Origin of the sequence: Limosilactobacillus kribbianus (assembly GCF_026413145.1) — a bacterium.
In the GTDB taxonomy this organism is placed as follows: domain Bacteria; phylum Bacillota; class Bacilli; order Lactobacillales; family Lactobacillaceae; genus Limosilactobacillus; species Limosilactobacillus kribbianus.
In genome coordinates this window covers 1-57,671 of record NZ_JAOVYZ010000005.1, presented here as the reverse complement: position 1 = coordinate 57,671, position 57,671 = coordinate 1, and the positions used below count along the sequence as shown (strand labels likewise).

Below are 57,671 nucleotides of genomic sequence, written 5' to 3'. Positions count from 1 at the left end.
GGGCGATTAGGGCGCCACAGAGGCCGACCATTCCGTTGGAGACCATCAGGCCGACGATCACCATCTTGTCGGTGTGGATCCCGAAGGCCTTGGCCATTGTCGGGTTATCCCCGGTGGCGATGAAGGCCTGGCCGTAGTCGGTTGCGAGGAAGGCCACCATCAGGATGGTGACGATGGCGATCACGATTAACCCCAGCGTGACGCTATCGAAGTACTGGGGCAGATTTTTGAGGGCCCCGTTAAACAGGGTTGGCTTGCCCAGCAGGGAGATGTTGGACTTGCCCATGATCCGCAGGTTGACCGAGTAGATGGCGGTCATTGTCAGAATCCCGGCGAGCAGGCTGGGGATCTTCCCCTTGGTATAGAGCAGGCCGGTGACCAGGCCGGCGATCATCCCGGTCCCGACTGCTAGCAAAGTGGCCAGTAGTGGGCTAACACCGTGGGTGATGGCGGTGACCGCGGTGGCCGCACCCAGCGGGAAGGTCCCTTCAACGGTCATGTCACAGAAGTCGAGGATTCTAAAAGTCAGGTAAAGGCCAAGCCCGAGGAGTGCCCAGAGAAGCCCTTGCCCGATTGAGGAAACGATAAGATTCATTTGTAGATCACTCCTTCTTGCTGTGCTTCTTTTTGGAAATGCTTTGGAACGGTCAGGCCGAGCTTGCGGGCCTGCTTGAGGTTCAAGACCGGTTCACCGTGGCGGACGTACTGGATCGGCGTGTCTGCTGGCTTCTTGCCCTTGAGGACTTGGACGGTCATCTTGGCGCCCCGGACACCGAGGTCGTACTGGTTGACGCTGTAGGTGGCAACCCCACCCTGCTTAACCATCGTTCCGGCAGCCGGGAAGACCGGCTTCTTCGCCGCGTTGGCGTTCTTGACCAGGGTCTGCATAGCCCCGGCGATGGTGTTATCGGTCGGGACGATCACGGCGTCAACCTGGCTGAGCATTTGCTCGGAAACCTGGTTGAGGTCGTTGCTGTTAGCAATTGAGTAGGCCTTCAGCGTGATCCCTTGTTTCTTACATTCACGGACGATCTGATGGTAGCCGGCGACGGCTGAGGAATCACTGGAGGTGTAGATGACCCCGAGTGTCTTCATGTTGGGCATGAACTCCTTGATCAGGTTAATCTGCTCCTTGATTGGGGCCTGATCGGAGACCCCAGTGATGTTGCCGCCGGGATGCTTGTTGTCCTTAACCAGGCCGGCGCCCTTTGGATCGGTGACTGCCCCGAGGATGATTGGCGTCTTGGTGGTAGAGTTGGCAACCGCCTGGGCCGCTGGGGTGGTGATGCTGTAGATGACGGTACAGTTGTCGTTGACCAGCTTGGAGGCCATCGTCTTCAGGTTGCTCTGGTCCCCGTTGGCGTTTTGGTACTCGATCTTGATGTTCTTGCCGTTGTGGTAGCCTTCCTTGGCTAACTCATCGACAAAGCCCTTGTAGATCTGGTCGAGGGCCGGGTGGTGCATCAGGGTCAAAACACCGATCCGGGGTGTTCGCTGTTTGACTAAGCCACCATTTTCCTTAAAGAAGGCGAAGCCCAGGAAAACAAGAATAATTGCAATGAGGCTATACATGCGTTTCATGTGATGATTCACACCTTTCTAAAATAAAAAAGCGAGCGTCCGCATGCGGGACCCTCGCTGATGAAGCAAAATAAAAAGCCCGCATGTGGATCCATGCGGACTGAATGAAATAACAATCTCAGCCGGCACAGATGCAATCTGTTGTCAGGTTGCATCGATACCGAAACAACCCGTCTACCGGCTTTGCCAACAAATATTCACGTTGTGAGATTGAAACTTCTTCATTGTTGCTTGCTCCTTGGTTATTAATTGCTCTTAGTATACCCAAGGTCTGGCAAGCTGTCAATTCTTTTTATTAGAAAAATTTAATCTTTACTGGTTCATACTAATGTAGTAGTTCGGCCGGTAGTATTGAATATTACCTTCCTGAACGTTTTGACCAGGGGTTGGGGCCTGGATGTAGTTCCCGTTCCCCTCCGCAATGGCAACGTGGTACGGTGCGCTTTCGGTCCCCCAGAAGTAGAGGTCACCGCTCTGGGCGTTTTCCACGTCGTACTTGTGCTGACCAAGGGTGGCCTGTTGATAGGTCGTCCGGTAGTTAGAGCCCAGGTTGTAGGAGTATTGAACCAAACCGGAGCAGTCAAAACCGCTTGGCGTGTTCCCACCCCAGACGTACGGAACACCGATCATGGATTTCGCAGTTGCCACGGCACTGGAAGTGGTAGTGCTGGTAGTACTTTGTGCGGCATTGCTGGTGCTTTGGCTTGCGTAGCTCGTGGTGCTCTGAGCAGCTGAGCTGGCGGCCTGGGCAGTCTGGCTGGTTGCCTGTGAGTTGTAGGCCGCGGCGGTCCGCTCGACGGTGCCGTAGCTAATTGCGTAGCTGCTCATTGCTTGGTGCGCGGCGGCAGAGTTAGCGGCGTAGGTCGTTGGGGTACCGCTTGCCGGGGTGTAATTGTTCGTTGCCGCTGAGGAACCGGTTTGCGCCTGGCTGCCTTCGCTTTGCTGATCAGCTGTTTCAGCGATGGCGCTTTGGCTGGCAGAATTCAGATCAGCTGCCGTGCTTGTCAGGCTGACTGCCGTGCTCTGGCTGGTAGCTGCACTATTTGAGCTGACGACCCCGGTAGCGAGCTGGGCACTGGCAGTACTGTTTGCCGAAGCGGCCGTGCTGGTGCTCAGCGGGTTGACAATGGTTGCAACTGCCGTACTGGTCGTATCGGCCTGGCTAGTGGCACTCGTTGCAGAGTCAGGAATGATCAGCGTTTGTCCAATTTGGAGGACATCTGGATTCGCCAGCTGATTGCGCTGGACGATTGCGTTGACCGTGGTCTTGTATTCCTGGGCATAGTTCCAAACGGTGTCACCCGCTTTGACCTGCACCTGAGTGTCGGCGTTAGCTGTAGTTGCAACGGCCAGTGCACTCGCTGCCCCCAAAGCGGCCATCAGTGTCTTGGAAACAATTTTCTTCTTAATGATAAGAATCACTCCATCTGTTAAATTTTGCTTAAGACTACGCTTTCTACCTTAAGGGGACGATATGAATAAATTGTGAAGGCTTTCCAAAAGAAAAATGACCAAAAATGTTAGTTGATTGTAACAAAGGCAAGCAATTGCTGGAGCAGCGCGGATTGTGATACCATGGAAAGCAATTATATTGATGCATAATGGGGTGAAAATAAATGGCAGTGTTAGATGTTGAAGGCCTGACGATGTCCTATGCCGACAAAAAACTGTACGAGGACGCCAGCTTTCAATTAGAAAAACACGAACACATGGGGATCGTCGGCCAAAACGGGGCCGGCAAGAGTACGCTGATTAAGATCCTGATCGGCAAGGTCCTGCCCGTTGATGGCAGCGTGAAGTGGCAGAAGGGAGTCAAAATCGGCTACCTCGACCAGTACGTGGACATTCCTCAGGGGATGACCCTGATTGAATTTTTGCACACCGCCTTTGCGGATCTGTATAAGCTCAACGACCAGATGAACGCCTACTACACGGAATACGCGACGAAGATGGATGACGAGCTGCTGACCAAGGCCGGCCGAATTCAAGAAAAGCTGGATGCCAACAACTTTTACGACATTGAAACCCAGGTCGAACGGGTCATGAACGGGCTCGGACTGACCGACATCGGCAAGGACCACGTCGTCTCGGAGATGAGTGGTGGCCAGCGTTCGAAGATCATCCTAGCCAAGATGCTGCTGGAGAATCCAGACGTGATCCTGCTGGACGAACCGACCAACTACCTGGATACGGCCCACATCGAATGGCTGATCGACTACCTCAACGATTTCGACGGGGCAGCGATGATCATTTCCCACGATTACGACTTCCTCGAAAAGGTCACCAACACGATCTGTGACGTCTCCTTTGGCAAGATTACCAAGTACCGGGGCAGCTTCCAGCAGGCGATGCGCCAAAAGGAAGAACGCAAGGAGTTTCAGGAGCGCGAATACGAGAAGCAGCAGGTTGTGATCGAAAAGGCCGAGCGCTTCATCCGCAAAAATAAGGCCGGGTCCAAGTCGACGATGGCCAAGTCCCGGGAGAAGATGCTGGCCCGGATGAAGCGGATTGATCCGCCGGAGGACAACCTCAAGGCGACCTTCCACTTCCCATACGAAAACACCGGCTCGGCCAACGCACTGCGGGTCGAAAAGCTGTCGGTGGGTTACGGCCGGCCGCTGCTGGCGCCGGTGACCTTCTCGATGACGATGGGGGAGAAACTGCTCTTTACCGGTTTCAACGGGGTCGGCAAGTCGACTTTGATCAAGTCGATCTTAAAAAAGATTCCGGCGCTGGGCGGGACGGCGACCTTTTCCCCGTCGGCCAAGATCAATTACTTTGACCAGGACCTGGTCTGGGATGACCCGTCACTGACACCACTGCAGACGATCCAGAATCTTTTTCCGACCATGCAGCCGCGGACCATTCGGACCAAGCTGGCCCGGGCCGGGATCAACGCCGCCAACACCCAAAAGCCGCTCCAGCTCCTGTCCGGTGGTGAGCAGACCAAGGTCAAGCTGGCTATCCTGGAACTGACACCGTGCAACTTCCTGATCATGGACGAACCGACCAACCACCTGGATGACGAGACCAAGGAGGGGTTAAAGACCGCCCTGCAAGAGTTCCCGGGCAACCTGATCCTGGTCAGCCACGAGGAAAGCTTCTACACCGGTTGGCTTGATAAAATCCTCAACGTCGAAAAGCTCAGTCTGAAATAAGGGAGGAAATCATGCCCTACAGCCTATCCGAGATCATCGTTCTCTTCTTCACCTACGCCGTCATCGGCTGGGTATGGGAGACAATCTACTGTTCCATCAAGGATCACCATTTTGCCTACCGGGGCTTTCTTTTCGGCCCCTACTGTCCAGTCTACGGCTTTGCGGTGACCACGATTTTGATCACGACCTTTCGCGTCTCCGACAACTTGATCCTGCTTTTCTTGGTGGGCTTCGTTGTCGCCAGCATTTTTGAGTACGTCGCCAGTCTTTTCTTGGAAAAGGCCTTCCACATGAAGCTCTGGGACTACTCACACCTCTGGGGGAACCTCCAGGGGCGGGTGGCACCACAGATTTCCCTCTTCTGGGCAATCGGCGTGGTGGTGCTAGTCCGCTTCATCCAGCCCGCCGTCCAACGGGTGATCAACTGGGAAGAGGCCCACACCCACGGAATGCTAGCCCTCATGGTGGTGCTCGTGATGGGCACCGACACGATCCTGACGATTATCAGCGTGCAACATTTCCACACCACAACCAAGATGTGGAACGAACGGGCCGAGGCCTACCGCGAACGCCTGCGCAAACGGCTGGAATCCGCCCTGCCAGAGGAGAAGCCCGCATTGGCCAAGCGGCTGGACAACTGGCGTGCTGAGATGCTAGACCGGCGTGCCGAGCTGGATTTGCGCCTACTGAACTGGAATGAGCGGCGCCTGGTCAAGAGCTTCCCGCGGTTGAAGGTTCTGGATGCCAAGCGGTTTAACGAAATGAAACAAGATTTGCTGAAGCACAGCAAGTAAATAAAAACGAAGATTTCCTGAAGATTGAGCGAAACCTTCGCTTTTTTATTTGTCCACCCCCTATAATGGTGGACAACCACCAAGATGAGGGGGAAGTGAGAATATGAAGAAAAAATGGCAGATCATTATCGGGAGCCTGCTCGTCGTGGTGCTAATTGCGGCGGCGGTCTTTGGCATCGTCTCGTCGCAGCACAAGACGACCAAGCCCCAGCGGCAGACCCATCCCAAGGACATCACGGTCAGCAAATTCATCAAGCAGATTGCCCCGGCGGCCCAGCGGGAACAAAAGAAGTACCACATCCCGGCCAGCATCACGATTGCCCAGGCCGGCATCGAATCCAACTGGGGCCGCAGTAAGCTTGCCTACAAGTACAACAACCTCTTCGGCATCAAGGCCAATAGCAAGCACAACCGGGTGCGGATGTACACGACCGAAAACATCAACGGAAAGAACAAGCAGGTCAAGCAGTACTTCCAGGTTTACAACAGCTGGGCGGCCTCGATTAAGGCCCACACCCTGCTGATCGTCAACGGGACGGCGGACAACCACAAGCGTTTCCGTAGCGTCCAGAAGGCCAAAAACTACCGCGAGGCGGCCTACGCACTGCAGAAGAACGGCTACGCGACCGATCCGGACTACGCCAGCAAGCTGATTTACGCGATTCAGAAGTTTAATTTGGATAAGTATGACTGAAAATGAGTGGGAAACAACCATCAGAGTGGGGCGTATGGCTAACCTAGGGCGGGAGTCGGCGCTGAAGGCGTCGGCTTTCGTCCGTAGTTAGACACTAGCCCCACGGTTGTTTTCCACGTTATCTAATTAATCAAAAAACGGGACCGCCTCGGTTGAGACGATCCCGTTTTTTAATGGCTGAAAAAGTTAAGTGTTAGTTGAGCTCTGTCTTGGTGGAAACGGCGCCGGCTGGCTTGAACCAGTGGTAGAGTAAGCCGACCGCCAGACCAACGAGGGCCGGGACCAGCCAGGACAACCCCATGCTGGCCAGTGGCAGGTGGCTCCGCCAAGCGGCCACCATCAGGCCAAAGTGGCTTTGGCTGACGACGGCGGGGAAGGCAACCACCATGTCACCCAGGGCCGGCACAACGGTGAAGAGGACGACGAAGAAGTAGACGGCCCCGTCGCGCTGGAAGAGCGGTGAGGTGACGGACAAGAGGATCAGAACCATTGCCAGTGGGTAGAGGAACATCAGCATTGGCGTGGACCAGGAGATGATCGTGTCGAGCCCGAAGTTGGCGGTTAAGAACGAGGCCAGGCAGGAGAGGGCCAGCCAGGTGTGGTAAGAAACCTTCGGGAAGTGCTTGTGGAAGTCCTGGGCAAAGGCGGCGACCAGACCAACGGCGGTCGTCAGGCAGGTGACGGTGAGCAGGAAGGCGAGGACGATCTGACCAAAGGCCCCGGCGTAGGCGTTAACCAGCTGGTTGAAAGCCACCCCACCGTCAGCGGAAACCTTGAAGCGACCGAGTGACATGGCACCGAGAACGATCAGCAGCAGGTAGATAACGGCAATGGCGGAAACGGCCAGGACCCCGGACTTAGCAACGACCTTGGAAACGTCACTCGCCCGGCGCTGCCCCATGGAGCGGACGGCAGTGACGACGGTCACCCCAAAGGCCAGGCCAGCCAGGGCGTCCATCGTGTTGTAGCCTTCCAGGAAGCCGTTGGAAAGGGCACTGTGGGTGTAAGCGCTGGTAACGGGTGCGGTGGCCGGATTACCCAGCGGGTTGGCAAAGGCAACGACAAAGACCAGGAACAAGAGCGCCAGGAAAACGGGATTCAGGACCTTGCCGACATTGGCCAGGATGCTGTTTTCACGGTAGGAAAAGGCGAAGGCCGCCAGGAAAAAGAGGGCCGAGAAGACGAAGAGGACAACGGATTCGTACCGCTTAGGCAGGAATGGTGCCACCCCGACCGTAAAGGAAACGGTCGCGGTCCGCGGCGTCCCGAAGAGGGGACCGATGGTGGCGTGGATTAAGACCATGAAGACCAGGGCGAAGACGGCGCCGAGCGGTCGCCCAATGTCGTAGACCCCCTCAGCCCGGGTGACGGCTACGGCGAGTACCGACAGCAGCGGCAGCAGCACCCCGGTCAGCAGGAAGCCGACCGCCGCGGTGCCCCAGTGCGCCCCGGCGAGCTGACCCAGGTGCAGGGGGAAAATCAGGTTTCCGGCACCGAAGAACAGGCCAAATAGCAACGAGGCGACGACCAAATATTGTTTCCACGTTAATTTGCGTGATGTGAGATCTTGCATGAAAATACTCCTCCTCAGGATAAAATTAAAAATAATTGCGCCGATCCCAACAAAAAAGTCCCTTAACCAAAATTAATTGGTTAAGGGACGCCTGAGCGTGGTACCACCCTATCTTCGTCTCGTCACGGTGGACAAGACCTTCACGTACGGCCCGCAGGCGATACGCTGGCACGATAATGGGTGCTCCCACCGGAACTTACTGGACTTAAGCTCCGGACTCGAAAGTGATTTTCAATTGGTCGAACTCACCGTCCCCTCACACCAAACGGGATTCGCTGTCGTGGTCGATTCAACCTACTCTTCTTTCTCATTGCGATCGAATAATTAAATTGTTGATTCATATTCTAAGCTTTTTTTAATAAAAGTCAAGAAATATCTTAATTTTATTTAAGCTAATCAATCTTTTCACTGGAAACCGCGTATGCCGGATCGCCGTTCAAAGCCCGGCCGACTGCTCGCTCGACGGCCGTGTTGGAGGTCACATTGGCAATTGCTAGCGGCTTCTCGTAGCGCTTGGCATGGTGGTTGGCCAGCTGGCTGATCCGGTGGTGGATGGCGTCGATGCAGACGATTACGAAGTCGGCGTCACGGATCTCCCGCTTGAGCTTGCTGGAAGAGACGTTCTCCTCTGCCGAGGCATCGAGGCCGTGGAAGACCCCGTGGTGCTTGGCAATCACCGGCTTGAGACCCTGGACCTTGTCACGGACGCCGGTGATGACCAGGACGGTCCGCTGCTTGAGGTCGTAGTCGAGCTTCTTTTCGTAGTCGTGCCGGGTGTTGGTGACCTTCTTGACCTGCTTTGGCTTGGCTGGCTGTTTGGTGGTGTCGTAGTCCTGCTTCTCGTGGATCCAGCGAATGCTGCCTTCGCTGGCGTCCTTGAGCCCGTTGCCGCGGTCGTAGTAGGCAAAGTCAATCACCATCCCCGGCTTCAGGTCGCGGCCCGGGTACTTGAACGGGTCGATCACGACGGTGTTGGCCGGTGCCTGGTCGAGGAGCGAATCGCCCTTCATCGTGCTGGCGATCTGAAGGACGTCGGAGCCAGGAACGCTCTTCAATTCGGCGTACTCGATCACGCTGATCTTGGTCGGCTCGTAATCGTCGATCCGGTCGCTGGTGACCCGGCGAATTGCCGGCAGGCCGCGGACCTGTTGCTGTGTGTCCAGCTCAACCACGTCACCGTCCTCAATCGGGAAGTGGAGGTGGTGCAGGATGGCCTCGGAATAGTAACGGTGGTTGATCTCGGCCCCGCTGAGCTTCCGGTGAACCAGGTAGAGGTTATCGGCGGCCAGCCGTTCCTCCTGGCTGCTTTCCTTGGGTGCTTCGGGTTCAACCGGTGTTGGTCGGCTGATCACGTTACTCTGGGCCGGCCGGTTGGCTGCCGGCCTGGCTTCAGCACTGGACGGGCCGGTCAAAAGGGAGCGCAGGGTGTGGCGGGCCGCCGGGGACATCGGCTGCTCGTGCCGGGTGTGGGTCTGGTAATGGTGCCGCTTGACTGGTGCGCTGTCTTTTTCGGGCGCCCCGTCGTCGTAGTGGTTGAGAATATTGATGATCGTGGTGAGGCTGCGCAGGGTCTGCTGGAGGCTGCGCGGGTCGTCACCGGTATTTTGAAGCAAGTCGATCAAATCTTGCCGGTAATCATAGATTCGCATAGTATTCGTTCCTTTCCTAATGTCACTACTTCCATGATAACAACAACCCGGTTCGCTGTCAGTTGGAAAGGTCACCGATTGGGGAGAAAAATCTAGTATAATGGTCGGTAGTAACGATTAATCAAGACGAGGCGAGTACAAGATGGCAAAACGAACGATTAAACTATTTTCCCACAATGACCTGGACGGCTTCGGGGCCCCGCTGCTCCTCAAGGCAGTTCAGCCGACGATGTTTGACGATACCGACTTCGACATGACCAACTGCGGGGCCGGCCGGATTGATGACGAATTTGCCCGCTGGATGCGCACTCCCGAAGCCAGTCGCTTCACCGATGTCTACATCATGGACATGACTCCGGACAGCGACTACACCTTCCAGCAGCTCAACGACAATTTTGCCAACCACTGGCTGGTGTTTGACCACCACGAGAGCGAGGAGGCCCAGCGGAACAAGTACGCAGCCAACAGCATTACCCCGGCCAATCCGGACGTCAACCCGAGCGCGGCCAGCCTGGTTTGGGACTGGCTGCAGACCCAGCCGCACTTTACCGACCTGAGCGAGCAGCGGCGGCGGGACTTGGCCTACCTAGTCGAGTTGATCCGAGCGTACGACACCTGGGACTGGCAAAATGATCCCGACATGGCCGAAACGGAGCGCCGGGCGGCTGATGACCTCGATCAGCTCTTCTGGTTCTACCCGCTCCAGGACTCGGCCTCCTTCGTTGAGGGCGTGCTGGCGGCCGGCTGGGACCAGTACCGGCAGGATAATCAGCTGCTGATCCACACCCTCAACGAGCGGCGGGCCAAGTACCTCAAGAGCCACCTCAAGGACATGCTCAAGACGAAGATTGCCGGCCACCAGTTCGGGGTGGTCTACGCCGACGATTACAAGTCCGAGATTGCCCACGAATTACTGGAACAAAACCCGGACATCGACGCCGCGCTGGTGGTCAGCCCGGTCAGCGTTTCCCTGCGCAGCAACGGCAAGCTGGACGTGGCCAAGTTTGCCGAGCAGTATTTTAACGGTGGCGGCCATGCCGATGCGGCGGGCGGCCGGCTGACGGTCAACCCGGTCAAGGTCGGTGAGCAGGCCGTGATTGACGATCTGACCCAGACGGTGAAGAACCGTCAGGAGGAGGATCACCAGGAAGAAAGCACCCTGGCGGACAACCTTGATCCGGAAGTGGCAGCCAAGATGGCAGCACTATTTGGGAAAAACAAGTAGCCAATCAAAAAAACGTCTCGCTGGCAACTCGAGCTTGCTTACGAGGCGTTTTTCAATTCACTAAATTTTCAATAGGTCGGCCGGCTCGTGCAGCAGGAAGTCGGCACCCATGATGGAAGCCGGGTTGGCCGAGCCGTAGAGGGCCGCGGCGGACTTGACCCCGGCTGCCTTGGCGGCCTTGAGGTCATTGATCGTGTCGCCCACGTAAACGGTCCGCGCCGGGTCGGTGATCCCCATTTCCTCCATCGCCGCCAGGATGGGATCTGGGTCGGGCTTGTGCTTGACAGTGTCTTTCTCGGTGATTGCCACGTCGAAGAGCTTGGCGAAGGAAAATTTATGCCGGAAGTGCTCGTATTCGTCCTGGACCTTGGAGGTGGCCACGGCCAGGTTGCGCCCTTCAGCGTTGAGCCCCTGTAGTGCCGCCGGGATGCCGGCGAGCACCGTCACCCGGTCCTCACGCTGGTAGGAGAGCTGAAACCATTCTTTGACCATCGGGGCGACGTCCTCCTCCTTGACCCCGTAGATCCGCAGGGCGTCGGCGCCGGTGATACCGAAAAGCTTGCGCATGACCGCCTGTTCGTCTTCGGGGGCAACCGGGTAGCCGTGTTCGCGCAGCAGCTTGATCATCGGTGGCATGTACATGTCGAAGGTGTCGATCAGGGTGCCATCGATGTCGAAAATAAAGTTTTCTATCTGTTCTGTCATGGTAATAGGATCCTTTCATCCAACTTATACCGACAATTTTAGCAAAAAAGCGTGGCGACTCAAGTCCTCAAGGTCCTGAGTCGCCACGTTGTGTTTATTAATTTTTAACGACGGCCATCCGCTGGCGGCGGTTGTGAATGCCCTTGTCAAACTCCGTGCAGAGCATGATCAGAGCGGAAATACCGATGACCGCCAGCCATTCCAGCGGGCTGATTGCCGTTACGTGGAAGGTCTCCTGCATGAACGGCAGGTAGGTCAGGGCCAACTGGAAGAAGATCATCAGAGCGATCACGCCCCAGGCCTTCGTGCTGATCGTCCTCAGCTGACCGAGCCCCGGTTGGTCGGTCCGGATGCTGAAGAAGTAGAAGACCTTGGAGATGACGATTGTGTTGATCATCATTGTCGTGGCGTTGAGCGGACTGGCGCCGGCGCCCACGAACCAGTGGTAGCCGACGAGCGAGAAGACGGCGATCAGTGCCGAAACGTAGCCCATCTGCACCAGGTCGTGGCGGTCCATCAGGCGCTGGTTGACGGGGCGTGGTGCCCGGCTCATGATCCCGTCCGCCGCCCGTTCGAAGACGAAGGCGAACTGGATGGTAATTGCCGCGATCAGGTTGATCCACAGCAGCTGGACCGGCAGTAGTGGCACCTCCTGGCCGGTCAGGATGGAGAAGGCGACGACCAGCCCTTCGGAGAACGAGGTCGGCAGAAGGAAGAGGATGCTCTTTTTAATGTTGTCGTAGATGCGCCGCCCCTCCTTGATCACGGCGGCCATCGTCGCAAAGTTATCGTCGCCTAAGACCATATCCGCCGCGTCCTTGGCAACGTCGCTCCCTTTGATCCCCATCGCGATCCCGATGTCGGCGCGTTTTAGGGCGGGGGCATCGTTCACCCCGTCACCGACCATCGCCGTGATCTGCTGACCTTCCTGCAGGGCTTCGATGATCTCGAGCTTGTTCTGCGGGGTTGTCCGGGCAAAAACCTGGGTGTTCATGGCCACGGTGCCCCGTTCTGCTGGCGCCAATTGGTCCCACTGTTCACCAGTGATGGCGTGGATCGGGCCATTGGTGAGGCCGAGCTGCTGCCCAATGGCCCGGGCGGTCTGCGGGTCGTCCCCAGTGATCATCTTGACGGCCACCCCGGCCCGGTTCATCTTCTCCAGGGCAGCGATTACCTCTTCGCGCGGGGCATCCTGGAGGGCGGCGAGGCCCAGCAGGTGAATGCCCTGGTAGAGGTCCGCGTGGTCAACCGTCTTCAGGGGAGTACCAGTCACCGGCCGGTAGCCGACGGCGATGACCCGTTTCCCCTGCTTGGACCAAGCGTTGACCCGCTTTTCCCACTTGACAAGGTCAAAGGTCGCATCCATTTTGGCAGCCATCTCAAAGAGCTTGTCCGGCGAGCCCTTGACGAAAATCATCTGCTGGCCGCTCTGGCTGTCGTGGACGAGCTCAGCGATGTAGCGGTAGTCGGAGTCGAAGGGCAGCAGGTCCAGTTTTTGGTATGGCGACTGGAAAGCGGCGCCGTGGGCCTTGTGGTAGAGGGTTAGGAAGGCACCGTCCGTCGGCTCCCCGTTGATGTGCCAGCGGCCGTCCTCTTCGGTAAGAATGGTGTCGTTGGCCTGGTAGCCGGCCTCGACGAAGAGCTGTAATTCAGGAGTCAGTTCCGCGGGCTGGCCGTTGTCGAGCAATTGGCCCGCGGGTGCGTAGCCGGTTCCGGTAACGTCAATTCGCCGGTCACCGACCCAGAGCTCCCTGGCGGCCATCTCGTTTTTAGTCAGCGTCCCGGTCTTGTCGGTGGCGATCACGTCAACTGAGCCGAGGGTTTCGACGGCCGGCATCGACTTGATGATCGTCTTGTACTTTTTGGCCATCTTGCTGACCCCGAAGGCGAGGATCACCGAGGTCGTGGCTGGTAGCCCTTCCGGAATGGAACCCACCAGCATTGCGACCACCGCCAGGGCGAGGGCCGGCAGGGAGTAGATCTGGAGGGCAAAGCCGACGATGAAGACGATGACCGAAGCGCTGATCGTGATGTAGGAGACGATCTTGCCGACCCGGTCGATTTCCCGGGTCAGCGGCGTCTTTTGCGGCTTGATGTGGGCAACCTCCTGGGAGATCTTGCCGATTTCGGTCGCCCCGGCCGTGGCCACGACGATCCCGGTTCCACTCCCGCTAGTCACCAGGGTGGACGCGTAGACCACGTTGGTCCGTTCCGCCAGCGGGACCTGAGCCGCTTCTAGGACGGCGGAACTTTTGGCAACGGAATTGGTCTCACCGGTCAGGGCCGACTCCTCCACGCGGAGGTTGTCGGCGGAAATGATCCGCAGGTCGGCAGGAACGTTGTCGCCCGCCTCGAGGAAGACCACGTCGCCGGCTACCAGTTGGCTAGCGTCGATGTCCTGGCGAACACCGTCACGGTAGACAGTTGCCCGTGGCGCCATCAGCTCCTTGATCTTGGCCAGGGCGTTGGCGGCACTGGTCTCCTGGAAGTAGCCGATCAGTGAGTTGAGCAGCACCACGGCGAGGATGACGATGGCGTCGGTGTAGTGGCCGATTAGGATCGTCAGTGCGGCAGCGGCTAGCAGGATGTAGATCACGATGTTATTGAATTGGCGCAGAAAGATCTTCCACTTGGGGGTCGTCTTGACCTCCAGCACGTTGGGACCGTCCTGGGCCAGCCGTGCTTGTGCCTGGGCACTGGTCAGCCCGGCTGTCAGGTCTGCCAGCTGGTACTTGTTCTTTAATTCGTCCGTACTGAGTTGGTAGAGTTGTTTGTTCATGATTCACCTTGTTTCTGGTTGAGATTGTGTGCCTGCAGCAGGGCCGGGGATCCTTTTCCACTTCCCGGCCGGGTCAATGAAGCCAATTAATTTACTGCTTTTCAAATCCTCCTTGTTTTTGGTAAGAACAGAATATCATAGGCGGGCGGCAAAAGGGCGGTTGTTAAGCAATCCTTAACCGCCTTAAGGAAAAATTCGGAAATAGAAAAAGCCGCCAACCAAAACGCCCGTGTGGCGCCGGTTGGCGGCTATAATCTTACTTGTTAAATGTGCCTGCTTCGACGGAACGAATGAAGTCGGCGAGGTGCTTGTAGTAAACGTCCGGGTTGTCGACCATGTGGTGGTGGCCACCGCCAGGGGTCGTGACGAACTTGGCGTTTGGAATCAGCTCGGCCATCTTCTTCCCGGTTGGCACCGGCATCGATTCGTGGTCCCCATAGGTAATCAGGGTTGGTACCTTGATGTTCTTCAGCTGATCGCGGAAGTGCCAGTCCTTGAGCTTCCCGGTGATGACGAACTCGTTGTCACCCTGGAAGACGTGGTAGATCGCGTCCCCACCGAGGTCCTTTAAGTGGTAGAGACGGGATGGCTGGCGCCGGTCGATGTAGTTTTCGTTCATCACCTGAACGTACTGCTGGTACTTCGGGTTGCTGTAGTCGTTTGCAGCCTCGCACTTCTTCATGAAGGCGACCGCTTCCGGCGACAGGGTCTTTTCCCGCAGCTCGTTGATGTGCTTAACGTAGTCGTCGATCTCGTCGACCATCGAGGAGATGATGGCGCCCTTGAGGTGCTGGCCGTACTTAACGGCGTATTCCTGGACGAGCAGGCCGCCCCAGCTCTGGCCGATCAGGTAGATGTTGTCGAGACCGAGCTTTTGGCGAACTTCATCAACCTCGTCCAAGAAGTAGTCATAGGTCAGATACTTCTTGGCGATTTCCGGATCGCTGTAGTCAGGCTGGTCGGAATAGAGGGAACCCAGCTGGTCGTACATGGTGACCTGGACGTTCAGGCCCTGCTTAGCCAGCTGTTCGGCGGCGTCTTCCCAGTATTCGTGGTTGCCACCAGGGCCGCCGTGAAGTGCGAGCAGGTGGATGTCACCCTCGCCCTGGGTGTTGGTCCAGAGGTGGTAGCCGTTATCTAATGTAATAATCTTTGTTCCTTGCTTCAATCTCATAATCCCCTTAATATTTATTAACCAAATATTAAGAATAATTCTAGCGCAAAGCACGGCCCGAATTCAAGTAACTGACCCCGGGAATCGTTAAAAGAGCGTTTTCAAGGCTGATTCGGTAATCGACGTTTTCGTTGCCGCGGAGGGTAAAGGCGTAGTCGCTTGCATAAATAATCAGACCCAGCTGGTGGCCAGCTGCGAGGTGGTGGAAGAGTGGCTGAAGGTCGAAGGTGACGTCAACCAGCTGCCCCGGGGCGAGCTCGTCGACGGTGGCGGAGTCGCGGCGGTTCTGAAGGTTGCGGTGGCCGCTGGCAATCACCTTGTAGGGGCTGGCCTGCTTTTGTAGCTTGAACTCCCGCAGGTCATCGGCCTTCCAGTGGTAGCCCAGCGGCAGGCCGCCGCGGTTGATGATGACCGGGGAAGTCGTCAGGCGCTTGTCATCCCCGAAGTCGACCAGTTCGGCGCTGACTAATCCGTGGTCGACGGATGCGGCCACCGTCAGTTGAAGACGTGGTGTCCCCCGTAGCAGGAGATCCTGCTGGGCTGGGGCCATCTTGAACTGACAGCTGAATTGTCCCCGATCGGCGATTAGGGCCGCCTGCCACTTGGCGGGGTGCTGGCACCAATCTTGGTAAATATCTTTTTCCTGGTGATCGTTGAAGGTCAGCTGCTCGGCCACGTGGACGTTCTCCGCCGTCAGGTCGCCGTCGGTCAGGTGGAGTTCTAAACGTTCGCCGGCCGTCCAGTGGTCGTAGGCGTTCCAGGCCTCCGGCAGGCAATTATCCTGGACCAGGACGTGCGGCAGGACGCTGTCGGCCTGGTTGTCAAGATCCCAGAGCTTGTTGGTGAGCCAGAGGTTGACCATTTCGGAGAAGTCCAATGACTTAAAGGCGTTGATGTAGATGTGCTGCCCCTGGTGGAGGATCAGCTTGCTTTCGACGGGCAGGTCCTGCAGGGTGTCGTAAAGTGCCTTGACGTTGCTTGGCTTGACGTTGGTATCGTTGAGACCGTGGACCATCATGACCGCCGCCTTGATCCCGGCAAAGTTCTTCCGGTAGTTGCGCCGGTCCCAGAAGGCGTTGTAGTTGCCGGTCGTCCGGTCCATCGCCTGGGCCAGGCGGTCGATGTATTTGTCATAGGTGGGCTTGATCCGGCGGAAGTCAGCGGGGCGCTTGGTGCGGCTGAAGGTCTCGTCAGCCAGAGTGTCGGCGTCCTCACCCTGGAAGCCCCCGGCCGCCCGGACCAGGCCGCCCTCCCGGTAGTAATCGTACCAGCTGGAGATGGCGGCTTCGCTGATGATTGCCTTGAGCCCGGCCACACCCGTTGTGGCGACCGCCGTTGAGAGGGTACCAAGGTAGGAACGACCGGTCATGGCGACGTTGCCGTTGCACCACCAGGCCGCAATCGTGATCCCGTGGGTCCGGTCGGTGAAGGCCCGCCGATCACCATGGAGCCATTCCACGACGGCCTTCATCGAATCAGTTTGTTCGGGGGAGCCACAGGTCTGCAGGCCGTCCGAGTCCTTGGTGCCGATGCCGGCCGCGTAGACGATTGCGTAGCCCCGGGTTGCCAGGTAGTTGTTGAGGGTGTAGCCTGGCGTCTCGCTGAAGGTCTGGGTGGCCTTTTTGGTAGAACCATTGACGGCCTGGCGCTTGAACTCGGTCGGGAAGGCCATTTCATGGGGTGCCTCCTGGCCGGCTTCCTTGTGGGTGAGGGGATGGTTGACGTTGTGGGTGGCCTTGTCGCCCCACTCATCATTGGTTCCCTGGTTGTACGGGCTGGCGGTGAAGACGGCCGGGACCCGCAGCCCGTCCTCGGTATCCTGTGGCCGGATGATCTCGGCCTTGACCAGGTCGGCCTGGCCGTCGAAGTCGGTATCCATGTCGGTCTCAACGTAGACGACCTCGCGGATGAACTTTGCCGGATCAAAGGAGGCCAGGGGCTTGCCGTTGAAGAAAAGCGGCTTCTGCTTGGCCGGCAGCTGGTAGGTCCAGGCCAAAAAGCCCTGGGCGGTCAGCTGGTCGAGCAGGATTTGGCCGCCCTTGCCCCGGGTGTTTAAGAGCAGGTAGTAGGCATTGGCCACGTCGGTGCTCGTCCACGCTTCGTGATCCTCCATCGGCAGGGTCAGCTTACGCCAGGTCGCCAGTGGGTCCTCGAGGTTAAAGTCGACGTCCGGTTCGAACTCCAGCAGCTGGAGGGCCAGCCGGTAGAAGATCGTCGTGGTCAGGGCCTGGTCGCTTGCCAGCCATTCGTCGACGGCCAGGTCCGGGGTGGCCAGCAGGTCGTGGAGCCATTCCGCCCCGGTCAGCGGGGAGGCACAGTGGGCCTGGGTACGAGTCAGCAGCGTTTTTAACAGCTCCTTGGCAGACATTCGGTCAACGTCGCCGCTCTGCAGCAGCTGGATGCGCTGCAGCTCTTGTTGGCGCTGGGGCGTACTGGTTGGGCGGATACTGAATTGATTGATTTTCATAAAAAACACCTCGCAATTCTTTCTTACCCTCATTATCCCACTTCTTGCCCGCGTTGCCGACATTTTAAGGGCGACGGCGGGGCGCATTGAGGGTATAATTGAAGTGTTTGTATATTTTAAAGTGAAAAGATGGTGAGATAGTTGGCACAAAACATCATGGAGTTCCACCACGTCGAGCGGCGGTTCGGCGACAACGTGGTGCTCAAGGACATCGACTTCGCAATTGAGGCGGGGAAGTTCTATACCCTGCTGGGTCCCTCAGGTTCGGGGAAAACGACCATCCTGCGCCTGATTGCGGGCTTCAATTCGCCGACGAGCGGTGAAATTGACTTTGACGGAAAGAGAATCAACGACGTTCCGGCTAATCGGCGGCAGGTCAACACGGTCTTCCAGGACTACGCGCTCTTCCCGCACATGAACGTGGCCGAAAACGTTGCCTTTGGTCTCCAGATCAAGGGCGTCGGCAAGCAGGAGACGGCCAAGCGGGTAAAAGAGGCCCTGCACCTGGTCCAGCTCGACGGCTACGGCGAACGGGAGATCACGGAGATGTCCGGTGGGCAGCGGCAGCGGGTCGCCATTGCCCGGGCGCTCGTTAACCGGCCCAAATTGCTCCTGCTCGACGAGGCCCTGTCAGCTTTGGACCACAAACTGCGGGTCGAGATGCAGACCGAACTGCGCCAATTGCAGCGCCAACTGGGAATCACCTTCATCTTCGTCACCCACGACCAGGAGGAGGCCCTGGCGATGAGCGACCAGATTATGATCATCAACGACGGGACGATCCAGCAGAGCGGGACGCCGGTGGATATCTACGACGAGCCGCTCAACCACTTCGTCGCCGACTTCATCGGTGAGAGCAACATCGTGCCCGGAATCATGAAGGCCGACTACCTGGTCACGATTGACGGCCAGGACTTCGAATGTGTCGATGCCGGAATGCGGCCCAACGAACGGGTCGAGGTCGTGATCCGGCCCGAGGACCTTGACATCACGACCGTCGAGAAGGGGCAGTTGGCGGTGACCGTCGACACCCAACTCTTCCGTGGGGTCGACTATCAGATCACGGCTCATGACCAACGCAACCACGAGTGGAAGATCAATTCGATCCACAAGACGACGGTTGGGGCAACGGTCGGCCTGGCCTTTGATCCCGAGGACATCCACGTAATGCGCTACAACGAAAGCGAGGAGGACTTCGACGCCCGCCTGGACAGCTACGAGGAGGATGAATAATGCGTCAAAAAGCCTTTTTCGCCGTTCCCTATGCCCTGTGGATCATCCTCTTCGTCGTGGCGCCCCTGGTGCTGATCTTCTACCAGTCCTTCTTCAACATTGACGGCCAGTTCACCCTGGGCAACTACGCGAACTACCTGACCTCGAGCGTCTATCTGAAGATGACTGTCGATTCAGTCTGGTACGCCTTTTTGATCACCCTGGTCACCCTGGTGATCTCCTACCCGACGGCCTACGTCTTAAACCGCCTGCCCAACAAGCAGTTCTGGCTTCTGCTGGTGATCCTGCCGACCTGGATCAACTTGCTGCTGAAGACCTACGCCTTCATTGGCCTTTTCAGTCAGGCGGGGACGATCAACCAGTTCCTGCGCTTCGTTGGCTTGGGTAGCCACCAGCTGCTCTTCACCGACGCCAGCTTCATGTTCGTGGCCGCCTATATTGAAATCCCCTTCATGGTCCTGCCGATCTTCAATTCGCTGGCCGAGATCAACCCGTCGCTGATCAACGCCAGCAAAGACCTGGGGGCCAACGACTGGCAGACCTTCACCAAGGTCATCTGGCCGCTGTCCCTGCCGGGGGTCAAGGCTGGCATCCAGGCGGTCTTTATCCCTTCGCTCTCTCTCTTTATGATTACCCGCCTGATCGGGGGCAACCGGGTGATTACCCTGGGGACGGCGATCGAGGAGCACTTCCTGACCACCCAGAACTGGGGGATGGGTTCAACCATCGGGGTCATCCTGATTTTGGCGATGTTTATCGTCATGGCCGTTACCGGTGATCGTCGGAAGAAGAAGGGGGGCGTCCGCCGATGAGCAAGAAGCATTTTTCCTGGGGTAAGGTCTACCTGGCCCTGGTCTTCATCATCCTCTATGCGCCGATCGTCTACCTGGTGGTCTTCTCCTTTAGCGCCGGCAAGACGATGGAAAAGTACCACGGCTTTTCCTTCCAACACTACGCCGACCTCTTTGCCGACAGCCGGATGATCACGATCGTCATCAACACCATGATCGTGGCCCTGTTAGCCTCTCTGATTGCGACGATCGTGGGGACAATGGGGGCCCTGCTCATCAAGGGTTCCCACCGGAAGTGGCGCAATGCTCTCTTGTCGCTCAACAACGTGCTGATGGTTTCGCCCGACGTCATCATCGGGGCCAGTTTTTTGATTTTCTTCACCATGCTGGGTGTCCGGCTGGGCTTTGCCTCGGTTTTGTTGAGCCACATCGCCTTCTGCATTCCGATCGTCGTCCTGATGGTCCTGCCGAAATTAAACGAACTGTCGCCGACCCTGGTCGATGCCGCTTATGACCTGGGGGCCTCGCGCTGGCAGTCCCTCTCGCGGGTCGTTCTGCCGGCAATCGCGCCGGGGATCTTCGCCGGCTACTTCATGGCCCTGACCTATTCTTTAGACGACTTTGCGGTGACCTTCTTCGTGACCGGGAACGGCTTCTCGACCCTGTCCGTGGAAATCTACTCCCGGGCACGCCAGGGAATCAACCTGGAGATCAACGCCCTGTCGACCCTGATGTTTATCGTGTCGCTGCTGTTGGTGATCGGCTACTACTTCATTAGCAAGCATGCCGGCCGGCGCAACCGGATCGTGACGGTAAAGGAGGGGGATGCACAATGAAAAAGCTGCTGTCTGCCTTCATCGGCATCCTGATCCTCTGCCTCCTCCTGGCCGGGGGCGACTACGCCCTCAATCGGCACAACAACGGAAGCAGCCGTAAGACGGTCACTATCTACAACTGGGGTGACTATATTGACCCGGCCCTGATCACCAAGTTCGAGCACCAGACCGGCTACCACGTCGACTACGAGACCTTCGACAGCAACGAGTCGATGCTGACTAAGATCCGCCAGGGCGGGACCAACTACGACCTGGTGATCCCGAGCGAATACACCGTCCAGCGGATGCGGCGCGAGCACTTGATCGCCCCGCTGGATCACCGCAAGCTGCCGAACATGCGCTACCTGGACAAGCAGTTCTTGAACCGGTCCTTTGACCCCGGCAACCACTATTCGGTTCCCTACTTCTGGGGAACGCTGGGGATCATCTACAACGACCAGAAGATTAAGGGGGCCGACGTCCAGCACTGGCGCCAGCTCTGGAACCCGCGTTTGAAGAACAACCTGATGCTGATCGACAGCGCCCGCGACGTCTTCGCAATCGCCTTGATCACTCAGGGCAAGTCGGTCAACACTACCAACTATGGCCAGCTCAAGTCCGCCCAGGGCAAGCTCAAACAGCTGACGCCTAACGTCAAGGCAATCATTGCCGACGAGATGAAGATGTACATGGAACGGGGCGAGGCCGCCGTTGGGGTAACTTACTCGGGGGATGCTCGCGAGATGATGAGCGTCAACCACCACCTCCACTACGTCGTGCCGAGCGAAGGAAGCAACATCTGGTTTGACAACATGGTAATTCCAAAATCCGCCCGCAACAAGGCCGCCGCTTACAAGTTCATCAACTTCATGTTGGAGCCAAAAAACGCCGCCCAAAACGCCCGTTACGTCGGTTACGCGACGCCGAATTGGAAGGCTAAGCAATTATTGCCGAAGAAGGTCACGAGCAACCGGGCCTTCTATCCGCCAAAGCAGACGATGAAGCACCTCCAAACCTACCGCGACTTGCCGCTGCACGTCTTGGGCGAGTACAACGATCTGTTCTTGGAATTTAAGATGTTTGCAAAATAGTGAGTGCAAAATAAGCTTTAAAGAGCCCTGTATGGCTATCGGCGAGCGGAGGTTGACGCTGCAAGCGTCGGCCTTCGTTCGTGGATAGACACTAAGGGCTCGCTTATTTTGCACGTTATTAGTGAATGCAATTAACGACCAGCGGGCCGTATGGCTAACCGCGGACGGGAGTTAGCGCTGAAGGCGCCGGCTTTCGTCCTTAGTCAAATAGACTTGCTTCGCTGCGCTAGATGCTAGGGGCTCGCTTGTTTCCACGTTATCTTTACAATAGTCAAAAACAGCCTAGGAATTAATGTTTCCTAGGCTGCTTGTCGTTTAATCACTTGCTTTATTCAATTTACTGTGGTGGTAGCCATAGGTGAAGTAGATGATGATCCCGATGGCAAACCAGATGCTGGCGCCGATGTAGGTGGTCTTGGAAAGCTGGGTCATCATCCCCAGGCAGGCCAGGCCGGAAATGATCGGCAGGACCGGGTAGAGCGGCACCTTGAAGCCGCCACGGTTGCCGATGTCCTTCCGGTGCCGCAGCGGGATGATCCCAAAGGACACCAGGGTGAAGGCCAGCAGGGTCCCGATGTTAACCAGGCTGGTCAACTCATCCAGCGGTACCAGGCCACCCATGACGGCGATGATAATCGAAACCGTCCAGAGGGCGATCTGCGGTGAGTGATTTTTCTCGTCGAACTGGGCGAGCTTGGCCGGCAGGAGACCGTCACGTCCGATCGCGTAAACCAGCCGGGAGCTGGAGTAGATCATGGAGATCATCATGGTGAACATCCCGATCAGGGCCCCGATCGAGAGCAGGTCGGCGATCCAGCCCTGGTGGACCAGCTGCAGGGCGTAGGCAACCGGGTTGGCGACGTCCAGCTTGGTGTACTTGACCATTCCGGTCAGCACGGCGGCCACGCCCATGTAGAGGACGGTGGCGACGACCAGGGTCCCAATGATCCCGATCGGCATGTTCTTCTTCGGATTCTTAACCTCGGCCGCCGAACTTGAGACGACGTCGAAGCCCAGGTAGGCGAAGAAACCAAGCGTGGCCCCGTGGATCACGCCCTTGAAATGATAAGGCATGAAGGGGTGGTAGTTGCTGGGCTTGATGTAGAAGAGTCCGACCCCGATGAAGACCAGGATGATCAGCAGCTTCAGAACCACGGCGATGTCGTTAATCCGCATCGAGGACTGCATCCCGTGCGACAGCATCAGCGCGATCAGGAGAACAATGATGATCGCTACCAGGTTGACGTAGGTGCCGTGCGCCGGGTCGAAGGGACCACTCAGCGCCTTCGGGAGATGCAGACCAAAGGATTCAATCAGTGAATTGAAGTAGGCTGCCCACCCGGTCGAGACGGTCGCCACGGCAAGCATGTATTCGAGGACCAGGGCCCAGCCGAGGATCCAACCAAAGAATTCACCAAAGACAATGTTACCGTAGGAGTAAGCACTCCCGGCAACGGGCAGGGCAGATGAGAACTCCGCGTAGCACATGGCTGCCAGGGCACAGACGACGGCGGAGATGAAGAAGGACAGGGTCACCCCTGGTCCAGCCGACTCGGCCGCGATGGTCCCGGGAAGGATGAAGATCCCGGTCCCGATGACGGCCCCAATCCCAATGGCCATCAAGTCTTTGGCAGTCATTGACTTAACAAATTGCTGATCCGCCCCCAAGTAACGATCAAGGCTTTCTTTGCGGAGAATGTGTAAGCCCATCAATAAACCACCTTTCTTTGTTATAATAACGGTAGTGCCAAAGAGCACCGCTTTTATTTATTAATGATAAACGGCGCTTATATTAAAAGTCAATGAGAAAATTAATAAAAATTTAAAGGAGCTGGATAAAAATGGCAATTGAAGTAACGAGTGGCGCCGTCGTTTACCGGCGGACGGACAAGGGAATCGAATACCTGTTATTAGAGAGTCAAAACAAGGGACACTTCTGGGGCTTCCCCAAGGGTCACGTCGAGGGTGACGAGACCCTGAAGCAGACGGCTGAACGGGAGATCAGGGAGGAAACCCAGCTGGTCCTGCCGATCGACACCAGCTTCCACGTCTACACCGAATACGACCTGCCCAACGGCAACCGCAAGCAGATGACCCTCTACACCGCCGAACTGACGCAAAAGGAGGACATCAAGCTCCAGGCCGAAGAAATCAAGAACAGCGGCTGGTTTGACTACGCCACCGCCCGCCAGCGATTGACCTACGACAACTTAAAGGAACTGTTGGACCAGGTCAACGCTCACCTGACGAAGTAAGATGGCAGAAAAGAGACACGTTTTTATCATCTGCGGGGCGGCCGGCTCCGGCAAGACGACCGTGGCGACCTACCTTCAGGAGCACTATGGAATGCACCGGGTCATCACCCACACGACCCGGCAGCCGCGGCCCGGGGAGGTCGATGGGGTCGACTATCATTTTGAAACTGATGAATCGATGAATCGTCGCCATCTCCTTGAACGGGTAACCTACGATGGCGCCCAGTACGGTTCCTCCTATGAGGGCCTAAATGAGGGCTGGCAACTGGGGCGCGACGACGTGATTGTCCTCGACACCGCGGGAGCCTTGACTTACCATCAGGAGCTGGGCGACCGGGCGGTGATTATTTTCTTGACGGTTTCCAAGATGACCGCTCTGGCCAAGCGAATGACGCAGCGTGGTGATCGGCCAGCCGCCATCGTTTCCCGCTTAAAGAGTCGGGAGTACCGGCGCGACCTGGCTTTGCCGCAGGGCTTGCGCGGCATTGCCCACGTGATCGTGAATGATCGCTGGGAGGACACCAGTCGCCGTTTGGACCAATTGGTGGATCAAATAGTACCCAAAGCGGATGACTTGTGCTAAAATTGAGGCTTCAAGCGAGGGGGGGATTGAGTGTGCAGGACTTAGTAGGGCGGGCCCAGCGCATCTTAAAAGAGAATCACATGCGCTGGACCAAGCAACGGAAAATGATGATTGAGGCGGTCAGTCGGGATCCCCAGCGCTACGTGGATATTACCCAGGTCGACCAGTATCTACGCCAGGACTATCCGGGGCTGAGTCACAACACTATCTATCGCAACTTCAAAGAATTTGAGGACCTCGGCATTGTCGAATTACGGCAGCATAACGATCAGATGCAGGTTAAGTATCGCTGTGATCCCTACCATCACCATCATTTCATTTGTGACCAATGTGGTCGGGTGCAGGAAATTAAGATGATGCCGATCGACGACGCCTTTTTTGAACGTCAGCTGCCGGGAATCAAGATTACCGGACACCGCTTCGAACTGCACGGCATTTGCGCTCAGTGCCAAGCCAAGCAAGGGCACGAACAATAATCTTCAATCTTCTTTAACATTTGTTTCGCAAAAAAGCGGGTATAATCGACCTGAGAAAAGGAGATATGTATATGGCAGGAAAAATTCCACCGTTGGTGACACCCTTTGCCTTGGTGTCACTGGTGTTAGCGTTGGGTGCAACCAACGTGGTGGTAAACAAGACCACCCATACCAGTGAAGGGGCCAAGGTGACATCGGTGTCATCTAGTCGAACAACCTCGCTGAATGATGACGATCAAAAAGCTTCACACAGCTCTAGTCAGGTTGACGACGATAAGGATGATACCAACAAGCCATCTAGTCGGACGAACGACAATAACGAAGCAACGACTGATAATAATCAGACGCGCAATAATAACGACGATAATACGGATAACGACACGACTGGTACGCAGGCCAAGAGCAGCAGCCAGGCGAATACGAACAGTACAGCTGGTACGACGAATAAGTCAACCGGCAATACCACGACGAGCACGACTGGCAATACCAGCCAGGGGACAACAACGACTGGCGGTAATACCAGTCAAAGCAATCAGTAAGGGGGCGCATGGTTAGAATGTTTAGTTTCCTTGACATGATCAATTCATCACTGAGCTACTTCAACCTGGACGCCAAGCTGAAGAGCCGAATTTACATTATTATTGCGACGCTCGGGGATGGCTACCTGGTTTACGTTACCTTCCGGCTCTTTATGAACCACGTTTGGCTGCGGGGCTTCCTGTACTGTTTGGCGATGGTTGCGATCACCTACTTTCTCTATTTGAACTTCGTCTTTTACTTTCTCGGCCGGACCTCGCGCCTTGACTTTTTGTCACCGCGCTTTGCCAAGATTACCGGCCAGAAGTTCAACACCGGCACTACGAAGACGGCGCCATCCTTTGCCGCCCAGCAGCAACTGGCCGAGCAGCTTGCCAACAACTCTAACGGGGTCTTCTCCAACGCTGAGACGATTCCGGCCGTTGTAGCGATCGATGACCATGAGCAGCGCAATCTGCAGAAGGTCGTCGACGAACTGCTGGAGGCGGGGATCTTCGTCAACGACTACAGCGGCCTGAGCGACCAGCAGATCATTGACCAGTATGCCGAGACCAATCAACCGATCCCGGCACTGAACGCCCGCTCGGTACCACCGTACTTCGAGCTGGTTCACGACGAACTGCGGCACCGCCTGGAGATCTACATCGGGGTCAATCAGATGGAACGGCGCGCTGTCGGTCACATTGTCAAGATCGGTCTGACGGATGCCTCAGCCGCCCACCGGCGTTACCAAATCTACCTGGCTAACCTGGCCGTGACCGGGGGACCGAATAAGATTCCGGGCCGGCGGGGTTCGACGATCATGACGACCGCCGATTACAGCTTAAACGCCCAGGTGGCCTACCGCGACCGGCAAGGTTAATATCATAAGAGATAAGAAAAGCACTTCGGCGAATCATTCGCTGAAGTGCTTTTCAAGGTTTAAAGATAACGTAGGAAACCAGAGGCTAGCTACGCGTCGTAACCGTGGGGCTAGTGTCTAGCGCAGCGGAGCAAGTCTATTTGACTACGGACGAAAGCCGACGCCTTCAGCGCCGACTCCCGTCCTAGTAGCCTCTCGCCCCACTTTAGTGGTTATTTCCCACTCACTTTATTTTTTCTCTTCGAACTCGCCCTCAACCACGTGATCGTCGTGCGAGCCGGCGTCCGGCATGATCAGGGCCGCCACAATGTAGATCAGGCCGACCGGGAAGAAGCCGGTCAGGACCAGTAGAACTAAGGCGACCAGCCGAATCACCGTCGGGTCAACGTGCATGTACTCAGCGAGCCCACCACAGACACCGAGGAAAACCTTGTTCTTGGACTTTGTTAAACGCTTTTTCATAAAGATGACCCCCATTCCAAAATGTTATCTTACTAAGTAAATTATACCACAATCCGCTTAGGCAAAGTATTCGTAGCGCAGTTCGTAGTGCTCTGGGTGCCCCGGCCGCAATGCAATGTCACCGAACTGGGAGTGGTGTGGTGAGTCGGGCAGGGTCTGGCCCTCTAGAGCGATAACAAACCAACTGGCGGATGGCCGGTTGTAGCCGTCAACCTGGACACCGTTGGCGGTGTAAACTACCAGGCCGTTTCGGTCGGAGTACATCTTGATCTTCCGGCCGGTGGCGGCGTCCATCAGGGTTGCGACGGGTTCGTGGGCCAGCCGGTTGCTTGGCAAGACAACGAAGACATCGTCGAAGCCGCCCTCAGGGTTGTGTTCCTCTTGCAGGTGCTGAAGGGCGGTCCCGAGAACCGTTGGGTACTTGAAGTCGTACGGTGTATCCTTGTTCAGCAACTTCTTGCCGGTTGGGATCTTCTCGTCGTCCAGCTGGAGGTGGTAGGTGGAGTTTAAGCTCAGGACGTGGCCTTGGATGGTCTTGGCTTCACCAGACAGGTTCCAGTAGGTGTGACTGGTCGGGTTGAAGAGGGTCTTAGCATCGGTCTGCCCGTCGAAGTCAATCGTGACGCTGTTGTCGTTGAAGAGGGTGTAGGTAACCTTGACGTCTTCCTTGCCCGGCAGGTTGTCAGTGGCGGTGTCGATGCTGGTGGTCAAAATGGCCTGAAGACTGTCACCGTTTTGCTTGGTTTCAACCTGGTAGAACTGCTGGGAAAGGCCGTTGGCACCACCGTGCAACAGGTTATTCCCCTCGTTGGTTGGGACCGAGTAGCTTTCGCCGTCGATGTCGAACTTGCCCTTGGCAATCCGTCCAGCGGCCCGGCCGACGATCCGGCCCGCGTAGAGGCTGGCGTATTCGACGTACGGTTCGAAGCTATCGGCAGCCAGCAGGAGGTTGACCCGGCCACCATGGGTATTTGGAACCATAAAGGCCTGCCAAATCCCGGCAAAGTTGAGAATACTGATGCTGACGTTGTTGTCATTGGTCAGGGTGTACTTGATGACGTCGGTGTCTTGGTAGCTGCCAAATTTTTCGTTTGAAATCTTCATTAATAAACGCCTCCTGCGATAATTGTTTTCATTGTGATTGTAGCATAAATGGACACTCGGCCGGCCTGTTTTGCCTGATTTTAATCCAAATATAGGAAAAGAAGTCGTTTCCTTATGGAAACACCATTAACAAATTCCAAAATGAATCACGAAAAAACTATTGGAACGTTTTGGACCTTACGTCTTATTTATAAACTAACATATTCAAATAGCCCTGTTGTTTGAATTCAGAACGTTATATAGTGTTCTCTGTAAATTAGGGACAGAGGGGAGAAATAGTAGATGCGTGTGACACGAACAGTTCGTGATTTTCAAAACGCACTTCTGGTGTTATTAGAGAATAATTCCTTTGACCATCTGACGGTTGATCAGATCTGTAAGGAGGCTCTTTTGCACCGGAGCAGTTTCTACCGTTACTTTAATGATAAGTATGACCTGCTGGAGCAGACAATGAAGACCCAGATTAATCGGATCGTGGACAGTGGTGATTCCGAAGAAGACATTATGAAGCAATTGATTATTTATATTGATGAGCACCGCAACGTGGTCCGGCACCTGGCCGCCAGCAATTCGCGCAGCTCACTGTATTCGGAGATGCTGCAGATCTTGACGCAAATTTTCTTGGAACGGTCTGAACAGTCCAGCAAGGACACGATTATTCAGGCACTGCAGGAATCCGACAATCCGGAGCTTTTGGCCTACACGTTGAGTGGTTCGATTCTTGGTGCCTTCCAGTGGTGGCAGACGAAGAATTATGATGTGCCGGTTGAGGACATGATTCATTACGCCCGCCAAACCGTTCGGATCTTATCTGACGACGATCGGCCGATCTTAAAGTCAAGTAAGTAAAGCAATTCGAGGTGAAAGAGAATAATGTGGGAAATGATCAAGCAGGAATTTAAGAATATTTACCACAACAAAATCCTGCTGGTATCAACCGTGGTAATCTGTATCATTCCCTTCCTGTACAGTATCTTCTTCCTGAAGTCTGTCTGGGACCCTTATGGGAGTACAGGAGATTTACCAGTTGCTGTGGTAAACAAGGATGTCCCGGTGGAATACCAGGGCAAGACAATGGCGGTCGGCGATCAGACGGTCGACAACCTGAAGCATAACCATTCCCTGAAGTGGGAGTTCGTCTCCGCCAAGAAGGCGCACGAAGGGATGGCGCACCGGAAGTACTACACGGTCGTCACGATCCCGAAGAATTTCTCGAAGAACGCCACGACGGTGATGGACAAGCATCCGAAGTCGATGAAGCTCAAGTACGAGACTAACGACTCCCTGAACATGATCGGGGAAGTTATCTCCGAAACCGGGATGAGTAAACTGAACACCAAGGTCCGGGCCGCGGTTACCAACGCCTACGCTTCGGCGATGTTCAAGGAACTCCACGTCGTCGGCAAGGGAATGAACACGGCGGCCAGCGGTGCCAAGCAGCTGAGCACCGGGATGGTCAGCTTAAGCGACGGGGTTAACCAATACGTCGTCGGGGTCAGCAAGGTCAACGCCGGTGTTCAACAGTTGAAGGTCGGCGTGACCCCATTGGCATCCGGCGCGGCTCAGCTGGCCAGCGGCAGTCAAGCCCTGGCGAGTGGCCTTCTCCAGTACACGGCTGGAGTCAGCCAGCTTGGTAGCGGGGTGAGTCAGTTAATGGCCAACTCCGGCACGCTGAACAGCGGTGCCGGCCAGCTGAGTTCTGGTATCGGCCAGTTCGCCAGCGGAGTCAACTCGCTGAACTCCGGACTGGGGACGCTGGACAGCTATAGTTCAACTGTTCAAAAGAAATTTGGCGATTTATCGAATGGTACGAGCCAGTTATCTAACGGCATGAGTGCTTACAATAGCGGAATATCACAGGTAAATCAGACTCTTAAGGGACAAATTCCAACGCTGCAAAGTCAGATGAGTACGTTATCTGGGGATGTTACTCAAAATGCCACTGCATTGCAAAACGCCCTGGCACCTTTGGCTAACTCGGCTAGTTCGTTGACTGAATTGTCCACACAGCTGGGAGCCGTTTCTGCACAATTAGGAAAACTGCAGCAAGCTGCTAGCCAAACGCAGTCACAATCTTCTACTAGTCAGACAACGACTAATAATAGTGCTGCTTCAAGTATCAATGCCGCAAAGAGTCAGCTTAGTGGCATTGACACCTCAAACATGAGCGATGCAGACAAGGCTAAGTTATCTAATGCAATTAATGACTTAAATGGTGCTGATACAAGCTCTAAGACGACTACCACTAGCTCTAATAATGGTACGAGTGCTAACTTGGCCCAAAGCATTGGTGCGGTTAAGTCAGCAGTTGATAAACTGAAGTCTAGTGTTGATGAGTCTGCAGCAACTTCTGGTAAGAGTACTCAGCAAGTAGCCACTGCGACTACTAATCTGATTAACAGTTTAAAAGCAATGCAGAGTGGTAGTACCCAAGCCTTGTCAAGCATGAGTACACTTTCTAATTACACCGATCAATTGGCATCAAACGCAAGTACACTTGCTAATGGTGCATCTGATCTTAACTCTCAGGTTAGTGCTGCTCAGCCACAAATCAGCCAATACACGGCTGGTGTTCACAGTGCCGCCGCTGGTGCAGGCCAGTTAGCCGCTAATACTGGGACTCTGCAGTCTGGTGCCAACCAGCTGGCTGCCGGGATCAGCCAGTACACGGCCGGTGTCAGCCAGGTCGGCAGCGGGGTTAGCCAACTGAACGCCAACAGTGGTCAGCTGAACTCCGGTGCGGGTCAATTGGCTTCTGCCCTGACCCAGCTGAACGCTCAGGTTCCAACCCTGGTTGCCGGGATTAACCAACTGGCTTCTGGAACCCAGCAACTGCAAGACAACTCACCGGCACTGATTGCCGGGATTGCTAAGCTGAACGCTGGATCAACGAAGCTGTCGAAGGCTCTAGGCAAGGGTGCCAAGACGATCAACGGCATCAAGGTCAGTGGCCGGAATGCGAAGATGTTCGCCGCACCAACGACGCTCCACCACAAGCACTACAGCTACGTGCCAAACTACGGTCACGCATTAGCACCGTACGTTCTGTCCGTTGCCCTCTACGTCGGGATGCTGGTCTTCAACTTCGTTTACCCAATCCGGCGTGAAGCCATGCCTGGCCACTCCGCTACGGCTTGGTGGCTCAGTAAGGTCGTGATCGGCCTGACCGCCGCCACCACGATGGCCGTCGTTGAATGTGGGATCATGATGGCTTGCGGCCTGACGGTTGACCACGCACCGTCGTTCTTCCTGACGACGATCCTCTTCGGCTGGGCCTCGATGGCAATCGTGATGTTCCTGTCGATGACCTTCGACAACCCAGGTCGGTTCGTTGCCATGGTTCTGCTGATGCTGCAGCTCGGTGGTTCCGGTGGGACCTTCCCGATGGAAATCACGATGAAGTTCTACAACGTCATCCACTGGTTCCTGCCGATGACCTACTCGATTCAGGGCTTGCGGCAGTCGATCAGCAGCGGCTTGGGAACGCACTACGCAATGTTCTGCAACTCAGTTTTGCTGGGCATCGCCGTTGTCTTCTTCCTCCTGCTCTGGCTGTCGATGAAGGGGATTCACTCTCACGCAATGAACCTCTTCCCTCGTCTTGATCGTGAGCAAAAGTTCATGGATAAGGCCCAGGCCAAAGGAATTGACTCGGACGACGATAACAAGTAATCTTAAAAAGATCTCCACGTTTTGCGACGTGGGGATTTTTTGTTTGGTAAATGAAACTTAGTATGCGAAATGGTTGCTGACGATGAATAAAATTAATGTTATCCTATTAATGTAAGAGCTTTCAGAAAAGGAATGAATTTAAATGAAAATTATTATGTTCGGTACCAAGACCGCCGAGCGGCCGTACGCCAAGGAATGGGCAGAGATGACCGGCAACGAAGTCAAGCTGGTCAGCGAGAACCTGACTGCCGAGACGCTCGACATGGTCAAGGGCTTCGACGGTGTTTCGATCCAGGAGACCTCACCGTTGGGGGACGCCGACTTTTACCACCAGCTGGCTGAGCTGGGGATCAAGCAGATCTCGACCCGGACCGCCGGCTTCGACATGCTCGATCTTAAGGCCTGCCAGGCCAACGGAATCACGGTCACCAACGTCGCCGTCTACTCCCCGCGGGCCATCGCCGAAATGGACCTGACCCAAGCGATGTACCTGCTACGGCGGGTCGGTGAATACGAGTCCCGGATGAAGCAGGGCGACTTCCGCTGGAACCCTGAGCTGATCAGCAACGAAATCTATAACCTGACCGTCGGGGTGATCGGCATCGGCAACATCGGTGGGGCCACCGCCCAGCTCTACAAGGCCCTCGGCGCCCGGGTCCTGGCTTACGACCCGAACAAGAACGTCGAGTACGCACCGTTCGTCGAATTTACCGACATGAACACGATCATTCGGACCGCGGACATTATCACCCTCCACACGCCACTGCTGCCGAGCACTAAGAATATGCTGGCGGCTCCACAGTTTGCCAGCATGAAGAAGGGCGCCATCGTCATCAACATGGCCCGGGGCGGCTTGATCAACACGGCCGATCTGCTGGATGCCCTCAAGAGCAAGCACTTAGGCGGGGCCGGCCTCGACACTCTGGCTGACGAATTCAGCTTCTTCAACCAGGAAGTGCCGTTTGACCAAACGCCGGCGGACTACCAGGAGCTAGCCAAGATGCCGAATGTCCTGGTAACGCCGCACGTGGCCTTCTTCACCAAGACCTCGATCCGCAACATGGTCCACATCAGCCTGGACGACGTGGTTAAGGTTGTCAACGGTGAGCACTCACGCAATGAGGTTCGGATCTAAAATTTCACCAAATAAGAAAATACCACCCGATAAATCTGTAAATTTATCGGGTGGTATTTTTGCTATTCGTCTTTCTTCGAGGCGCCCGTCGTTGCGTCGGGTTTAGCGGGCTTTTCCTTCGACTGATCTTCGCCGGTGATTGAGGCCGTTGTGACCCCGTCGACGACCTGTCCCTCGACGATCCCGTGGGTGAAGACGTCCTGCTCGCACAGCTGGCAGATGTGCTCGACGTCCTCGGTTACCTGGAGGGCGCCGAGGTAATGGTTGTCTTGGTCGCGGATCGCGTAGTAGCGGATCAGCGTGCGGTGGCCGTCCATGACCTGCGGCGATTCGACCATGTCGCGCTCACCGGTGTGCAGCATCTTCAGGACCTGCTTAACCATCGGCACGACCCGGTCGGGATGGCAGCCCAAAACGGAGTGGGTCAGTCGCTGCTGGAGACGGTCATCGTCACGCCACGGATTCGGTGAGTACCAGACGTACTGGTCGTTGGCGTCAACGTAGTCCAGTTCGTAGGGCATCGTCTTGAAGATGGCGTGGACCTCGGCCAGGCTGACCCGACCGGTTGGAAATTGGATGTAGCTATTGTCGGCAAAGGGGATTGTTTCAGGCATTGAAAAAGCCTCCTAAAATAAAAAATCGATCCGTAAATCATTACAGATCGATTATAGCATTTATTTATTTGACTTCGTACCGGGCGAACCGCTGGTAGTCCTGCGGGGAGGCCTCCACCGTCAGCAGGGTTCCATTGCTCTGGTACTCGGTGTCCAGGATGTTGGAATGCTCGTTTAGGTAGGAGACGACCTGGCCGTCCGCAAACGGGATCAGGAGCTTGGCCTGCACGTAATCCTGGAAGAGGTGCTTGCGGATGACGTCCACCAGCAGATCCAGCGAGGCGTCTTGCTTAGCCGAAATAACCAATTGGTCATCGCCTTCGAGGACCGGATACTCGGTTTCGTTCTCGGTCTTGTCGGCCTTGTTGAAGACGTAGATCATCGGGATGTCGTGGATGCCGATCTGATGGAGCGTCTTCTTGGTGGTTTCCATCATTTCCTCGTAGTGCGGATCGGAGTAGTCGATCACCTGGATCAGCAGGTCGGCGTTGGCGGCCTCGGCCAGGGTCGACTTGAAGGACTCGATCAACTGGGTCGGCAGCTTGCTGACGAAGCCGACGGTATCACTGAGCAGGAACTCCTTCTTGCCCGGCAGCGTCATCCGCCGCACGCTGGTGTCCAGGGTGGCGAAGAGCATGTTCTTTTCAAAGACCGTCTTGTCTTCGACCTTGCCGTACTTGCGGACCAGGCCGTTCATCAAAGTCGACTTGCCGGCGTTGGTGTAGCCGACCAGGGCAGCCGTCGGAATCTCGCTCTTGGCCCGCTGCTTGCGCTTGGTCTCCTCGGACTTGTCGATGGCAGCCAGTTCGTGCCGCAGGTGGGTGATCTGGTGTTGGATTACTCGGCGGTCCATTTCTAGCTTGGTTTCACCGGCACCACGGTTGGTGAAGCCGCTCCCGCCACCGGTCTGCTGATCGAGGCGCTGGCTGGCGCTGGTCTGCAGCCGCGGCAGGCGGTACTGGAGTTCGGCAATTTGGACCTGGAGCTTGGCTTCCTTAGTCTTGGCCCGGGTGGCGAAGATCTCGAGGATCAGTGCTGTCCGGTCGAGAATCCGGTGGCCGGTCTCCTCCTCCAGGTTGCGCAGTTGACTAGGCGTTAGCTCGTCGTTGGTGATGATGGTGTCAGCGTGGTTCGCGGAGGCGACGTCAGCAATTTCTTGCACCTTGCCCTTGCCAAAGTAAGTGGCCGGGTTCGGGCGGTCCACCACCTGGTCGATCCGTTCGACCACGTCCATGTGGTTGGCTTGAGCCAGCTCGGCCAGTTCGGTCATTGAGTAATCAAAGTCTTCCTGGCCGGTATCGAGGCCGGTGATGATTACCCGTTCATCTGATTGTATGTTTGTATCCATATGAAGAAGAATTTCCCCCTTTACGGATTTAATTAGTCAGGAATTTCCAATTTATTGTAGAAATCAACGCTGGTCTGATCCCCATCGAGGGTCAGCTTCGTAATGCTGCCGTTGCGTGGCGACTCACCAGGGTTGATCTGATCGGAGAAGTGGGAAGCAATAGAACGGATCGCAGCCCCGTGCGAAACGACGACGACGGTTGAACCGTCGGGCAGGGCGCGCAGGTGCTCAAAGCCCTTGTTGATCCGCTCCCAGAAGCGGATGCTGTCCTCGGCGTCCCCGTACTGGTCGGCAGCCGCAATCTTGTCCTTGAGCTTGTCGGGCCCCCAGCCGGCGATCATGGCCGCAAAACTGTGGTAGCCCTCAGCGCCACCTAAAAAGTCGGCGAACTCCGCACCGTTTTGGCCCTCGAAGGAACCGAAGAACTCTTCCCGGAAGGCTGGCTCCGGGGTCGGTTCGGTGATGTTGGTGTTCGGATCGGCCGCCAACAGCAGGCGGGCGGTCGCCATTGTCCGGGCCAGATCACTGCTGAAGACGTAGTCAAAGTGGATCTTGGAGAGGAGCTGGCCGGCCCGCTTGGCATCGGCCTGACCCTTCTCGGTGAGCGGGGCGTCGGACCAGCCCTGCATCCGGTTGTAGCGGTTTAAGTATGTTTGACCGTGACGAACGAAGTAAACGTTAATTGCCATGGTGTGCGAACACTCCCTTTAATAAGATAGAATACTGATCTTATTTTACCATGAAATGGCGGGGGAATCGCAACTAGAGCATCCGGTTTCGCCGAATGATTTTCTTACGCAGCTGTCTGATTCCGAAGGTGATCCCGCCGATCGCCGCGCCGATGAGGACGAAGCCAAGGATCAACAGCGAGAAGTGCTTCCGGACGAACGGGATCGAGCCGAGGTAGTAGCCACACCCCGCGCCCAGGGCCACCCAGGAGGCCACGCCGATCATGTTGGCGACGGTGAAGCGGTGGAAGGGGTAGCCCATGATGCCAGAGATCAGGGGAATAAAGGAGCGGATGAAGGGGACGAAGCGGCCAAAAGCGACTGCCCAGAAACCGTAGCGGTCCAGGAATTGGCCGGCCTCAATTAACCGTGGGCCCTCGAGCTGGCGCTTTAGCCATGGCCAGTGGGAGAGACCGCGGCCAATGAAGTAGTTGACGGTGTCACCGATGAAGGCCGCAAAGAAGAAGACCGGGATGATGATTTCCATTTTCAGAACCGGCTTGACGGCAATAAAAGAACTGGTTAAAAAAACGAGTGATCCCCCTGGCAGCCAGGGAAAGATCACTAGCCCCGTTTCCATGAAGACCAGGGTGAAGAGGATCAGGTAAGACCACGGCCCGAGCCATTGGAACATGGGAATTAAAACTTCTGCAATGTGTGTGAGAATGTAGAAGAAATGGGCCATAAACAGTCTCCTTTCAAAAATGTTATTAATTTCATTGTAGGCCTAATGAAAAGAAAGTGTCTAATGATTTGGGTGAAATTAACCAATCCTTATAATCGGCCCGGCAATTAGGGCAAATATTAGCGGTCAAGCGGGCGATAATGCTATAATAGTTAAACTATTCGGCGGCGCTGACCGCTTTGGAAAGGAAGATCGATGTGGTTGAAGATTCAGTAAGAAAGTACGAGCAGGCACACCTTGATCACGTGCTTGATGAGATCAAGAAGGCCGAAGCTAAGGCCAATGAGAAGATCAGCACGGCCAAGCGCGACATCAGGGGCATCAATGAGCAGATCAACGATATCCACCTCAACACCACCACCTATTCGGGGATGATGGACACCGCGCTGTCGTTTCGGGCCCAGCAGCAGATGCTCGACGAACGGCAGAATAGCTGGCAGCATTCTTCCGAGCACCTGGCGACCCTGCAGCGCTTGGAGAAACAGCCTTACTTTGCCCGAATTGACTTCCAGGAGAAGGGCGCTGAGAAGCCCGAGACCGTCTACATCGGCCTGTCCTCCTTCAGCGACCGCCCCGACCACTTTCTGATCTATGACTGGCGGGCCCCCATCTCCTCCGTTTACTACGAGGGCAAACTGGGCAAGGTCAGTTATGCGACCCCGGTCGGCACCCAGGAGGTCAACATGACCCTCAAGCGCCAGTTCCAGATCAAGGACGGGACCATCGTGACGATCTTTGACACCGACGAGCAGGTCGGCGATCAGATGTTACTGTCAGCGTTGGGCAACCACTCCAGCACGAAGATGAAGAGCATCGTCACGACCATCCAGCGGACCCAAAACCAAATTATCCGGGACACTAAGAGTGACCTGCTCTTTGTCCAGGGGGCGGCGGGCTCCGGAAAAACGGCCGCGGTCCTGCAGCGGGTCGCCTGGCTGCTCTACCGCTACCGGGGCAACCTCTCCTCGTCCCAGGTAGTTCTCTTCTCGCCCAACCAGCTCTTTAACGACTACATTGACCAGGTGCTGCCGGAGCTGGGGGAACATAACATGGTCCAGATGACCTACTTCCAGTTCGTCAACCAGCGGGTCCCGCGTCTCCACGTCCAGACGCTGGCCCAGCGGTTCGCGGCCGGCCAGACAAAACAGTCTCGCAACATCCAGCGCCTGCTGACCAGCCTGCGCTACTTTAAGGAGACGGGCCGCTATGCTAAGCACCTCGGCCACGCCGACATGCGTTTTCGCAACATCATGTTCAACAGCAAGGTCTTCATTGCCAAGGACAAGATCAAGGAGATCTACTATTCCTTTAACAACAACTACAACCTGGGCAACCGCCTCGACGGGACCAAGGAGGCGCTGATCAAGTACCTCAACCACCGGGTCAGCACCGAAATGCGCAGCAAGTGGGTCGAACAACGCGTCCAGTCCCTGAGCAAGGAGGAGATCGATAACCTCTTTGGCAACGAGCCGCGCGAATTCGACAGCGAGGACCAGGAGTTCCGTTTCCTGGCGCGCAAGATCGTGATGCGGGCCTTCGAACCCATCAAGCGGGCGATCAACCACAACAATTGGATCAACATCAACGGCCAGCTGCTCCACTTCCTGCGGGTGACCCCCAAACTGATCAATCTGGCGGACTACGACCTGACTGATGCTCAGTGGCAGGAATACGTCAACCGCTTCAAGGAAGACCTCCGCCACGGCAAGATCAGCGCCAGCAACATCACGATCTACCTTTATCTCTACGACCTGATCACGGGGCGGCACGGCGATCGCAGCATTCGCTACGTCTTCGTCGACGAGGTCCAGGACTATGATGCCTACCAGCTGGCCTACCTCAAGTACCGTTTCCCGCGGGCCAAATACACGCTATTAGGTGACCTGAACCAGGCGATCTTCACCCACGAAAACAGTCACACCCTGCTTCACCAGCTGGGGACGATGTTCGATCCGGAGAAGACCAAGGTGGTCCAGCTGACCGAGTCTTACCGGTCGACCAAGCAGATCACCGACTTCACCAAGCACCTCCTGCTGGACGGCGAGGAGATCCGGGCCTTCGATCGTAACGGCGAGCGGCCGCAAGTGATCGTCAGCCCGGACATCGATCACAGCGTCGACGCGGTGGTGCGGGTTCTTGAAAAGTACCAGCAGGAGCACGACGCGGTTGCCATCATCGGCAAGACCCTGGAGGACAGCGAGCGCCTCTACCAGGAGCTGACCAAACGCAACGTCAAGACGACCCTGATCCGGACTGAGAACCAGCGACTGGTCAATGGGGTCATCATCGTGCCGTCCTTCCTCGCCAAGGGCCTGGAATTCGATGCGGTAATCGTTTGGAACGCGAACGCGACCCAGTACCAGGACGACGACGAGCGGCAATTGCTCTACACGATCTGTTCCCGGGCAATGCATGCACTGACCCTGACGGCGATCGGTCAGCCGACGCCGCTGCTGACGGGCGTGCCACAGGATGAATACGAATTGATTGAAGAATGATTAAAAGCCCATCAGCGAATCAAGGCTGATGGGCTTTTGCTATGCACTCTTTTTCTTAAAGAACGGTAGCTGCCGTAGGTCGACCTGCATGATGGCATTGGCCAAGAGCAGGATGATGCCACCGACGACCAGCCGCGGTGTCAGCGGGTCGTAGCCGAGGATGACCGAAAAGACGCTGGCAAAGAAGGATTCCAGCATCAGGATCAGACCGGCCGAGGTGGCGTCGGTGTAGGCCTGGGCCGTGATCTGCATCCCCTGGGCCAGGAAGGTGACCCCGATCGCCAGGATCGCCAGTGGGACCAGGGCCTGGAGCCAGTGGACCTGCCCCAGGGTGGACCGCTCGGTTAGCAGGACGGTGATCCAGCCGTAGACACCCTGGCAGAGGCCGATCATGAAGATGACCACCCAGGGGCTGGATACCTGGGGTGCGTACTTGCCGAAGTAGATCAGCTGCAGGGCCCAAAAGATCGTCGAGACCAAGGTCAGCAGATCCCCGTACTGGAAGTGCAGGCCTCCGCTGGTGACGTTGGTGATGATCGCCATGCCGATGATCGCCAGGGTGATGGCAAAGTAAGTCTTACGCTGGGGCCGCTCGTGCCAGACAAGCCAGAGAATCAGCGGAGCCACCGCAATGTAGAGGGTGGTCAAAAAGGCGTTCTTGGCCGGCGTGGTGTAGCGGAGGGCGTCGGTCTGCAGGTAGTAGCCGAGAAAATTGATGGTGCCCATCAGCAGCCCGAGCTTGATGTCCTTGCGGTTGATCTTGTTGATTTTCTTGAAAAATAGCAGGTAGCCGGCGATGACACACATTGTGCCCCGGCAGGCGTTAATCAGGCCGGAGTGCATCCCGGCCTGGACGGTCAGTTTAGCGAAAACGTAGCTGCTGCCCCAGAGGATGGCGACGGCCAGCAGCATCAGGTTTGCTTGTTTCTTATTAATCGACATAATTACCCCTTTCTCTCTCTTTGAACCGTAACATCTTATCATGTTCACCCGCGATTGGTAAGGGCCTGGAGCGCCTTCCCGGGAATTTCTAAACTTTTTTGAAAATTAAAACTTTTGTGATTGCATGCGGTGGTAATATTGTATTATTGTAAGTATTGATATTTTTTTCTGGAGGAACGAACATGAAAACAGCGTTGCAGAAGTTACGACGCGGCTTAAACACCAAGATTGGGTTCTTCCTGCTCGTCGTGCTCTTATTCTGCATCAAGAGTTACTGGGCGTATCAAAATGAGTTCAACCTTGGTGTCAAGGGAAGCATGCAACACTTCCTGCTGGCGTTTAATACAATTCCGGGGGCCTTAGTCTTCCTAGGGATTGCGCTGTACTTTAGGGGACGGCTCTCGTATTGGCTGATGCTGATCGTGAACTTTCTCCTGTCGACCTGGATCTTTTCCAACATTCTCTACTACCGGGAATTTTCGGACTTCATCACCTTCAACGTGATCAAGGGCTCCGGGGCGGCTTCAAACAACCTGGGCAAGAGCCTGATGGGGATCATTCGGCCCGAGGACTTTTTAGTCTACGCGGACGTGATCATCCTCGCCCTGATCCTATTGTTCCACTTCATTCGGGTGGACATGCGCTACTTCAAGATCCGTTACGCGATGACGATCACCATGCTCGGCTTCGTCCTCTTCGGCGCGAACCTGGGGATGGCCGAGACGGACCGGTCGCAATTGCTGACGCGGACCTTTGACAACAACTACATCGTTAAGTACCTGGGGATCGAGGCCTACACGATCTACGACGGGGTCAAGACGACCCACAATAGCGTCGTTAAGGCCCGGGCCAACCAGAATGAACTCAAGCCGGTGCTGAACTTCATTCACCACAACTACGCCGGGCCAAACATCCAGTACCAGGGCGTGGCCAAGGGGAAGAACATCTTCGTCATCCACCTGGAGAGTCTGCAGCAGTTCATGATTGACTACAAGCAGGACGGCGAAGAGGTCATGCCAAACCTGGACAGCATCTACCATTCCAGCAACACGATTGCCTTCGACAACTTCTTCCACCAGGTTGGTCAGGGGAAGACCGCCGATGCCGAACTGATGCTGGAAAACTCGCTCTTCGGTCTGCCTGAAGGGTCGGCGATGGTGACGGACGGGACGACCAACACCTTCCAGTCCGCGCCTGCTCTGCTCCACCAAAAGCTCGGCTACACGACGGCCTCCTTCCACGGGGATGTGCCGAGTTTCTGGAATCGGGACAACGCCTACAAGTCCTTCGGTTACCAGTACTTCTTTAGTAAGGAATTCTACCCGAAGACCAAGGACTATGACGCTGGCTACGGGATGAAGGATAAGATTTTCCTGAAGGAATCGGCTCACTACATCGAGCAGCTGCCACAGCCGTTCTATGCTAAGCTGATCACGGTTACCAACCACTACCCGTACATTCTGGACAAGAAGAACAAGGACATCAGCGCCTGGAAGACCGGCGACAAGACCGTCGATCCGTATGTCCAGACGGCCCGCTACCTGGATGAATCCCTGGGTGAGTTCCTGGACTACCTGGACAAGTCCGGCCTGCGTCAGAACAGTGTCCTGATTCTCTACGGGGACCACTACGGGATTTCCAACAACCACCAGCCGGCGATTGCCCAAATCCTGCACAAGAAGAAGATCACCAACTACGATCTGGCGATGTTCCAGAAGGTACCGTTCATGATCAATGCGCCGGGCCTCAAGGGGGGCATTAACCACACGTACGGTGGTGAGATCGACGTGCTGCCGACACTGGAGGACCTGCTGGGCATCTCGTCCAAGAACTACATCCAGTTTGGTCAGGACCTGCTGTCGACCAAGCGTAACCAGATCGTGCCGTTCCGGGATGGCGACTGGGTAACGCCGAAGTACACCAAGTCCAACGGTGATTACTACTACACCAAGACCGGAAAGCAGATCAAGCACGCAACGGCCAAGCAGAAGAAGGAATTCAGCAAGATCCAAAAGTACGTCACGACCGACCTCGGCTTGTCTGATAAGGTGGTCAACGGCGACCTGCTGCGGTTCTACAAGCTGAAGGGCTTCAAGAAGGTTAACAAGAAGGACTACACTTATAACCTTAAGAAGAGCCTGAAGAACCTGAAGAACGCGCAGAAGAAGAAAAAGACGAGCGTGAAGACCGAAAACAACAACCAGAGTACCTTCGACGATTACACGACCGATGCGCCGGAATTGAAGAACTACTCAAGCCTGAAGTTCCCGAAGCCGTAGGAACCAGGTGAGGCGGCCAGCAAGAGATGACTTGCTGGCCGCTTTTTTATCCGTTTATGTTGACAAATGTAAACTCAAGTCTTATAGTTAGAATATAAATTACAGATGTAAACGAAAGGAAGCAATTATTATGTCACAGCTATTAGTGTTAATTATCGGAGTGATCTTGATCGTAGCTTTGTTCTGGTGGTTCTTCGGCAAGCATACCGAAGCTGCCGGGGACGCGACCGTCAACGGTCAGGATCAGGAGGCAACGATCGTGGTCAAGGGCGGCTACAGCCCGTCGACCGTTGTTTTGAAGAAGGGGGTTCCAGCCAAGGTCCACTTTGACATGAAGGACTCGACGGCCTGTCTCTCCCACGTCGTCTTTGACAAACTGGGGGTTAATGCGGACCTGACCAAGCAGCCAGTCACAACGGTCGACATTCCAACTGACAAGGCGACCGAATACAATTTTGCCTGCGGGATGGACATGTTCCACGGCAAAGTCATCGTGAAGTAAGGAAAGGGGGTCGCCGCAATGAAGCATCTGACGAGCATTCAACGCTTCTGGATCTCCTTTGTCCTGGTGATCCCGATGCTGATTCAAATGCTGGCAATGCCCTTTCACTGGATGATGCCGGGCTACACCTGGATTGCTCTGATCGCCACCACTCTAATCATGCTGGTGGCGGCCGTGCCGTACTGGACCAGCGCATGGGCCGCCTTTAAGCGCCACAATGCCAATATGAACACCCTGGTGGCAATCGGGACGGGGATCGCCTACTTCTACAGTCTCTTCGCCATGATCACCGGCCGGGCGGTCTACTTCGAGAGTGCGGCCTTCATTGCCGTCTTCGTCCTGCTTGGCGACACGATGGAGGAGCGGATGCACAACAACGCCTCCAACGCACTGAAGAAATTGCTGGACCTCCAGGTAAAGAGTGCCAGCGTGCTGCGGGACGGAAAGTTCGTCGCCGTGCCGCTGGACCAGGTCGAGGTTGGCGACATCATCCAGGTTAAGCCCGGGGAAAAGGTGCCGGTTGACGGGATGATCACGACCGGGAAGACCACCGTTGACGAGTCGATGATCACCGGTGAGAGCATGCCGGTGACTAAGAAGGCCGGCGATAGCGTCGTCGGTTCGACCATCAACGGCGACGGGGCCATCCAGTTTCGTGCCACCAAGGTCGGCAAGGACACCATGCTTTCACAGATCGTTGAGATGGTGAAGAAGGCCCAGACCAGCCACGCGCCGATCCAGAATCTGACCGACAAGATTTCCAAGATCTTTGTCCCGACGGTGCTGTCGATTGCGATCATCACCTTCGTAATCTGGTACAGCTTCCTGGGTGCCACAGCCGTCCAGGCGATGCTCTTCGCTGTCGCGGTCATCGTGATCGCCTGCCCGTGTGCCCTCGGGCTAGCCACGCCGACCGCTTTGATGGTTGGCACCGGCCGGGCCGCAAAGATGGGTGTCCTAATCAAGGACGGCCAGGCCCTGGAAACGATTGATGACGTTAAGACGGTGGTCTTCGACAAGACCGGGACGGTGACCATGGGTAAGCCGCGGGTAACCGATCTGGTCGGTGACGAGTCCCTGGTTCTCCAGGCGGCGGCCAGCCTGGAGAGCTCCTCCGAGCACCCGCTGGCCAAGGCGGTCATGGAGTATGCCGCCGCTTCGGGGATCGCGCCAGAGCCGGTTGAAGACTTCCGCGCCATCGAGGGTAAGGGCGTCCAGGCTACCATTGATGGTCAGCCGGCCTTTGTCGGCAACGAAAAGCTGGTGGAGGATTACCAGATTGAACCCACCATGAAGCAGCAATTGACTGCTCTGCAGGACGCGGCCAAGACGGTTATCTTGGTTGGCCTGGCCAAGCGGGTCATCGGGCTGATCGCCATCCAGGATGCACCCAAGCCGACGTCCGCCCAGGCAATCGCTGAGCTGAAGGCCCGGGGTCTCCAGACGGTCATGCTGACGGGGGACAACGACCGGGTCGCCCGGGCGATCGCCAAGGAAGTCGGCATTGATCGGGTCATTGCCAACGTCCTGCCGAACGAAAAGGCCGACCACGTCAAGGCCCTTCAGCAAGAGGGCAAGGTGGCCTTCGTTGGTGACGGGATCAACGATGCCCCGGCACTGACGACCGCCGACGTCGGGATTGCCATGGGTTCCGGAACCGACATTGCCATCGAATCCGGAAGCATCGTCCTGGTCCAAAACGACCTGCGCGGGGTGGTCAGGGCGATTGATATCAGCAAGAAGACCTTCAACCGGATCAAACTGAACCTTTTCTGGGCCCTGATCTACAATCTGATCGGGGTGCCAATTGCAGCCGGCCTCTTCGTCGGCTTCGGCCTTCAGCTCAGTCCAGAATTTGCCGCCCTGGCGATGGCCTTCAGCTCCGTTTCCGTTGTCACCTCATCATTACTATTAAACAAGGCCAAGATTGGCGGCACTGAGGAACAGAAAATTGTCGGCCAAACGGCTCTAGAATAACGAAAAAATGGCTTAGCTTGTGTGGGCGCTAAGCCATTTTTTTGGTTGCAGATCTTTGACTGGTCCGGTAGACTAACATTCGTGAGCCAACTAACAAGCAATATCAGCGGGTTGGCGGCTTTTTTTGTGGTATGATTGAGGAAACGTTTTCATATTGGGGTATTTAGAGACGATGGATGAATGGATGAATTACGAACAATTTGATCGGCAGACTTGGCATAGCTTTTTCCCAACCGACCGGGTCCGGTTGACGCAGGACAATCTGGAAGATATTAAGTCGCTTAACGACCGCATCTCGATTCAGGATGTCCAAGACGTGCACTTGCCGTTGATTAAGCTGATCCAGCTGCGTTATCAAAACTTCCTGGAGTGGCAAATGCAAAAGGCCAACTTTCTTCGCCAACCGATTCACCGGGTGCCGTATATCATTGGAATCGCGGGTCCAGTAGCGGTTGGCAAGAGCACGATTGCCCGGCTGCTGAGCATTTTGCTCAATAAGCTGCTGCCAGATAAGCGGGTCGAGCTGATGACCACGGATGGGTTCCTCTACCCGAACGCGGAGCTAAAGCGGCGAGGAATCATGGATCGCAAGGGCTTCCCGGAATCCTACGACATGGAAAAGCTCTTGAAGTTCCTCAACGACGTCAAGGCGGGGGAACCCAAGCTAAAGGTGCCAACCTACTCTCACCAGGTCTATGATGTTCAGCTTGATAAACCGCAACTGATCGACGAGCCCGATATCCTGATCGTCGAGGGGATCAATACCCTTCAGCTGCCGACTAACCAGCGAATCTACGTCAGCGACTACTTTGACCTTTCACTCTATGTCGACGCCGATCCAGACCTGATCGAACACTGGTATCTGCAACGATTCGGAATGCTGCTCGACACGGCTTTCACCGACCCGTCGAACTACTACTACCCGTATTCTCAGGGGGACCGCAATGAGGCCTTTCAGAAGGCACGCGAAGTCTGGCAAAAAGTTGACCTCCCTAACCTGGAGGACTTTATTCTGCCGACGAAGAGCCGAGCAAATGTCATCTTGCACAAGACCACGGATCATGTGATTGACCGGATCTTCTTGCGGCGCGACTAGGCCGATTCGGGATGGACTAGCCAATCGAGCAGGGAAATTGGTTGAATGGCTGGATTGAATTCGAAGATCTCCGGTGCTTGCATGACGATCAGAGAACGCTTGGCCGTGGCCGGCAGTGCCGCTAGTCCGGCAACAGCCTGATCGTAGGCCTGTTGGTTGCGCAAGGAGTAAACAAATTGAATATAGGATCGTTCTGAATTGCGCTCGGCAATGAAGGTCCACCGCTTGCCGGTGGACACCTGATAGCCGCGGCGAATCAGTTCGATGAAGAGGAGTGCTTCCAAGTTCGTTTGGGAAAGCACTCCTTTTTGATTTGTCCAAAGGTTGCGGAGGCCCGGGTCGACCGGGTAGTACTTGACGTTAGTTGGCTTGGTGCGATTAGTGGCCGGATTGAGTTCGTAGCAGGGGTAAAAGAGAAAGACGTCCTGGAGAAAGCCAAGGTAGGTTGCCAGCGTCTTATTGGAGGCGGGGATGCCGGCACGCTTGAGCCCGGCGACCGCTTGGCTGACGTTGACCGCTTGGCCGACCTGGCCGGCAAGAAAGACAGCCAATTGCTTGGTAAGGAAAGGATTGCAGAGGGTTCCCGGTCGACTGAAGCCGCTGACGATGGCGGTGTTGACTACTTCGTCGAGGTAATTTGCCAACTCCAGTGCGCCATGGACTTCCTGAGCGAAGGGGAAGCCACCGCGGTTGAGGTATTGGTAGAGACTATGACGGCTGGCCGGGAGGTTTCGGTATTGGCAAAATTCGGCAAAGCCCAGCGGGAGGATCGAGATTGTCACACACCGTTCCTGCAAAGGAGCTAAGCGTTTTAAGAATGATTGACTTGCTGCGGTAATGAAGACATTAACCTGTTCTTGTCTTAAAAGCTGCTGCAGGAAGGGAATGATCTCTGGTAAATAATCAAATTCGTCGAGAAAGAGATAATTGGGCTTACCAGCCACCAGTCGGCTGTCAATTGAACGCCATAGATCCGGCCAGTTGGCTAGCAGCTGGTGTTCAAGCCGACTAAAACGGATGAATTGAAACTGCTGATTACTGACTCCCCGCCGGCGCAAACGATCCTTGAATTGCTGTAGTAAAACTGTCTTGCCGGAACGGTGAACGCCAATGATGACTTTGATCAGCCGTGGATCTGTATATTTTTCTAATTGGTCTAGTTGCGAAATTTGTGCAAACATCTTTGATACTCCACTAATTAATAATGATTAAAATTAATCTTAACAGCAATTGGACTAGTGGGCAAATTTGGAATTGATTCCTAATTTGGGCTAGCAATTTGGATACTAAAATTAGTAAAAACAGTAAAATTTACTAAAAACCATTCCCGGACGATCAACATGGCGAACGGTTGCACAGAAATTTCTGCCAAAATTAACCTTGACAGCTAAGAAAATAGCACTTAAGAAATTAGGCATGCTCAATTAAACAACAAAGCGGTGCTCAGAAAAGAATGCAAAGGAGCAACCAAAATGAGAAAACCATTTATTATTGCAAACTGGAAAATGAATAAAAATGTTCAAGAATCGGTCGAATTTGCCAAGGCAATGCAAAACGCGGTGCCGCTAGGCGAAGATGTCGGTATTGCTGCCCAGGCGCTGTCCCTTTATAGCATGCGGGCGGCCATCGGTGACTCGCCGCTGCGGATCATTGCTCAGAACGCGGGCAGCCAGCCGGCGGGCGCCCAGACCGGTGAGATCAGTATCGAGAGTCTCGCTGACGCTGGTGTGTCCCACGTCCTTTTGGGGCACCTGGAACGGCGACTGCTCTTCCACGAATCCAATGAGGAAATTGGCAAGAAGGTGGCAACCGCCCTCCAATTTGGCGTCACCCCGATCATCTGTACCGATGAGGAGAAAATTCAGGTGACGATCGATGGCGAACAACACTACTTCTTCCATCAGCTGACCAGCATTTTGCAAGGACTTTCACCTAAGCAGATGCGGCGGATCATCATTTCCTACGAACCACGCTTCGCAGTCGGAGCTAAGCAAGCCGCAAGTCCTAAGGTGGCGGAGACGACCTGCTGGCAGATTCGTCAGTCAATTGCCGATCATTTCGGTAAGAAAGTGGCGGATGAGGTTCGAATCCTCTACGGCGGTAGCGTCACTCCCCAAAATATTTACGGAATCGTCAGCCAGCCGAACGTGGACGGGGCCTTGATTGGCCGGGCCAGCCTGGATATCCAGAGCTTCTTACAGATGGTTAACTGCTTCCAGACGGCTAAGCGGCAAAAACTAGCAGCAATTTAACAAGGAGAAAAAAGAACAATGGCATACTTTGATAACGGAAACGAAATTTTTAAAGACGCACGGCAGAATCACTACGCAGTTGGAGCATACAACATCAACAACCTCGAATGGACCCGGGCAATTTTGCGGGGTGCGGCCGAGACCAACACGCCGGTTCTGGTGCAGGTCTCGATGGGAGCGGCCAAGTACATGGGTGGTTATAAGTTCGTTCGTGACATGGTAGCTGACCAGATGGACGCCATGGACATTCAGGTGCCGGTGATTCTCCACCTTGACCACGGGGATTTTGAAGCGGCGATGGAATGCATCGATCTGGGCTTTTCCTCCGTGATGTTTGACGGGCACAAGCTGCCGCTGGCGGAAAACATCGCGCGGACGCAGGAGGTTGTCCAGGCGGCTCACAGTCGTGGAATTTCGGTGGAGGCGGAGATCGGCAAGATCGGTGAAAATCAGGACAACGCCAGTGGCGAACTGGCGGAGGTCGAAGACGCGGTGACCTTTGCCGAAATGGGCGTTGACAAGCTGGCTTGCGGAATTGGCAATATCCACGGGATTTATCCGGCAGACTGGCCCGGCCTGAATTTCGACCGCCTGCGTGAGATTGCGGCGGCCATTGATATTCCGCTCGTCCTTCACGGCGGGTCGGGGATTCCGCGGGACCAGGTCCAAAAGGCAATTTCAATGGGAATCGCCAAGGTCAACATCAACACCGAATTCCAGCTGGCCTTTCAGGAGGCGACCCGCCGCTACATTGAGGAGCAGTGCGACTTGGACACGGCCGCTAAGGGTTACGATCCGCGGAAATTACTGCTGCCGGGGACCGAAGCCATTACGGCCAAGATGAAGGAAATGATTGCTTGGCTAGGGACCCCGAGCCTGGTGACGGTATAGGGAGAAGCGAAAAATGGCAACTACGGTTTACTTTGTCAGGCACGGCGAAACATACTTTAATCGCTTCGCCCGTCTCCAGGGCTGGTCAGATACCCCATTGACAAAAAAGGGTGAGGAGGACGCTGCCAAGATCGGCCGGGTCCTTGCGCCGCTCGAAATTGACTACCTCTTTTCTAGCGACTTAAAGCGCGCGGTGGACACGGCCCGGATTCTGATCAAGCAGTGTCCGAACACTCAGATTGGCGCACCAATTCAAAAGAAGATTTTTCGGGAAACCTTTTACGGATCGTTCGAGGGCCACAGCAATGAAGAGGGGGCAATCTGGGCAAGCTACCTCGGTGGTCAGCGTTTTCGCCGGATTGGCGATTTAGTCACCGAATTCGGTGCTGCCAAAACCCGCGACCTGCTGCGGGAAGCAGATCCGGCCCACCTGGCAGAAGGCAGTCAGCAGCTCAATGCCCGGGTCAAAGAGATCGTGGCCTTTCTCCAGGGGCTTCCCGACCAGAGCACCGTGGTGGTGGCCAGCCACGGATCAATCATCCAATATATCGCCAGTGTTTACGGTGCTCCCGGTGAGCAGTTTGAAAGTCTCCGCAATGGCGCCTTTATGGAAATGCGGGTGACCGCAGAAGGGGCCCAGGTCCTGGCTTACAACCAGCAATCGCTGTGATGGCGCGATTGCCGAACAATCCCGAAGTGACTCCATAAATTATGAAAGGAGGAGATTAGATGAAAATCAAAGAAGAACTGACCGCGCTCGACGAACAGGCGGCGACCAAAGAACTCGAGCTATTAAGTTCGGCCCTAGCAAAATAGGTGTCGAATCCACGCATTTATTCACAATTCCTTTTAGGCGACTCCTCCACCACGAGGAGTCGCTTTTTAAGTGGTCAAGGAAAACGTAACATTTAATCCCGCCTGATGGTTGACCGTCCGTCTTTTAGCTTGTAAACTATCATCTGAGAATAAAATTTCAATCAAAGGAAGTGGCATTGTGGCAAACGTCAATTTAGATGCATTTGACAAGATCATCGTGCTTGATTTTGGTAGCCAGTACAACCAACTGATTACCCGGCGGCTGCGTGATTTTGGGGTGTATTCCGAACTTCTCTCCCATAAGATCACCGCGGAAGAGATCAAGAAGATCAAGAACCTCAAGGGGATCGTCTTCTCCGGCGGCCCGAACAGTGTGTATGATCCAGATGCATTCAAGGTTGACCCAGCAATTTTCAAGTTGGGAATTCCAATTTTAGGTATTTGTTACGGGATGCAGCTGATGTCCTATGACCTGGGCGGCAAGGTTGAAAAGGCCGAAAACTCCGAATACGGTCGTGCGGACATCGAGGTGACGGATGACGATGCGGTCCTCTTCAAGGGTCTGCCGAAGAAGCAATTCGTCTGGATGAGTCACGGTGACCTGGTCACTAAGGCCCCGGACGGCTTCAAGGTCACGGCAACGAGCAAGAACTGCCCAATTTCATCCATCGCTGACGACGAGCGGAAGTTCTACGGGATTCAGTTCCACGCCGAAGTTCGCAACTCCGAATACGGGCTCGACATCCTGCGGCGCTTCGCCTTTGACGTTTGTGGTGCCAAGGATAACTGGACGATGGACGACTTCATCGACCTGCAGATCGACCACATTCGCGAAGAGGTCGGTGACAAGAAGGTCATTCTCGGCCTTTCCGGTGGGGTGGACTCCAGCGTTACTGCCGTGCTGATTCACAAGGCAATTGGCGACCAGCTGACCTGCATCTTCGTTGACCACGGTCTGTTGCGGAAGAACGAGGCCGACTCTGTCATGAACGCCCTGAACCGCGACCTTGGTGTCAACATCATCAAGGTTGACGCCGCGGACCGTTTCCTTGGCAAGCTCAAGGGCGTGACTGATCCCGAACAAAAGCGGAAGATTATCGGGAAGGAATTCATCGAGGTCTTCAATGAGGAAGCCAAGAAGATTCCAGATGCCGACTTCCTGGCACAGGGAACCCTCTACACCGACGTGATTGAATCCGGGACCGACACCGCACAAACGATTAAGTCCCACCATAACGTCGGGGGCCTGCCGAAAAAGCTCGGCTTTAAGCTGATCGAACCGCTGCGCAAGCTCTTCAAGGATGAAACCCGTGAACTGGGCGAAAAGCTCGGTATCCCGCACGAACTGGTTTGGCGGCAACCATTCCCAGGTCCTGGTCTAGGGATCCGGGTGATCGGTGAAATCACGCCGGACAAGCTGGAGATCGTCCGTGAATCCGACGCCATCCTTCGTGATGAAATCAAGAAGGCCGGCCTGGACGAGAAGATCTGGCAATACTTCACCGTCCTGCCGGGTATCCGTTCCGTCGGCGTGATGGGTGACGGTCGGACCTACGACTACGCGGTCGCCATCCGGGCAGTCACTTCGATCGACGGGATGACGGCGGACTTTGCGAAGATTCCATGGGACGTCCTGCAAAAGATTTCGGTCCGGATCGTCAATGAAGTCGATCACGTCAACCGGATTCTCTACGACGTTACGAGTAAGCCGCCTTCGACGATTGAGTACGAGTGATGTTATAGGACAACATGAAGAGGGAAGCCTAAGATAACGGCATTTGTAGAGGGGCAAATTTGGTAGAATTGGTAGTTTATTGCAAGTTGTCTACCAAAAGTCTACCAAAAACATCAATAGATAATACCGCAAAAGGTACTACGTAATTTGAGCTTGCGTAGTACCTTTTTTGTTATTACATTGGCACGCCATTGTTTTAAAATTACATATTTTAGCTATAAGTAATAATATAATTATCTTTACAGGTTCTGTATATTATCCTTACTTAATTGTGAAGATAGGTATGTTCTTTATTTCCCAACGATGCGTCCGGAAAAGGAAACTAAGGATAGCAAAAAGGGTAAGAAGAATAAGAAAAAGTAGTCTAAAAGCCTGATGTGACGGCTTTTCGACGACACTGTGAATTTAGACAAATTTAGTTACTAGCTTGTAAAAAGTTAGTAATCTTGGTGTGTGTACACCAAAAATACACCATTTTTTAAATAAGGTAGATTGTAAAATTAATCCGAACGCTGTTCGGACAAAAAAGATCAGCTTCCTTTAAAATGGTGTTTACCACAAACCCATCTTTTAGGAGCTGATCTTTTGTCTAGTATAACCTATTCCGAACGAATTAAAATCGAAACCTTTTGTGAACTAGGGCTGTCCAATATCCAAATGGGCGTTCGGCTGAACCGATCACCGTCAACAATTTCTTATGAATTATCTCGATGTCAACCTTATCAGGCTGAATTAGCACAAACAGATGCCGAATACAAGCGATCACGATGTGGTCGGAAAACTAAGCTGAGCGATGAGTTAAAGCAAAAAATTCTCAACCATAATTAATAATGCTTTAGTCATTGCTAACTCCTTATTTTTGTGCCTCATCAACCAGCTTTTGTTGCAAGTCAGCTAACCGCTTGGTTAAATAAACCGGGAAGCGGTCCGGATTAAGCAACCGCTTAGTAGCCGCCGGCAGCTGTGCTAATTCGGTCTGCGCAAAATGCTGGATGGCAAAAGTGTCGGTTTCAATTGGCGTCGCTTTTTCCAGTGTCAAAACTTGCTTAAGCAGTGGCTTAGCAATGAAGTCGGTTAAAATCACTTTATTCCGGGTGACGTGAACGTCAGCATTGATTGCCGCAATTTCGGTTCCAATCTGCTCGTCAGCCAGGGCAATTACATCGGCAACAGCGTGTTGGGGATCATGCTTATCGTAGAGCCGGTAAACCTGCTTATTCCCAGGGAGCGTAATCTTTTCGCGACTATTACTAATCTTGATCTTTGGCACCCATTTGCCATCATTTTCTAGTGCCGACATTTTATAAACACCGCTTAATACTGGACTTGATGAACTGGTAATTAGTCGATCACCGATCCCAAAGTTATCCAGTGGTGCCCCTTCATCAAGCAATGACTTAACAATGTGGGCATCAAGGGCGTTTGAAGCAGTAATCTTAGCGTTGGTAAAACCAGCCTCGTCCATCATCTTCCGGGCCTTGATTGCCAACTGGGCAATATCACCAGAATCGATGCGGATACCAACCGGTTCGTGGCCAGCTGCCCGCAATTCCTTAAAGACTTTAATTGCGTTCGGTACCCCAGAGTTAACCACATCGTAGGTATCAACTAACAGGGCAGCATTGTCAGGGTAAATTTTGGCCCAGGCACGAAAGGCCGTTAATTCATCAGGAAAGCTTTCAATCCAGGCGTGGGCCATCGTCCCCGCCGCCGGAAGGTTAAACAGCTTGGCAGCTAGCACATTGGAGGTACTACTGCACCCACCAATAATGGCAGCCCGCGCACCATATATTGCGGCATCAGGCCCCTGCGCCCGTCGTGCACCAAATTCCATTACTGGACGTCCGCCAGTAACGCTGGTGATCTGCCATGCCTTCGTTGCAATCAATGATTGGTGGTTAATGATGTTTAAGATCAGGGTTTCGAGAAGTTGGACATCAATTAGTGGGCCACTAATACTAAGGATTGGTTCCTGTGGGAAGACTGGCGTGCCTTCTGGGATTGCCTTAATTGAGCAGCGGTTGTGAGCTGCCGTCAGGTAAAAGAGAAAGTCGTCACTAAAGTGGTTAAGGGACCGCAGATAAGCAATGTCATCAGTTGAAAAGTGCCAGTTCTTAACTTCATCAATTACTTGCATCAATCCAGCACTAATCACAAAACTGCCATCATCGGGCGCCTTACGGTAAAAGACGTCGAAGCGCGCCTGCTTATCGTGGGGAAGCGTTTGATAATAACCGTTGGCCATTGAAAACTCATACAGGTCGGTTAATAATTCATGCTTCATTATTAAACAACTCCTAACAAATTTAGGTAAAAAATACTTTAACTACTGCAAAAAATAAAAGTATATTGAACTTCTATTATAACTAATTGTAGCACTTTTATTTTTAGACGTAAGGTAGTACCAGTTTAAATAACTTTGGTGGCCGGCCTGACCGCTTTGTTGCGGCGGTACCAACTTCCTTAAACAGTTTTTGGTGGGTCTTTTTAAAATTAGAATTATCAATTTGATCGACCGTTGTTTGGCGGAAAGTAGCATAAACTTCGCGGGCTTGCCGAAGGGTAAAAGTCGGTCCTAAGATCTGTAAAATGGTTGGCTGGTAGTCCAGTTTATTTTTAATTCGTACAATGGCCGTATTAATAATTTGGTGGTGGTCAAATGCTAGCGCCGACCCTGTAGCCAAACTCAAAACTAAGTCACCATTTTGCAAGATAAACTTCCCGTGGTCAAAGTTAAGACTAAACCACCCGACTTCGGTTGCTCCGTACCCGGCCCTCAGTTGCGGCATTGTCGGTAAGAAAGTCATGTAGGCAATCGCCAAGGCCCGCTCACCGCTTACCCGGTCGGGATCGGTGAAGGTTGCCAACTGTTCGGTAGCACTGTTTGATAGACGAACACCAATTTTATCCTTAATCAGGCGGATACAGGCAGCGTCAGCACTTTCATCCCGCCGCAATAGGGTTTCTGGTAAAGCCCAGTGGCCCTCAAATGGCGGATAAGCCCGTTTGACCAGCAGGACTTGTGGTAAATGGGTCAGGGGATTAAAACTCCAAATAATATTTGCAATCGTAATTAGCGGACGCGCAACAACTTTGTCAGCCATCTCTTTCACCTCACAAAATATTATAGCGCAATCAAGAATCACAATAATAAAAAAATGGCTCTTTGTCACTCGGTAAGGATGAAGAGATTTTGGAGAACTAGACTAAGCTACTTTGGCTTTTGGTCTAGTTCTCTTTTTTGATAATTCACGAATCACGAGATTAGAAGTCTTCAACGAAATAAGAATCCTAATCCGAAAATGGAAGAAGTTGCGATAGCCATATGCAGTTCGCTTGATGACTTTAATTTTATTGTTGGTACCTTCGATCGGACCGGTGGTTAGTCGGGTGTAAAAGCTGGCAATAATCTCCTGGCGGTGCTTGGCGAGGGTTCGCTTAACTCGTCTCATAACGTTTGGTAGATTATTCCGCTTAATTAGCTGATCTAACAAAGTCTGACTGCGGTCACTAATCGTAGCTATTAAGTCTTGATAGTATTCGTAGGCAGCCCTTAGATCTGGAGAGAAATCGAGCAGCCGTTCGACGACATCTTGATTGGATAACCAGTGATATTGGAAGTTACGTCGGGAATAACAGTGTAGGTAATTAAGTAAGGATCCTTGATTCCAGTTCAAAAATTGATATCATTAGTCATGAGGAATATATCCTTTCTAAGACAACTGAGTGGTTATGGGGATAACTGAGCAATAACTCCTTTTTCTGTTTGTCTTAACGCTCTACAAGAAAGAATAATATAATAATCTATTTTCAATTCGTATATTATTTTTGGCGAAAGTTAAGGTAGCCATATGAATTCATAATCTTGCCAGTCTGAGTATCTTTAATATCGATTGTAGACTCTGATACTAATTCCCCTAGTTTAGAAGTATCCAACTCATCGAATCGCACATAACTAACTTGTGGTTGTTTCAAATTTTGAGAAGCAACATAAATTCGAAAATGCGGAGGATAAAAAAGTAAACGAGCACCCTTAGCAATGTCCTTATCGTCGTCATCTAAGATACTTGCATCCTTTTCTCGAATTACTTTACGGGTTACGTCATTAATAAACTTTGGGTTTAAGTTTTTTGAATAACTTGTAAAGTAAATACCTAAATTATTCGTTTTTATTTCAGAAATTGGCTTAATTTTAACAAGGCCACGTGAACGCCACCATTTTTTCAACTTAGGTGAAATGTCGCCTTTTATGCCTTTGATCAAAAGATGAATATGCCAATTTGGTACCATTTTTTCATCCTTGGGATAAAGGGTACCTTGAGGTTCAAAAATTGCAATATATTTTGCGTTTGGATAATTGTTACGAAAATTTTGGTATAACCGTTGCCAATCTTTTTTAGCACCATTTGGGTCAAGCTGATAAGGTACTGAATAGGTTAGTGTAATGAATTTTTCATCTTTCCTACCGCTAAAATTACATGCTATCAAATGACTTAGTTTTTTTAATGAACGCTTAAGGCTCATCAACAAGTCACTACGGTTTTCAGAATGCTTTACAGTAATCTCTTTATGCGTCCTACCATTGACTAAGGAACCATGTTCATGCCTAATGTTAACCTTACCTTTAGGTGGAGTATGCTTAGCAAACATAATTTCAGTAAATTTACCATACTTAGTTACTTTTACTAAGTCACCTTTTTTTATTGCGGCTTTACGTTTCTTATATATTTCTGTTGATTTAGAACGCTTTGATTTATGCATAATAAAAAACTCCTTCAAGTAATCATTGTGGAAGAATTTCTTGGTTAGTTTTTTATTATCTTAATTATTAATTACCTTTATTAATTAAAGTGATTAAACCACAACTTAAGTTATAAATCAACTTAATAAGGTCTTTTTTAAAGAGTTATGTTACCTTAATATTGAATAGAAAGAAAACTTCAAAACATTCTTTATACAACAGACTAGGTATCGATCATCTCACAATTAAATCTAATTTCTTAAAATGTATATACAAATAAACGCTGGTATAAAGGCAACTAAGTGTATATACAAAAAAGTAGCAATAATTCATTAATCTTTTTTGTAATGCATGTAATTACGCATTATAGCTTCAAACATCGTCATTTTTTGTATATACACGCAAATGGCTATATATCAATACATTTTTGTATATACAAAAGCTATTTCTTGGCTTCCTTTAACCTGATTGACTGAAAATCCAAAATCAAATCTTCTAACCTAACTACCAATTCCTCAGGAACTTCATCCACTCTTATCACTTTTCCCAACGCATGTGTTAAATTACTGAATGCACCATCCATATCATTTTTATTAGCTGGCCTGATATTAATTTGAGCTAATTTCTGCTTAAACACAATTTCATCACCCTGCTGAATACACTCTCTGATAAATTCTGATTTTGTTTTACCCGACTTAGCAACTAACTCATCTAAACGTTTTTTAAATTGATGATCACAACGAAACAGTACTAATTCAGTCTTATTCATAATTATTCCCCTCCATAATTTGTATATACAAATAGTATAACAAACCAGATTAAAAAGAGCCTACGTCACCTTAACCCCCACAAAGTAACTGCGTAGCATCATCATTACACTTCGCCTATCTGTGGCAAAAATGCAATGATGCAACATCGTAACACTAGTTATTATTGTTAATCAATCCACTAATCGTTATTAATGAACTCATCAACAATAACAACTCAGACATATTAAGCTCATCCAGCCCTTGCCCCCATTATCATCAGTGTTTGATTTGTTCGATTGCTGTACTAAATTTTCAACAAAACATCGCGAAAACACGAAAAAATCGCATTGATAAATAGGGTTGTCCGTCGCATTTTCTGGACTTCCAGCCACTCTTTCGATATATGTGAAACATCAGGATTGGCATTCCTATATTGTTAACTACAGCTTAGCACGTACCTAAACCACGTGTGATTCGAGGATGCTACCAACGCAGAACAACTGCTTTCGAGTCTAACGGGTGCTGCCCAAAAAGAAAAGCACACAGCCTTTTGGCTATATGCTTAGTTTTATTGGGTTTAGTAAATTCAATAACTTGAATTTAAATTAAGTACTGAAACTTGAAAGCCAGGAATAACGGCTAATCACCGCTATCCCTGGCTTCCTTGTTATAAAAATAGAAAAAACGCAAGAAGCTCCTGCGTTATACTTTAACTGTTCACACCAAAGTAAAGGAGTTCTTACGCTATGAACAGTATAAAGCATTCTCAGGAGAATAACGAGTCCCAATTGTTAATTAAGACCTTTTTCAAGCAGATTGGTCTAGGTGAAATTATTCATCAAATCAACTTCAAACGACACAGTTTAGTCAGTCCGTTGAAATTAATTAAATGGCTGATTACTACTATTTTTGCCCGCAAGTCACTGTATCGCGCTCAACCGGCTGTCGATTTTACAACGCGGACTGTTCGCAATTTTCTAAATGATGGCCGAATTAACTGGCA

Annotated in this window: 48 protein-coding genes and 2 pseudogenes (1 of these 50 running past the window's edge); 27 read left to right on the top strand and 23 right to left on the bottom strand. The window is 53.7% G+C overall.

The genetic code is table 11. From position 1 onward, the window contains the following. The 3 genes from OCT58_RS02455 to OCT58_RS02445 form a co-directional block, all read right to left on the bottom strand. Positions 1–595, bottom strand: partial view of an ABC transporter permease gene (locus tag OCT58_RS02455; RefSeq protein WP_267201255.1) — the 5' portion only. 302 nt of this gene lie to the left of the window's left edge; 595 of the gene's 897 nt are visible here — the first part of the coding sequence; it begins with the start codon at positions 593–595; its stop codon lies beyond the left edge, outside the window. After that, complete coding sequence (trpX, locus tag OCT58_RS02450; protein WP_267201254.1) at positions 592–1,581, bottom strand: tryptophan ABC transporter substrate-binding protein; 990 nt, start codon at positions 1,579–1,581, stop codon at positions 592–594. Before trpX ends, OCT58_RS02455 begins: the two co-directional genes overlap by 4 nt. A 312-nt stretch (positions 1,582–1,893) precedes the next feature. Further along, positions 1,894–3,003: an NlpC/P60 family protein gene (locus tag OCT58_RS02445; protein WP_267201253.1), complete on the bottom strand. Its 1,110-nt coding sequence runs from the start codon at positions 3,001–3,003 to the stop codon at positions 1,894–1,896. A gap of 194 nt (positions 3,004–3,197) precedes the next feature. Here OCT58_RS02445 and OCT58_RS02440 point away from each other — a divergent pair, with 194 nt between their 5' ends. The 3 genes from OCT58_RS02440 to OCT58_RS02430 all read left to right on the top strand — a co-directional run bounded on the left by OCT58_RS02440 (position 3,198) and on the right by OCT58_RS02430 (position 6,227). Next, positions 3,198–4,739: an ABC-F family ATP-binding cassette domain-containing protein gene (locus OCT58_RS02440; RefSeq protein WP_267201252.1), complete on the top strand. Its 1,542-nt coding sequence runs from the start codon at positions 3,198–3,200 to the stop codon at positions 4,737–4,739. Between the two features lie 11 nt (positions 4,740–4,750). Next, positions 4,751–5,533 carry a putative ABC transporter permease gene (locus OCT58_RS02435; protein ID WP_267201251.1) on the top strand — a complete coding sequence of 261 codons (783 nt, stop codon included), beginning with the start codon at positions 4,751–4,753 and terminating at the stop codon, positions 5,531–5,533. Positions 5,534–5,636: 103 nt separating this feature from the next. Continuing rightward, positions 5,637–6,227 (top strand): glycoside hydrolase family 73 protein, encoded by a 591-nt coding sequence (locus tag OCT58_RS02430; RefSeq protein WP_267201250.1) that lies wholly within the window; start codon positions 5,637–5,639, stop codon positions 6,225–6,227. A 193-nt stretch (positions 6,228–6,420) separates the two neighbouring features. Here the strand turns inward: OCT58_RS02430 and brnQ are convergent, their stop codons facing one another. Together brnQ and OCT58_RS02420 are read right to left on the bottom strand one after the other, a co-directional pair. After that, positions 6,421–7,800, bottom strand: a complete 1,380-nt coding sequence (gene brnQ, locus OCT58_RS02425; protein WP_267201249.1) for a branched-chain amino acid transport system II carrier protein — start codon at positions 7,798–7,800, stop codon at positions 6,421–6,423. Positions 7,801–8,192: 392 nt separating this feature from the next. Then, positions 8,193–9,449 (bottom strand): DUF2325 domain-containing protein, encoded by a 1,257-nt coding sequence (locus OCT58_RS02420; RefSeq protein ID WP_267201248.1) that lies wholly within the window; start codon positions 9,447–9,449, stop codon positions 8,193–8,195. A 142-nt stretch (positions 9,450–9,591) separates the two neighbouring features. Between OCT58_RS02420 and OCT58_RS02415 the strand changes: the two genes are divergently transcribed. Next, complete coding sequence (locus tag OCT58_RS02415; RefSeq protein ID WP_267201247.1) at positions 9,592–10,674, top strand: DHHA1 domain-containing protein; 1,083 nt, start codon at positions 9,592–9,594, stop codon at positions 10,672–10,674. Positions 10,675–10,734: 60 nt separating this feature from the next. Here the strand turns inward: OCT58_RS02415 and OCT58_RS02410 are convergent, their stop codons facing one another. The 4 genes from OCT58_RS02410 to OCT58_RS02395 form a co-directional block, all read right to left on the bottom strand. Then, positions 10,735–11,379: an HAD family hydrolase gene (locus OCT58_RS02410; protein ID WP_267201246.1), complete on the bottom strand. Its 645-nt coding sequence runs from the start codon at positions 11,377–11,379 to the stop codon at positions 10,735–10,737. 97 nt (positions 11,380–11,476) lie between these two features. After that, on the bottom strand, positions 11,477–14,158 hold the full coding sequence (locus tag OCT58_RS02405; protein ID WP_267201245.1) for an HAD-IC family P-type ATPase: 2,682 nt from the start codon (positions 14,156–14,158) through the stop codon (positions 11,477–11,479). A gap of 256 nt (positions 14,159–14,414) precedes the next feature. Beyond that, positions 14,415–15,326: a proline-specific peptidase family protein gene (locus OCT58_RS02400; protein WP_267201244.1), complete on the bottom strand. Its 912-nt coding sequence runs from the start codon at positions 15,324–15,326 to the stop codon at positions 14,415–14,417. Between the two features lie 46 nt (positions 15,327–15,372). Next, positions 15,373–17,799, bottom strand: a complete 2,427-nt coding sequence (locus OCT58_RS02395; protein ID WP_267201242.1) for a Xaa-Pro dipeptidyl-peptidase — start codon at positions 17,797–17,799, stop codon at positions 15,373–15,375. 141 nt (positions 17,800–17,940) lie between these two features. Here OCT58_RS02395 and OCT58_RS02390 point away from each other — a divergent pair, with 141 nt between their 5' ends. Genes OCT58_RS02390 through OCT58_RS02375 form a run of 4 tightly spaced genes read left to right on the top strand, consistent with a single transcriptional unit; the run spans position 17,941 to position 21,729 of the window. Beyond that, entirely contained in the window at positions 17,941–19,032 is a 1,092-nt protein-coding gene (locus tag OCT58_RS02390; RefSeq protein ID WP_267201241.1) for an ABC transporter ATP-binding protein, read from the top strand. Next, positions 19,032–19,844 carry an ABC transporter permease gene (locus OCT58_RS02385; protein WP_267201240.1) on the top strand — a complete coding sequence of 271 codons (813 nt, stop codon included), beginning with the start codon at positions 19,032–19,034 and terminating at the stop codon, positions 19,842–19,844. The genes OCT58_RS02390 and OCT58_RS02385 overlap by 1 nt, the downstream gene beginning before the upstream one ends. Next, positions 19,841–20,659 carry an ABC transporter permease gene (locus OCT58_RS02380; RefSeq protein WP_267201239.1) on the top strand — a complete coding sequence of 273 codons (819 nt, stop codon included), beginning with the start codon at positions 19,841–19,843 and terminating at the stop codon, positions 20,657–20,659. The genes OCT58_RS02385 and OCT58_RS02380 overlap by 4 nt, the downstream gene beginning before the upstream one ends. Continuing rightward, positions 20,656–21,729, top strand: a complete 1,074-nt coding sequence (locus OCT58_RS02375) for an ABC transporter substrate-binding protein (protein ID WP_267201238.1) — start codon at positions 20,656–20,658, stop codon at positions 21,727–21,729. The genes OCT58_RS02380 and OCT58_RS02375 overlap by 4 nt, the downstream gene beginning before the upstream one ends. Positions 21,730–22,044: 315 nt before the next feature. On the opposite strand, the gene OCT58_RS02370 is transcribed toward OCT58_RS02375, so the two are convergent. Beyond that, entirely contained in the window at positions 22,045–23,439 is a 1,395-nt protein-coding gene (locus OCT58_RS02370; RefSeq protein ID WP_267201237.1) for an amino acid permease, read from the bottom strand. A gap of 131 nt (positions 23,440–23,570) precedes the next feature. Here OCT58_RS02370 and OCT58_RS02365 point away from each other — a divergent pair, with 131 nt between their 5' ends. From OCT58_RS02365 to OCT58_RS02345, 5 genes are all read left to right on the top strand, one after another. Continuing rightward, positions 23,571–23,984 (top strand): bis(5'-nucleosyl)-tetraphosphatase, encoded by a 414-nt coding sequence (locus OCT58_RS02365; protein WP_267201235.1) that lies wholly within the window; start codon positions 23,571–23,573, stop codon positions 23,982–23,984. A gap of 1 nt (position 23,985) precedes the next feature. Beyond that, positions 23,986–24,567, top strand: a complete 582-nt coding sequence (locus tag OCT58_RS02360) for a guanylate kinase (RefSeq protein WP_267201234.1) — start codon at positions 23,986–23,988, stop codon at positions 24,565–24,567. Positions 24,568–24,647: 80 nt separating this feature from the next. Continuing rightward, positions 24,648–25,043, top strand: a complete 396-nt coding sequence (locus OCT58_RS02355) for a Fur family transcriptional regulator (RefSeq protein ID WP_305069064.1) — start codon at positions 24,648–24,650, stop codon at positions 25,041–25,043. 71 nt (positions 25,044–25,114) lie between these two features. Next, entirely contained in the window at positions 25,115–25,582 is a 468-nt protein-coding gene (locus OCT58_RS02350) for a hypothetical protein (RefSeq protein ID WP_267201232.1), read from the top strand. 17 nt (positions 25,583–25,599) lie between these two features. Beyond that, the gene (locus OCT58_RS02345; RefSeq protein ID WP_267201231.1) at positions 25,600–26,442 is read left to right on the top strand and encodes a DUF6681 family protein; all 843 of its coding nucleotides are present in this window, start codon (positions 25,600–25,602) and stop codon (positions 26,440–26,442) included. 228 nt (positions 26,443–26,670) lie between these two features. On the opposite strand, the gene OCT58_RS02340 is transcribed toward OCT58_RS02345, so the two are convergent. Continuing rightward, on the bottom strand, positions 26,671–26,904 hold the full coding sequence (locus tag OCT58_RS02340) for a PspC domain-containing protein (RefSeq protein ID WP_267201230.1): 234 nt from the start codon (positions 26,902–26,904) through the stop codon (positions 26,671–26,673). Positions 26,905–26,961: 57 nt separating this feature from the next. Continuing rightward, positions 26,962–28,008, bottom strand: coding sequence for an aldose epimerase family protein (locus tag OCT58_RS02335; RefSeq protein ID WP_267201229.1), 1,047 nt, complete (start codon positions 28,006–28,008; stop codon positions 26,962–26,964). 282 nt (positions 28,009–28,290) lie between these two features. On the opposite strand from OCT58_RS02335, the gene OCT58_RS02330 reads away from it, so the two are divergent. The 3 genes from OCT58_RS02330 to OCT58_RS02320 all read left to right on the top strand — a co-directional run bounded on the left by OCT58_RS02330 (position 28,291) and on the right by OCT58_RS02320 (position 32,815). Beyond that, on the top strand, positions 28,291–28,857 hold the full coding sequence (locus OCT58_RS02330; protein WP_267201228.1) for a TetR/AcrR family transcriptional regulator: 567 nt from the start codon (positions 28,291–28,293) through the stop codon (positions 28,855–28,857). Positions 28,858–28,881: 24 nt separating this feature from the next. Beyond that, positions 28,882–31,680: a YhgE/Pip domain-containing protein gene (locus OCT58_RS02325; protein ID WP_267201227.1), complete on the top strand. Its 2,799-nt coding sequence runs from the start codon at positions 28,882–28,884 to the stop codon at positions 31,678–31,680. Between the two features lie 142 nt (positions 31,681–31,822). Next, the gene (locus OCT58_RS02320) at positions 31,823–32,815 is read left to right on the top strand and encodes a D-2-hydroxyacid dehydrogenase (protein ID WP_267201226.1); all 993 of its coding nucleotides are present in this window, start codon (positions 31,823–31,825) and stop codon (positions 32,813–32,815) included. 62 nt (positions 32,816–32,877) lie between these two features. Here the strand turns inward: OCT58_RS02320 and OCT58_RS02315 are convergent, their stop codons facing one another. The 4 genes from OCT58_RS02315 to OCT58_RS02300 form a co-directional block, all read right to left on the bottom strand. Further along, entirely contained in the window at positions 32,878–33,429 is a 552-nt protein-coding gene (locus OCT58_RS02315) for a PAS domain-containing protein (protein WP_267201225.1), read from the bottom strand. Between the two features lie 64 nt (positions 33,430–33,493). Next, a complete protein-coding gene (hflX, locus tag OCT58_RS02310) occupies positions 33,494–34,777 on the bottom strand; it encodes a GTPase HflX (protein ID WP_267201224.1) in 1,284 nt (427 codons plus the stop codon). Positions 34,778–34,809: 32 nt separating this feature from the next. Next, positions 34,810–35,466, bottom strand: coding sequence for a histidine phosphatase family protein (locus OCT58_RS02305; RefSeq protein WP_267201223.1), 657 nt, complete (start codon positions 35,464–35,466; stop codon positions 34,810–34,812). Between the two features lie 73 nt (positions 35,467–35,539). Beyond that, positions 35,540–36,190, bottom strand: a complete 651-nt coding sequence (locus OCT58_RS02300; RefSeq protein ID WP_267201222.1) for a DedA family protein — start codon at positions 36,188–36,190, stop codon at positions 35,540–35,542. A gap of 197 nt (positions 36,191–36,387) precedes the next feature. On the opposite strand from OCT58_RS02300, the gene helD reads away from it, so the two are divergent. Next, on the top strand, positions 36,388–38,688 hold the full coding sequence (gene helD / locus OCT58_RS02295; RefSeq protein WP_267201221.1) for an RNA polymerase recycling motor HelD: 2,301 nt from the start codon (positions 36,388–36,390) through the stop codon (positions 38,686–38,688). 39 nt (positions 38,689–38,727) lie between these two features. On the opposite strand, the gene OCT58_RS02290 is transcribed toward helD, so the two are convergent. After that, complete coding sequence (locus OCT58_RS02290; protein ID WP_267201275.1) at positions 38,728–39,600, bottom strand: DMT family transporter; 873 nt, start codon at positions 39,598–39,600, stop codon at positions 38,728–38,730. Positions 39,601–39,812: 212 nt separating this feature from the next. Here OCT58_RS02290 and OCT58_RS02285 point away from each other — a divergent pair, with 212 nt between their 5' ends. The 4 genes from OCT58_RS02285 (at position 39,813) to coaA (ending at position 45,484) form a co-directional block, all read left to right on the top strand. After that, entirely contained in the window at positions 39,813–41,909 is a 2,097-nt protein-coding gene (locus OCT58_RS02285) for an LTA synthase family protein (RefSeq protein ID WP_267201220.1), read from the top strand. Between the two features lie 130 nt (positions 41,910–42,039). Next, complete coding sequence (locus OCT58_RS02280; RefSeq protein ID WP_305069062.1) at positions 42,040–42,411, top strand: cupredoxin domain-containing protein; 372 nt, start codon at positions 42,040–42,042, stop codon at positions 42,409–42,411. A gap of 18 nt (positions 42,412–42,429) precedes the next feature. Further along, positions 42,430–44,388 (top strand): copper-translocating P-type ATPase, encoded by a 1,959-nt coding sequence (locus OCT58_RS02275; protein WP_267201219.1) that lies wholly within the window; start codon positions 42,430–42,432, stop codon positions 44,386–44,388. Positions 44,389–44,560: 172 nt separating this feature from the next. Next, positions 44,561–45,484, top strand: a complete 924-nt coding sequence (gene coaA / locus OCT58_RS02270; RefSeq protein WP_267201218.1) for a type I pantothenate kinase — start codon at positions 44,561–44,563, stop codon at positions 45,482–45,484. On the opposite strand, the gene OCT58_RS02265 is transcribed toward coaA, so the two are convergent. Further along, a complete protein-coding gene (locus tag OCT58_RS02265; protein WP_267201217.1) occupies positions 45,481–46,665 on the bottom strand; it encodes an ATP-binding protein in 1,185 nt (394 codons plus the stop codon). The genes coaA and OCT58_RS02265 overlap by 4 nt on opposite strands. A gap of 291 nt (positions 46,666–46,956) precedes the next feature. On the opposite strand from OCT58_RS02265, the gene tpiA reads away from it, so the two are divergent. The 5 genes and pseudogenes from tpiA to OCT58_RS02240 all read left to right on the top strand — a co-directional run. After that, entirely contained in the window at positions 46,957–47,736 is a 780-nt protein-coding gene (gene tpiA, locus OCT58_RS02260) for a triose-phosphate isomerase (RefSeq protein WP_267201216.1), read from the top strand. 18 nt (positions 47,737–47,754) lie between these two features. Next, positions 47,755–48,627 carry a class II fructose-1,6-bisphosphate aldolase gene (gene fba / locus OCT58_RS02255; protein ID WP_267201215.1) on the top strand — a complete coding sequence of 291 codons (873 nt, stop codon included), beginning with the start codon at positions 47,755–47,757 and terminating at the stop codon, positions 48,625–48,627. A gap of 13 nt (positions 48,628–48,640) precedes the next feature. After that, positions 48,641–49,297: a histidine phosphatase family protein gene (locus OCT58_RS02250; RefSeq protein ID WP_267201214.1), complete on the top strand. Its 657-nt coding sequence runs from the start codon at positions 48,641–48,643 to the stop codon at positions 49,295–49,297. A 324-nt stretch (positions 49,298–49,621) separates the two neighbouring features. Then, entirely contained in the window at positions 49,622–51,178 is a 1,557-nt protein-coding gene (guaA, locus tag OCT58_RS02245; RefSeq protein ID WP_267201213.1) for a glutamine-hydrolyzing GMP synthase, read from the top strand. Positions 51,179–51,763: 585 nt separating this feature from the next. Further along, positions 51,764–52,000, top strand: a pseudogene (locus OCT58_RS02240) (helix-turn-helix domain-containing protein); the annotation flags it as partial. A 31-nt stretch (positions 52,001–52,031) separates the two neighbouring features. On the opposite strand, the gene OCT58_RS02235 reads toward OCT58_RS02240, so the two are convergent. The 5 genes from OCT58_RS02235 to OCT58_RS02220 form a co-directional block, all read right to left on the bottom strand. After that, a complete protein-coding gene (locus OCT58_RS02235) occupies positions 52,032–53,462 on the bottom strand; it encodes a nicotinate phosphoribosyltransferase (RefSeq protein ID WP_267201211.1) in 1,431 nt (476 codons plus the stop codon). Between the two features lie 103 nt (positions 53,463–53,565). Further along, a complete protein-coding gene (locus OCT58_RS02230; protein WP_267201210.1) occupies positions 53,566–54,282 on the bottom strand; it encodes an NUDIX hydrolase in 717 nt (238 codons plus the stop codon). Between the two features lie 102 nt (positions 54,283–54,384). Further along, positions 54,385–54,855, bottom strand: coding sequence for a transposase (locus OCT58_RS10455; protein WP_368669244.1), 471 nt, complete (start codon positions 54,853–54,855; stop codon positions 54,385–54,387). Between the two features lie 145 nt (positions 54,856–55,000). Then, on the bottom strand, positions 55,001–55,939 hold the full coding sequence (locus tag OCT58_RS02225) for a rolling circle replication-associated protein (protein WP_267201209.1): 939 nt from the start codon (positions 55,937–55,939) through the stop codon (positions 55,001–55,003). 422 nt (positions 55,940–56,361) lie between these two features. After that, positions 56,362–56,688, bottom strand: coding sequence for a ribbon-helix-helix protein, CopG family (locus OCT58_RS02220; RefSeq protein ID WP_267201208.1), 327 nt, complete (start codon positions 56,686–56,688; stop codon positions 56,362–56,364). 726 nt (positions 56,689–57,414) lie between these two features. Here OCT58_RS02220 and OCT58_RS02215 point away from each other — a divergent pair. Then, positions 57,415–57,671: pseudogene (locus OCT58_RS02215) on the top strand (IS4 family transposase); the annotation flags it as partial.

Excerpts from the sequence above, each read along its gene's own strand:
- trpX (WP_267201254.1), bottom strand. The coding sequence starts at position 1,581 with ATGAAACGCATGTATAGCCTCATTGCAATTATTCTTGTTTTCCTGGGC.
- OCT58_RS02440 (WP_267201252.1), top strand. The coding sequence starts at position 3,198 with ATGGCAGTGTTAGATGTTGAAGGCCTGACGATGTCCTATGCCGACAAA.
- OCT58_RS02435 (WP_267201251.1), top strand. The coding sequence starts at position 4,751 with ATGCCCTACAGCCTATCCGAGATCATCGTTCTCTTCTTCACCTACGCC.
- OCT58_RS02430 (WP_267201250.1), top strand. The coding sequence starts at position 5,637 with ATGAAGAAAAAATGGCAGATCATTATCGGGAGCCTGCTCGTCGTGGTG.
- brnQ (WP_267201249.1), bottom strand. The coding sequence starts at position 7,800 with ATGCAAGATCTCACATCACGCAAATTAACGTGGAAACAATATTTGGTC.
- OCT58_RS02420 (WP_267201248.1), bottom strand. The coding sequence starts at position 9,449 with ATGCGAATCTATGATTACCGGCAAGATTTGATCGACTTGCTTCAAAAT.
- OCT58_RS02415 (WP_267201247.1), top strand. The coding sequence starts at position 9,592 with ATGGCAAAACGAACGATTAAACTATTTTCCCACAATGACCTGGACGGC.
- OCT58_RS02410 (WP_267201246.1), bottom strand. The coding sequence starts at position 11,379 with ATGACAGAACAGATAGAAAACTTTATTTTCGACATCGATGGCACCCTG.
- OCT58_RS02405 (WP_267201245.1), bottom strand. The coding sequence starts at position 14,158 with ATGAACAAACAACTCTACCAACTCAGTACGGACGAATTAAAGAACAAG.
- OCT58_RS02395 (WP_267201242.1), bottom strand. The coding sequence starts at position 17,799 with ATGAAAATCAATCAATTCAGTATCCGCCCAACCAGTACGCCCCAGCGC.
- OCT58_RS02385 (WP_267201240.1), top strand. The coding sequence starts at position 19,032 with ATGCGTCAAAAAGCCTTTTTCGCCGTTCCCTATGCCCTGTGGATCATC.
- OCT58_RS02380 (WP_267201239.1), top strand. The coding sequence starts at position 19,841 with ATGAGCAAGAAGCATTTTTCCTGGGGTAAGGTCTACCTGGCCCTGGTC.
- OCT58_RS02375 (WP_267201238.1), top strand. The coding sequence starts at position 20,656 with ATGAAAAAGCTGCTGTCTGCCTTCATCGGCATCCTGATCCTCTGCCTC.
- OCT58_RS02370 (WP_267201237.1), bottom strand. The coding sequence starts at position 23,439 with ATGGGCTTACACATTCTCCGCAAAGAAAGCCTTGATCGTTACTTGGGG.
- OCT58_RS02365 (WP_267201235.1), top strand. The coding sequence starts at position 23,571 with ATGGCAATTGAAGTAACGAGTGGCGCCGTCGTTTACCGGCGGACGGAC.
- OCT58_RS02360 (WP_267201234.1), top strand. The coding sequence starts at position 23,986 with ATGGCAGAAAAGAGACACGTTTTTATCATCTGCGGGGCGGCCGGCTCC.
- OCT58_RS02355 (WP_305069064.1), top strand. The coding sequence starts at position 24,648 with ATGCGCTGGACCAAGCAACGGAAAATGATGATTGAGGCGGTCAGTCGG.
- OCT58_RS02350 (WP_267201232.1), top strand. The coding sequence starts at position 25,115 with ATGGCAGGAAAAATTCCACCGTTGGTGACACCCTTTGCCTTGGTGTCA.
- OCT58_RS02345 (WP_267201231.1), top strand. The coding sequence starts at position 25,600 with ATGTTTAGTTTCCTTGACATGATCAATTCATCACTGAGCTACTTCAAC.
- OCT58_RS02340 (WP_267201230.1), bottom strand. The coding sequence starts at position 26,904 with ATGAAAAAGCGTTTAACAAAGTCCAAGAACAAGGTTTTCCTCGGTGTC.
- OCT58_RS02335 (WP_267201229.1), bottom strand. The coding sequence starts at position 28,008 with ATGAAGATTTCAAACGAAAAATTTGGCAGCTACCAAGACACCGACGTC.
- OCT58_RS02330 (WP_267201228.1), top strand. The coding sequence starts at position 28,291 with ATGCGTGTGACACGAACAGTTCGTGATTTTCAAAACGCACTTCTGGTG.
- OCT58_RS02325 (WP_267201227.1), top strand. The coding sequence starts at position 28,882 with ATGTGGGAAATGATCAAGCAGGAATTTAAGAATATTTACCACAACAAA.
- OCT58_RS02320 (WP_267201226.1), top strand. The coding sequence starts at position 31,823 with ATGAAAATTATTATGTTCGGTACCAAGACCGCCGAGCGGCCGTACGCC.
- OCT58_RS02315 (WP_267201225.1), bottom strand. The coding sequence starts at position 33,429 with ATGCCTGAAACAATCCCCTTTGCCGACAATAGCTACATCCAATTTCCA.
- hflX (WP_267201224.1), bottom strand. The coding sequence starts at position 34,777 with ATGGATACAAACATACAATCAGATGAACGGGTAATCATCACCGGCCTC.
- OCT58_RS02305 (WP_267201223.1), bottom strand. The coding sequence starts at position 35,466 with ATGGCAATTAACGTTTACTTCGTTCGTCACGGTCAAACATACTTAAAC.
- OCT58_RS02300 (WP_267201222.1), bottom strand. The coding sequence starts at position 36,190 with ATGGCCCATTTCTTCTACATTCTCACACACATTGCAGAAGTTTTAATT.
- OCT58_RS02290 (WP_267201275.1), bottom strand. The coding sequence starts at position 39,600 with ATGCTGCTGGCCGTCGCCATCCTCTGGGGCAGCAGCTACGTTTTCGCT.
- OCT58_RS02285 (WP_267201220.1), top strand. The coding sequence starts at position 39,813 with ATGAAAACAGCGTTGCAGAAGTTACGACGCGGCTTAAACACCAAGATT.
- OCT58_RS02280 (WP_305069062.1), top strand. The coding sequence starts at position 42,040 with ATGTCACAGCTATTAGTGTTAATTATCGGAGTGATCTTGATCGTAGCT.
- OCT58_RS02275 (WP_267201219.1), top strand. The coding sequence starts at position 42,430 with ATGAAGCATCTGACGAGCATTCAACGCTTCTGGATCTCCTTTGTCCTG.
- coaA (WP_267201218.1), top strand. The coding sequence starts at position 44,561 with ATGGATGAATGGATGAATTACGAACAATTTGATCGGCAGACTTGGCAT.
- OCT58_RS02265 (WP_267201217.1), bottom strand. The coding sequence starts at position 46,665 with ATGTTTGCACAAATTTCGCAACTAGACCAATTAGAAAAATATACAGAT.
- tpiA (WP_267201216.1), top strand. The coding sequence starts at position 46,957 with ATGAGAAAACCATTTATTATTGCAAACTGGAAAATGAATAAAAATGTT.
- fba (WP_267201215.1), top strand. The coding sequence starts at position 47,755 with ATGGCATACTTTGATAACGGAAACGAAATTTTTAAAGACGCACGGCAG.
- OCT58_RS02250 (WP_267201214.1), top strand. The coding sequence starts at position 48,641 with ATGGCAACTACGGTTTACTTTGTCAGGCACGGCGAAACATACTTTAAT.
- OCT58_RS02235 (WP_267201211.1), bottom strand. The coding sequence starts at position 53,462 with ATGAAGCATGAATTATTAACCGACCTGTATGAGTTTTCAATGGCCAAC.
- OCT58_RS02230 (WP_267201210.1), bottom strand. The coding sequence starts at position 54,282 with ATGGCTGACAAAGTTGTTGCGCGTCCGCTAATTACGATTGCAAATATT.
- OCT58_RS02225 (WP_267201209.1), bottom strand. The coding sequence starts at position 55,939 with ATGCATAAATCAAAGCGTTCTAAATCAACAGAAATATATAAGAAACGT.
- OCT58_RS02220 (WP_267201208.1), bottom strand. The coding sequence starts at position 56,688 with ATGAATAAGACTGAATTAGTACTGTTTCGTTGTGATCATCAATTTAAA.